Below are 57,671 nucleotides of genomic sequence, written 5' to 3' on the forward strand. Positions count from 1 at the left end.
CTTGCCGATACGCGCAATCAATACCAAGCGCTTGATTTAGTTCTTGAAGGTGGCGGTGTAGAGATTGATCAACACGGTGTACTATTGACCACCAGTGAATGTTTGCTTAATCCAAATCGTAATCCAAATCTAACCCAACAAGACATTGAACAGTGCTTGCGTGAACAACTTGGCGCCACCGACTTTTTATGGGTTGATCATGGCTATTTAGCCGGTGACGATACCGACAGTCATATCGACACTTTAGTGCGCTTTGCGCCTAATGATACCTTAGTGTATGTAAAGTGTGATGATAAAAATGACCAACACTTCAGCGCTCTTGATGCCATGGAAAAGCAGTTACAAGGTTTTAAAACAACAACAGGTAAACCTTATACCTTAATTGATTTACCATGGCCAAAAGCCGTATTTAATGATGATGGCGACAGGTTACCTGCCACCTACGCAAATTATTTAATCATTAATGAAGCTGTACTTGTGCCTATTTATGCTGATGCCAATGACGAATTAGCCTTAGCACAAATTCAAACGGCCTACCCTGAGCATCAAATAATAGGCGTAAACTGCTTACCAATTATTCATCAATTTGGTAGTTTACACTGCATTACTATGCAATTACCCCGTGGATTTTTAGCTGGAGCATCATTATGAGCAGCCCTGCAAATTTAACCGTTGCCTTAGTGCAGCAAAGTAACAGTGATAATGCAGCACAAAACATGGCAAAATCAATTGCCGGTATTCGCGATGCCGCAAGCCAAGGCGCACAACTGGTGGTGTTACAAGAATTACATCGCAGTCTGTACTTTTGTCAAACCGAAGATGTTGATGTATTTGATTTGGCAGAGACTATTCCTGGTCCAAGTAGCGACACTTTAGCTGAGCTTGCAAAAGAATTAAGCATTGTTATTGTTGCCTCTTTATTTGAAAAACGTGCCACAGGGCTTTATCACAATACTGCGGTAGTGCTTGAAAAAGACGGCACAATTGCGGGTAAATACCGTAAAATGCATATCCCTGACGATCCAGGCTTTTACGAAAAGTTTTATTTCACTCCGGGTGATTTAGGTTTCGAACCAATACAAACTTCTGTCGGCAAACTTGGTGTCTTAGTGTGTTGGGATCAATGGTTTCCAGAGGCTGCGCGTTTAATGGCAATGGCCGGTGCTGAACTATTAATTTACCCAACCGCAATTGGCTGGGATCCACGTGATGACGAAGGCGAGAAAACACGTCAAAAAGATGCGTGGGTAATATCGCAACGCGCACATGCGGTTGCCAATGGCGTACCCGTGATTAGTTGTAATCGTGTCGGTCATGAAAGTGATCCAAGTGGTCAAAGTGAAGGTATTCAATTTTGGGGTAACTCGTTTATAGCGGGTCCTCAAGGTGAACTGCTAGCAGAAGCCAACAACACTGATGAGCAACTGTTACTTGTTGAACTTGATCAAAAGCGTTCTGAAAATGTAAGACGCATTTGGCCGTACCTACGCGACCGTCGTATAGATCATTACCACGATTTAACCAAAATATATCGCGATTAAGAATAAATTAGCGCCTCAGTTGAGGCGCATTAAAGGAGTAGTAAATGGCGTTTGCGCAATGGGCAGCCTTGCCTTGGGTAAAATCTCAAAAAGATAAAATTCAATGGGGGCAACTCACTGGCAGTGGTTTAAGTATTGCCATTGCACAAGGGGTTAAACAACAAGATGGCTTAGTGCTTATTGTTACCCCTGATACACCCAGTGCACTGCGCCTTGAAACAGAGTTGGAGTGCTTGCTACCCGAGCATCCAGTAATGATATTCCCTGATTGGGAAACGTTGCCTTACGATCATTTCTCACCCCATCAAGATATAATTTCATCGCGCTTAGCCACCTTAAATACTTTAAAGAAAGAACAACAAAGTGTATTAATTGTGCCTGTGTCTACCTTGATGCTACGTACCGCCCCTGCTTCGTTTATTTATGGTTCAACCATTAATTTTAAAGTCGGTGATATTCTCGATACCCACAAACTTCGCAGTAACTTAGAGCAAGCAGGCTATTTGCATGTGCAACAAGTCATGGAGCATGGTGAATACGCCATTCGTGGCTCGATTGTTGATTTATATCCAATGGGCAGTCCGCATCCATTTAGACTCGATTTTCTTGATGACGAACTTGATACCATTCGTTTATTTGATGTTGAAAGCCAACGCTCGGATGAAAAAGTCGATAAAATTGAATTACTACCTGCTCATGAGTTCCCTACCAACGAAGCCGATATTGAACGATTTAGAATAAACTACCGTGAAAAATTTGGTGCCAGCTCATCGCAAGATTCCGTGTATATGCAAGTGACCAAAGGCAATTGGCCTGCTGGTATCGAATATTATATGCCGCTGTTTTTTGAGCAATTAGCCACTATTTTTGATTACCTGCCAGATAATGCGACTGTAATGCAACTGGGAGATTTAGAAGATGCTGCGGAGCATTTTTGGCATGATATTAATGTGCGTTATGAAAACCGTCGAGTCGATCCACTGCGCCCGTTACTTGAGCCAGTTGCACTTTATCAACCCATTAATGAACTGTTTGAAAATTTAGGCAACTTTGCTCGCATTCGGTTATCGCAAGCAAAACTCGCGACAAAAGCAGGCAATAAAAATCTAGTCACCAGCGAGTTACCCGCAATACGCATTGATCATAAACTACATGAACCCTATCAAGCATTTATAAATTATGTAGCAGCGCAAAAGAAACAAAAAGGCCGTATCTTACTGTCAGTAGAATCCGATGGTCGCCGTGAATCTCTGCTCGCTATACTTAAACCCAGCGGCTTAAAGTTTAAAGAGTTTTCATCATTCGATGAATTTGTAAATAGCAGTAGCGATGTTGGCTTAATTGTCAGCCCACTAGAACAAAGTGTAGTACTTGGTACAAAGCCCGCATTATCCATAGTTACTGAACAAGAATTACTTGGCATTAAAGTATCGCAGCGTCGCCGTCGTAAACATAAATACGAAGCTAGCCAAGATGCGCTCATCCGTAACTTAGCTGAACTTAAAGTTGGCCAACCGATTGTGCACTTGGACCACGGTGTAGGCCGCTACCAAGGTCTGCAAACGATTGATGCGGCGGGTCTGATCACTGAGTTTGTAACCATTATCTATGCTAATGAAGCAAAATTGTATGTGCCAGTGTCAGCCCTGCATATGCTCAGTCGTTATTCTGGTGGCGAAGAAGCCAGTGCACCGCTTCATAAACTGGGATCTGATGCTTGGGAAAAAGCGAAAAAACGCGCGGCTGAAAAGGTACGTGATGTAGCCGCTGAATTACTCGATATTTACGCCCAGCGCCAAGCTAAAGCTGGTAATGCCTTTGCCCTTGATGGTGCTGCTTATCGCGTATTTAGTGATGGGTTTCCATTTGAAGAAACTGACGATCAGCGTAACGCTATCGAAGCTGTGCTAGGTGATATGCAAAGTAAACAAGCAATGGATAGGTTAGTCTGTGGTGATGTTGGCTTTGGTAAAACTGAAGTTGCGATGCGCGCCGCCTTTGTTGCTGTAAACGATAATAAACAAGTAGCGGTTTTAGTACCAACTACCTTGCTTGCACAACAACACTTTGAAAACTTTAAAGATCGATTTGCCGACTTACCCATTGAAGTCGGTGTGCTGTCTCGCTTTAATTCACCTAAAGAACAAAAAGACACCTTAGAAAAAATGGCTAAAGGTACCTTGGACATCGTCATTGGTACTCACAAATTAATCCAAGCCGATATTATATTTAAAGATCTTGGCTTGCTCATTGTCGATGAAGAACACCGGTTTGGGGTACGTCAAAAAGAGAAGATAAAATCACTGCGTGCCGATGTTGACATTTTAACACTCACTGCAACACCTATCCCACGTACATTAAATATGGCCATGAGTGGTATGCGTGATCTTTCAATCATCGCAACGCCTCCTGCAAAACGCTTAGCGGTTAAAACATTTGTTCGTCAACGCGATGCAGATTTGATCAGAGAGGCGGTATTGCGGGAAATAAAGCGCGGTGGCCAAGTATACTTTTTACATAATAACGTTGAAACTATTGACCGCGTGGCAGAAGAAATTAGTGAGTGGGTACCTGAAGCAAGCGTCGCTTCTGCTCATGGCCAAATGCGCGAACGTGATTTAGAACAACTGATGAGCGAATTTTACCACCAGAAATACAACGTACTCGTATGTACTACCATCATTGAAACGGGAATTGATATCCCCACAGCCAACACAATTATTATGGATAGAGCCGATAAACTAGGCTTGGCGCAGTTACATCAGTTACGGGGGCGAGTTGGTCGCAGCCATCATCAAGCTTATGCTTACTTATTAACTGGTAATCCTAAAGGGCTGTCGAAAGATGCTGTAAAACGCCTTGAAGCCATCGAGTCACTGGAAGATTTAGGTGCCGGTTTTGCACTCGCAACCCACGATTTAGAGATCCGTGGTGCTGGTGAGTTGCTTGGTGATGATCAATCAGGACAAATGCAGACCATCGGCTTTAGCTTATATATGGAAATGCTTGAGCAAGCTGTGAAATCTCTTCGTGAAGGCAAAGAGCCTACCCTTGATAACTTGCTACAACAACAAAGTGAAGTGGACTTAAAGTTAGCCGCTTTACTCCCTGAAGATTATATTCACGATGTAAATGCGCGACTAGGTATTTACAAACGGGTTGCCTACTGCGCTAACCTAGATGATATGGACGAATTACAAGTTGAGCTGATTGATCGCTTCGGCCTGCTGCCTGATGCAACTAAAAACCTATTTAGTTTGCAACAACTGAAACTCAAAGCCAGCGAATTAGGCATTAAAAAAATTGAAGCAAATCCAAAAGGTGGCTATTTTGAGTTTAGTCAACATACTAAGGTTAACCCTAGCTTCATTATAGGTTTGATACAAAGTGCACCTAAGGTGTATAAAATGGATGGTGCAAATAAGTTGCGCTTTGCGATCAATGAGGCGAATGCCCGCGAACGCTTAAAAATGGTCACTGCAATGATTGCAGATTTCGAAAAAAAGGTTAGCCATTAATGTTGCTTAAAAAATCTCTTATCCTACTGTGTTGTGTATTTAGTAGCACAGCATTTGCAGAACGTTGGTTTGAAGTAGAAGTACTGATATTCAAACAGCGCCCTGCCCCTTATTTGCAAGAGGATTTTAGCTTAGACAAAGAGCCAATTAAGGCTAAGCGTAGCGTTGATTTACTGACACCACTTTATACTGCGCAAGCTAAACAGGAGTGTATCAACGGCGACACTCGCTTTAATTCACAGTCATTAACCGATTCTGTGATTGGTGCCAATCGCTCTAATTTATGTGATGGCAGTATTGACTACCTACACAGTTACTCAGCACTGCCACTTAGCCCAATAGCGCCTGTTAAAGACGATATGGAGCAAACCTACTTACTTGCTCCCGAACAGCTACAATTTATATCACAACAGCAAGAGCTGGCGCGAAAAGGACTCAAGCCTATACTTCATACAGGATGGCGTTTTGAAGGTGCGAGCCAATCTCGCTCTGAAAGCATTAAACTGTTTGGCGGTAAATTATTACGCGCACCTGTGATTGCACAAACGCCACAGTATACAAATAATGACTTTATTAGTTTAGTCAACACCAATCAGAGCATAGCCCCAGTAGTTGAACAAGCTGCGGATCAATGGGAGCTAGACGGTAGCTTTAATATTTACTTGCGCCATTATTTATTTATTAACGCCAGTTTTGATGTGAATGAAAGACAAGCCAACGGTGAAATCCAACACGCTCGGTTCGCACAATTCAAACGTGTTATAAGTGGCGACATTCATTATTTTGACCATCCTAAAATGGGCATGATTGTACAAATTAGAAAATTCAAACACTAAATAAAGGAAGATGACCGAATGAAAAAGCTTTTAATTATTGCTGCAGCATTAAGCCTAGCAGCTTGCTCAAAAGTAAGCTTAGAGAATTACGAAAAAATCGAAATTGGCATGGATAAAACTGCAGTAGAAGCTATTTTAGGCAGTGCTGATAATTGTGTTGAAAAAACCCTACACACAAATTGTACATGGGGCGATGACAGTAAAAACATTGAAATCACCTTAGTGTCAAACAAAGTATCTTTGTACAGTAAAACTGGTTTAGAAAAATAAACCATTGCAGTAGGTAGTAACAAACTTACTACCTACTGACTTAATGTTATTACCACCAATAAACAGGATAATGACGTTTAGGATTGCGTGATAAATTATTAACTAGCAACCCAACTAACAGCATAATTGTCGTACCAAACAACACAGGGCTAAGCACATAGTAATAACCAAGCTGTTGTATACCATTACCACCAATAACCGCAATCAATGCAGTAGCGCCACCGGGAGGATGCAAAGTACGTGTTAAGTGCATAACTGCAACTGATAATGATACAGCCAAAGCACTTGCCAACATTAAATCAGCAGTTAGCAGTTTTGCCACAGTCACACCTACCAACGCGCTGAGAGCATGACCGCCAATAAGATTGCGCGGCTGAGAAAACTCCGCTAATGGCGCACCGTAAACAAGCACTGCAGTTGCACCTAAAGAACCAATTAAAAATAAATTAGTTAACGGATCAAACTGTAAACTTTTACCAATTATAGCAACCAAATAAATGCCCAAAAATGACCCAAGTAAAGACCACATAATTTTACTCATTGGTTTACGTGGTGGACATTGACTGGTTGCGGCCATCCTGGAAATCAGAAAGCGCATATCACTTCCCCTCAAGCTGTGTAAAATGAGGGAGATAATACCTGATAGATAAGAAAATCGACGACAACTTTTATTCCATTTCGCTATAAATAAGCTCAATACTAACAATTTTACTTCTATTTAAAGTGATTTTATAACGCTGATACTTTATCTCTTCGTCATTTTGATATGAAAGCACTACATTTAGTTGATAGCGGCGCTCCACACTTTGTTTTGATATTTTATTACTATCAAGATGATACAGTTTACCTTCGCCTTTTTTTAAGTTCCGCGCAAACGCCGCTAAACTAAACTGCAAGGTCTGTTGCAAGCTATCATAACCAGGTAAAAACTCTTTTGCATTAACCCGAATTTCACTGGCAAAGTGCAGCCATTGCGCTGCTTGTTTATTTTGTTGACGTCGTTTTGAAAATATTTTTCGTACATCCTCTGGAATATGTTTAAAGCGTGTATATTCAAGCCAGATGTATTGTGTAGCTATTTTATCTTTGGTTACACTATTTCGAAATTGAAACCGCCATTTTGGCCGCCCTTTCACAATAGCTCGCCAAATAACTCGTGTTATATCTTCTTTAAAAATTTCTCGCATCCCGTAAATAGCGCCCAAAATGATCACTAATGTCGCAGTCACTTCGGTAAATGAGATCCGCGCATTCAGAACCACAACCATAACAAGCGCCATTATAATCGCTGTAACGGTTCCTTTAACCAATCGTTTTAAATAACTATTAAGGTAACGAGTATTACGATTTAACACCACACCATGCTCAATCAAACGCTGTAAAAGACGCATCTTATTGGTGATCCGGTTTGCATCCTGAAGGGTTGATTCCGAGTTATATTGCAGCTCATGTCGATAATCTTGCTCGGCTTTACAAAAATTCATCAGATCATTACGCTCTTTCGCGTAATCACTGCTACGAGGCCCTTCGTCAAGTAATTTTAAAAACGACTGCTCAATATGCCAACTCAGATAGTTATCTGCATTGGTATAAAACGAGATCAGTTTTTCATCATCTGGTGTGTAACGCCTTAGTTTTTTAAGTAAGCTTTGACTTTGTTCACATAATTCAATAGCGCGCTGATAAAACTCATCAACTTCTTCAATCTTCAATGTATCTTTGATATCGGTATCAATCGCTAGGCGGACTTGATAACAATACAAATTGAGGTTTTGCCGATAGTCTTGTTGTTCACCTTTATTTTTACTAACAAAGCGACTGCGCACTAAAGGTAAATGGATATTATTGGCGTTATACGCTAAATACGATTTGAAGTGGTTATTAAAATACGATTCTTCTGTTAACGTTTGCGGATTGATGCCCATTTCATTCGGAATAGAAAAATACATATCAATGCGCTGTTCAGAGCGCGGGCTCAATTCAGGTTCAATTATAAAGGATAAGTTTTCATCCTGTTTTAGCAATCAGCTCTCCTAATAAGTAAAAAGATGCCTCTAGTTTACTGCCACACTTTCATTTGTTCAATAAAAAAAGGCCTAGTAAAAACTAGGCCTTAGATAAAATCAAAGTTACTTACTGATTAAAGTTTAACATTCACACCAGCAAAGAAACGACGACCTAATACATCATATGTGAACGGATCAGTATTTGAATCGTAGTTACCTGAGTAATAAGGTGGTTGTTTATCAAATAAGTTATTTACACCAGCTGAAACACTCACGATATCATTTATCATATATGAGCCACTTATATCGTGGTATACAATAGATGGAGTCGTTGGTGCAATACATTTACCCGGTTCATTACGACATGTAAAGCTATCCATTCCGGCAATATAACGGGCTTCATACGTTGCATCCCAGCTATCACTGCTTGCTGTAAGGTGGAAGTTTGACTTAAGATCTGCAAAACCACCGCTACCATTTGTAACGTAGCCTTGGTAATCAATCACAGCACCAGTGTCTACTACATACTCGTCTAAATATGTTGTATCTAAGCCTGCTTTCCAAGCTACACCTAATGCATCAAATGAATACGCTAAGTTTAAATCAATACCTGATGTTTTTTCAGAACCGATATTACGTAACTGGTTATTAAATACTATACGGCCATCTGGACGTATAAATGCACCGGTATTTTCACACAGTGTAGTACCTGTGCCGCTAGGATTAATACATTGATCAACAACGAATTGACTAGTGTAAGTACTGATCGCATTTTCAATTTCAATATCGTAGTAATCTACTGTCATTGAAAAGCCGCTAATCCACTCAGGCTCATACACGATACCGAATGTTAATGTATCAGCTTCTTCTGGAGTTAGAGCTGTATTACCACCAACAGTAACTTCAGCTTGATCGTCTGCGCCAGGGTAAGTTACACCATCATAAGATATTGCTTTACCTGAATACAATTCATCAACAGTAGGAGCACGGAAAGCCGTTGAACGCACAGCACGCATCATTAGCTCGTCTGTTGCTCTCCAAGTTAAACCTAACTTCCAAGTATTATCTGAACCAAAGGTGCTGTAATCAAAAGCACGAATTGCCGCACTTAATTCAACACTTTGCGCTAAAGGTGCATCTGCTAATAATGGAATTGCAAATTCGACATAAGCTTCATCAACATCAAAGCCGCCACTTGTTGGATCGATACGAGGATCATTACCTAGACCTTGTGCAGCAATTGAGTCAGGATCTTGCCATGCTTTTTCTTGACGATGCTCTACGCCAGCAGCAAATGCAGCATAACCTGCAGGTAGTTCAAACATCTCACCAGACAGTGAACCAGCAACGATAAATAACTGGCTGCCACCTGATTCTTGTTCTTTGTAAATATAAGGATTTACATTTGCTTGAGCCCAATCAGCTTCATTTAAAGGATTAAATGTGCCAGCATCTACGGCCGCTTTTAACGCCGAAACATTGTGAAGATTGCTGGTTTTACTTACTGAATCGTTACGACCAAAATTTGCAGAAAGATCCCAAGAGTAATCATTAATTACACCTTCAGCACCAACAACTATGCGCACAGTATCTACAGTTTGGGTGTAGTTACGAGTACCACTTTCGCTCATACGACGACGGTAGCTAATTGGGTCACCTGCAGCGTAGTTGGTTGGCGTTGTAACATAATCACCATTTGCATCTTCTACAAACGCATTATTAACAACTTGACGTTTATCATACGTTTGGCCTAATAAGCTATTGCCCATAGTGCTTGGATCGTAGTTAAATGCAAAGTTAATTGGTTGTGGAGCTAACTGCTGCTCTGACCAACGTTTAGTATAAGTGAATTCACTGAAGAAACTTGTGTCGTCGGTAAGTTCATATGTACCAAGACCCGTAATATTTAAACGATTCATTGGTGTATATAAATAGCTACTTTTTGAGTAGTTGTATGCATCAGCTGCTGTTGTGTAGCGATGTAAAGTACCGCCTAGTCCACTTAAACCACTGTCGTCAGCAACACCCGTCTTCTCTAATTCACCATCTTTATTTAAGATATCAGCCGTCACATTACTTTGAATGTGTCCACCTTCGCTGAATGAAGAACCACCACAATATAGGCCATTTGCGCCTTCTAGTAGTGGGCAGCTTGAGAAGTCACGATCACTTTGGCTTGCTTGGCCACGATTAGTGTACTGAGCACCAAAAACAATATTACCTTTATCAAAAGAAGTACCAACTGTAAAATCAATTGAATTTTCAGTTGCATCATGCTTTGAAGTCATTGCAGTGTTTACATTTAAATCTAAACCTTCAAAGTCATTTTTAAGGATGATGTTTACAACACCTGCCACAGCATCAGTACCATAAACAGCAGAAGCACCATCTTTAAGTACTTCAATTTGCTTGATCATTGATACTGGAATAGTGTTTAAATCAACGGTAGACGCTGCACCAGTCCCTGAGTTGATCATACGACGACCGTTAACAAGCACTAAAGTACGTTGAGAACCTAAACCGCGAAGGTTAATCGATGCGTTACCGCCAGATCCATTATTAACACCAGGGTTTGTCATTGCGCCGCCTGTAGCGGTCATCTTTTGTAATACGCTATCGATGCTTGTTGCACCCATTGCTTTAATATCATCGGCGCCAATTAATGTAACTGGGCTAGCGGTTTCCATATCTGAACGCTTAATGCGAGAACCCGTTACTTGAATTTTTTCGATAGTTTGCGCCGCATTTTCAGCTGCTGCTACTTGCATCGTTGAAAACATAGGAATAGCTGTAACAACAGCTAAGCCAATCATAGATTTTTTCATGTGAAACCCTACTTGTTGGAGAAATACCTTGCTCAGGTAGCGCTCGTTTTATTTGAGAATATCGAGTCAGCGATGGCAACTTAGGCGGATTTAACTGAATGAAATCTGAATGAGTGGTCAATAATTATCTTTGCGATTATTGATAAACCTGCAACAGGTACGTTAGTTAATGAATGTTTCATTGTTAACTACTTAATACAATTTAAATTCATAAACTTAAGAACAAACAAAAACATTTTAAACATGTATGAAATCAAACTGATGGATTTTGTAATTATATGTAATTAACGTATAAAAATACCTAAATCAGAAAATTTCACAAGTTAATCACATCATTTTATTAAAACTGCAAAACTGACCAACAACTGCTAACCATAGTTATGCAATAATTTTGCGTATTTAAGCTCTATGCAACTTTTTTGATAGCAATATAGTGGGGTTTAGCTTTGTTCATTGCAGCTTAATGTCAAAATAAGGTGGTTTTATGCGCACTCTATAAATTTTACTGAAAATATAAAAATTCAAGGCGAGACTTAAACTAGAAACCCTGATTTACAAATAGATACTCAACTTAATATTCAGCGTATTATTTCAGTAAATATTGCTTTGAAGTGTTTTGATGGGTTAAAGGTTCAATTAAAAAAATGGGTCCAGTGCATTATTAATGCATGAAGTCAGCTAATACTTAGCTAATGAAGGTACCAAAATTTGCGTGTATAGATGGGTAGAATAGTTGATAACGAACGTTCGTAACTCTATACCCTAAGCTTCGGATAGCAAACTTCTTAACCAACACTCCGATTTGATATGGATTAAACTGATATCAATAAGTCGCATCAAAGTAATAAAATATCTGCTTAAGTTGGCCCTGTGGATTTTTAACTTCGAGTGTCAACTTCCAGGTCATATTGCGCTCGGAACAAATGCCAACCATACCTTGCGCGACTAAAATATCATTACGCGGCTCAAAAAACACTGGAATATATCCCATATACATAGTGATACCTTCAAGCTTAGCACTGTGAACTAACAATGTGCTTGGTAACGATAAATGTATTTCAAAAGGCGTCTCTGGTGTTATTTGTTGCTCACTCAACCAAATTTTCACCTGATTATCATACTCGCATAACTGATTTGGCCGACAACTTGCATCTTGAGTTTGCGCTTCTATACTTAGCGGTTGTGGGCCACACGCCATTAACATATGCAATGCGCTTAAAAACACAACTAAAAGCTTAATTGGCATAGTATTCCTTAGATAAATTAAAGGCCGATACTAATCAGCGTACTGTTAAAATACAACCACTGAACAAAATTCTTACACAAATGTACAAAAGTGTGTCAAAAAATAGCCAACTGCATGTGAAAAATTGATTGATGTCATAATTTTATGCAATTGACCTATCTTTTTTAGGCCAAAAATTTTATCATTTCCCCGCAAAAATAAGGGTTTCTCGAGTTTGTTTTCTGAAGCAGTCAAGGCATTGAGGGTTTTTTGATAACATACTTGAGAATAATAGTAGGCCCCACTTTATAAAGTGGGTAATTCATTTCTAAACGCATTTATTGCAGCGGAAGCCAGAAAATGAGCCAAACAGTAGCATCACAAACTGAGTACAACTATAAGGTTGTACGCCAATTCGCTATTATGACAGTGATTTGGGGCATCGTTGGCATGAGTATTGGGGTTCTGATTGCTGCCCAATTAGCTTGGCCAGCACTTAACTTTGATACACCATGGTTAACATACTCTCGACTACGTCCGTTACACACGAACGCAGTTATTTTCGCATTTGGTACCAGTGCACTTTTTGCAACATCTTATTATGTTGTTCAACGTACTTGTCAAACGCGCCTTCTTTCCGACAAATTAGCCGCCTTTACATTTTGGGGCTGGCAGTTAGTTATCGTACTTGCGGTTATCACTCTACCTCTAGGTATAACAAGTTCAAAAGAATATGCTGAGCTTGAGTGGCCAATCGATATTCTAATCGCTATTGTCTGGGTTACCTATGCAGTTGTATTTATGGGCACCATTGCTAAACGTAAAGTGTCTCATATCTATGTTGCTAACTGGTTCTATGCTGGCTTTATCATTACTGTTGCAGTACTTCATATTGTTAACAGCATGGCAGTACCAGTATCACTGACTAAATCATACTCAATCTACGCCGGTGCAGTAGATGCTATGGTTCAGTGGTGGTACGGTCATAACGCTGTAGGTTTCCTATTAACAGCTGGTTTCTTGGGTATGATGTATTATTTCGTGCCTAAACAAGCTGGTCGTCCAGTTTATTCATACCGTTTATCTGTTGTTCACTTTTGGGCATTAATATCACTGTATATCTGGGCTGGTCCTCACCACTTACACTACACTGCACTTCCTGATTGGACACAAAGTTTAGGTATGGTGATGTCAATCATCTTATTCGTTCCATCTTGGGGCGGTATGATCAACGGTATCATGACGTTATCTGGTGCATGGCATAAACTACGTACTGATCCAGTACTACGTTTCTTAGTTGTATCGTTGTCTTTCTATGGTATGTCGACCTTCGAAGGCCCAATGATGGCAATTAAATCAGTTAATGCTCTTTCTCATTACACTGATTGGACTGTTGGCCACGTTCACTCTGGTGCGCTTGGTTGGGTTGCAATGATTTCTATCGGTGCTATTTACCACCTTATCCCTGCGTTATTTTCACAAGGTCGTATGTATAGCGTGAAACTTGTTAATACACACTTCTGGTTACACACTGTGGGTGTTGTACTTTACATTGTAGCAATGTGGATCTCAGGTGTTATGCAAGGTCTAATGTGGCGTGCAGTAAATGCCGACGGTACATTAATGTACAGCTTTGTACAGTCGCTACAAGCATCACATCCTTTCTATGTTATGCGCTTCTTAGGCGGTGTGTTCATCGTCACAGGCATGCTGGTTATGGCTTATAACGTTTACCGTACAATTTCAGCGAAGAATGACTCGTTGAAATTAGATGCGCAAGCACAATTAGCATAACGGAGTGAGATGATGAGCAATAAAAATTCACAAAACAAACATGAAATAGTCGAAAAAAATATCGGCCTTATGGCTATCTTGACTGTTTTTGCTATCAGCTTCGGCGCATTAGTAGAGATCACTCCACTGATGTTCCAAGACGATACAACAAAGCCAGTGGATGGTTTACGTCCACTAAACGCGCTGGAAATGGAAGGTCGCGATATCTATGTGCGTGAAGGTTGTTATAACTGTCACTCACAAATGATCCGCCCTTTCCGTGATGAAGTAGAACGTTACGGTCACTACTCTGTTGCTGGTGAATCAGTATGGGATCACCCATTTCAATGGGGTTCTAAACGTACTGGTCCTGACCTAGCACGCGTAGGTAAACGTTACTCGGATGACTGGCATTATGCTCACTTAGTGAATCCACGTGCTGTGGTTCCTGAGTCAAACATGCCAGGTTTCCCTTGGTTAGCAGAGGATCGTGTTGACACTAGCCTTACTCTGAAAAAGCTTAAAATTTTCCGTGATACATTTGCTATTAATCCACAAAACCCAGCTCACCCTGGTTTAGGATATGGTAGTGATGAAGAACTAATCGCTGATGTTGCTAAAGTTGATGCAATGAATGACGGTAAAGGTGCGACAGAAATACAAGCCCTTATCGCTTATTTGCAACAACTTGGCACGCACTTGAAGTAATTAATTATGGATTACGGAACATACAGAGGCATTTTAACTCTGGTAATTTTAGTACTATTTATTGTCATTGTTGTGTGGGCATATAGCAAGCGTAGTAAAACTCGTTTTAAAGACGCCGCTAATGTCATCTTTGAAGATGAGAAAAAACACAACGATACAATCTCTAACGAGGAAAAGGGGTCTGAGAAATGACTAGCTTTTGGAGTATATGGGTTATTGTATTAACCCTTGCATGCTTATTTATCATTTTTGGCTTACTAGTGTGGAATTTAACAAACTACACTGGTGTTAAAGAAGGTGAAAGCTGCGGGCACGAATTTGATGGTATTGAAGAACTAAATAATCCGCTACCTAAGTGGTGGACTTACATGTTCTTTGCAACATTTGTATGGTCAGTTTACTACTTAGCAGCATACCCAGGTTTAGGTAATTGGGAAGGTATTGCTAAATGGAGTAGCTCTAACCAAGGTATTACCTCTTTAGCTGAATCTAAAAAAGCAATTGAAGAAGCCAAAGCGAATGGTGAATTTGTAAAGCTTGATAAAGAATATGAAGCTGCAGATGAGCGTTTTGGTCCTATTTTTGCCGCTTATGCTCAGCAAGATATCGAAACGCTTGTTACTGATGAAAAAGCACTGGAAATTGGCCAGCGTTTATTCGCACAAAACTGTTCGCAGTGTCATGGTTCTGATGCCCGTGGTGGTCAAGGCTTCCCTAACCTAACTGATAAAGATTGGTTGTACGGTGGCACGCCAGATAAAATCAAAGAAACACTGTTACATGGTCGTATTGCTGCAATGCCACCTTGGGGTGCTGCATTGGGTGAGCAAGGCGTTAAAGAAATGACTGCTCATGTACTAAGTTTATCAGGTCGTACCGTTAACCAAAAAGACGCAGCCGCAGGTGCAGCTAAGTTTGCAATGTGTGCCGCGTGTCATGGTGCTGATGGTAAAGGTTCAGTTGCACATAATTTACCGTTTGGTGCACCTAACTTAACTGATAACATCTGGCTATATGGTGGTTCTCAACGTGCTGTTGAAGAAACACTTAACAACGGTCGTGCCGGTGTTATGCCAGCTTGGAAAGACATTTTAGGTGAAGAAAAAATTCATCTATTAACTGCATACGTTTATAGTTTATCGCAAGATAAATAACTAAAACGTTAATAGAATGTTTATATTTTAATGTTTTAATTCAATAGATTAATTCAGATCAAAAAAGCCTCCATCTGGAGGCTTTTTTTTAGTTTTTTCAACTTAAATCCTATAAAATGCCCTTATCGTAAACTAATTAAGTGTATTTATGACCCCTACTCCTTGGTATAAAAATTTCTGGCCGTGGTTCTTAATCTTTTTTCCGCTAGTTGCCATCATTGGTTGTATTTCCCTTTTTATAACTGCGATCGGCAATGGTCCTGATATGGTGGTTGATGATTACTATAAAAAAGGCAAAGCAATTAACTTAGAACTGAGCAAATTCGAGAAAGCTAAAGCGTTATATTTACATGGTGACTTGCTAATCGAAGCTGATAAAGTCAGATTTAAATTCAATAAGGGGGACACCAGTAATATCCACTCATTAAAACTATCGTTTTATCACCGAACGATTCAGGCTCATGACTTTAGTACTCATTTAACCCCAAATGCGAATGGTGAATTTACAGCAATTGTCGAACCATATACTGATGGTGCTTATACTGTATTTATTGAGCCGATAGACGGTAGCTGGAAATTAAAAGAAAACATCACTTTGCCAAGTGAGCAAAGTATTGCCATAAGTCCTGAATATAAGTAGTCACCCCATCATGTCTAATAACTGCTTTCATTGCCTTGAAAGTGTACCATCGGGTTTTAACGCTACTGTTGTTATAGACGGTAGCGCGCAACCGATGTGTTGCATAGGCTGTCAAACCGTTGCCGAGACGATTGTTGCTCAAGGCATGACCGATTATTATAAATTCAGAACCGTGCGCGCTGGTAAAGTAGAACAGCTAGTTCCTGAGCAATTAGCATTTATTAGTAGTTACGATAACCCAGATATTCAAGACGAGTTTATTTCTCAAACCAACGATATCAGTGAAGTGTTATTGACCGTTGAAGGGATCACTTGCGCTGCCTGTGCATGGTTGATTGAAAGGCAACTGTTAAACATACCCGCAATCAAACGCGTTGACGTAAATACATCAACAAACCGCGCGATGATCCAATGGCATAAAGATCAGACACCATTAAGCGACATTATCAAATCGTTATTAGAAATTGGCTACAAGGCCTACCCGTTTCAAGTCGATGTTGAAGCAAGTCAAAAGCAGCTAGTTGCCAAAGCGTATATACGCAGGCTCGGCGTAGCAGGCTTAATGACCATGCAGGTGATGATGTTTGCTTTCGCCATGTACTTTGGCATGTTTTCTGGTATGGAAGAAAACTTTGAACAGTATTTTCGATGGATCAGCTTAATACTCGCTTCACCGGTTATTTTATACAGTGCTATGCCCTTTTTAACCAATGCAATTAATGGCTTAAAAGCCAAGCAGTTAAACATGGATCTTCCTGTATCCCTGGCTATTTTTGGCGCATATGGCGCAAGTAGTTACGCCACCGTGATGGCCGTGGGTGAAGTGTATTTTGAATCAATTTGTATGTTCACCTTCTTATTATTGCTAGGTAAATATTTAGAGTTCCGAGCTCGTCTTAAAGCCAGTGAGTTTACTGCTAACTTACAAAAGTTATTACCACTTACAGCCCGTACTTTGGATGAAAACGGCCACGAACATATTATTGCAGCTAAAAAATTAAAACTCGGTGACCGAGTCTTAATTAAAGCCGGGGAAACAATTCCAGCAGATGGTGTTATTTGCACTGGCAGCACCACCGTTGATGAAGCAATGATGACAGGTGAGCATTTACCAGTTAATAAGTACATCGATCATCAAGTTTTTGCCGGTACCGTAAATCATGATGGTGTAATTGAAATTCTTATCAACAAAATTGGTCAAAACACTCTTTTAAACCAAATAATTAAACTGCAGCACAGTGCGCTTGCCACCCGTCCTAAACTGGTGGAAATCACCGACAAAGTGGCGCAATGGTTTGTTGCCTGTTTGCTGGTATTTGCTTCACTTACCGCCATCGGCTGGTATCAAGTTGACCCTGAACATGCCTTTTGGATCACCATTGCGGTCCTTGTTGCAACTTGCCCATGTGCGCTAAGTTTAGCAATTCCAACCGCCTTAACCTGCGCGGTGGCTACCTTAACCCGCAAAGGGATACTCATTAAGCAGTCTCATGTGCTAGAAACACTACCACAATTAACGCGCGTTGCTTTTGATAAAACAGGCACGTTAACACAGGGGCGTTTTAGCCTAGATGCTGTGGACTTATTAGCAAATTCTTTATCTAAAAAACAGATTTTGGCTCTTGCAGCGCAACTTGAAAGTTACTCCGAACACCCTATAGCGACTGCATTTAATGAGTTTACACCCGCACAGCGCGACTTAACGAATATTAAAATTCTTCCTGGCTGTGGCATCACCGGTGAAGATAACAATCATAACTATGCAATTGGTAAAAGTGGTTGGTTCAACAGTAAAAAAAGTAATGCTCAAGCAACGTTCTACATTGATCAACAACCAGTTGCTAACTTTTACTTTGTAGATGAAGTAAAAAGTAATGCGGCAAACTTAATCACCTCTTTGCAACAGCAAGGCTTAACCTGTCACATGCTAACTGGGGACGCCTCAAATGCAGGGCAACAAATTGCTAAGAAGCTCAAACTTGATAGCTTTAAAGTAGGCTGTCTACCAGAGGATAAACAGAGCGAAGTGAAGCTGTGGTCAAGCCAAGGTGAAATTGTTGCTATGGTAGGAGATGGTGTCAACGACAGTCCAGTGTTTAATAGCGCGCATTTATCTATCGCAATGGAAACCGGCGCTGATATTTCCAAAAACACCGCCGATGTGGTATTACTCAATAGTGATTTAGCCGCTATCGAGCATTTATTGACGGTATCGAAAAAAACACGCCGAATAATAAAGCAAAATTTAGCGCTTTCATTGCTCTATAATGGTTCAATCTTACCGCTTGCGGCATTAGGCCTAGTTGCACCTTGGATGGCTGTGATTGGGATGTCTGCCAGTTCCATCATTGTGATCAGTAACTCACTAAGGTTATTAAAATTATGAGTATAATTTATATTCTAGTTCCAATTGCTATTTTATTTGTACTGATCGCGATTGGAGTGTTTTTTTGGGCCGTTCGCGGTGAACAATTTTCAGATTTAAACAAACAAGGCCATAGCATTTTGTTTGAAGATGATAAAGAGCAGCATAAAAAAAGTAATGATTGACCCCTTATTTGTCAGCGCTTTTATCATGGGCCTTATTGGCAGCGGACATTGCATAGCAATGTGTGGTGGTATTGCCAGCTCCTTACAATTAGCCACAGATAAAACCCGACCATTGCAGTACTCCATTGCGTATAACATCGGTCGTGCCGGCAGTTATATGCTCGCAGGGGCGCTCGTTGCTGGGATCAGCAGCCATTTTGCCACCCAAAGTCATTGGTTCGCGTTAATTTTAGCGTTTTTAAGTGGCCTGTTTATGATTTTGGTTGGCTTGTATATCATGCGGTTAGGCGCAAGCTTACAATGGCTGGAATCGCTAGGGAAAACCTTGGTGTGGCAGCACTTGGTAAAACTAAATCGTTTTATAATGCCAATCAACTCATTACCTAAAGCAATGGCTTATGGCGCATTATGGGGTTGGTTACCCTGTGGTTTAGTTTATTCAGCGCTAATCTGGGCGATGACCAGCAACACAGCCCTTGATGGCGCTCTAGTCATGCTATTTTTCGCGCTTGGTACGTTTCCCGCGATGTTAAGTATCGGCATGGGCGCACAAGTATTACATAAAGTATTAAATCACCCATGGGCACGAATAGCACTGGGCAGTGTACTTATTTGGTACGGGATTTATTTACTTATCATTGCAACTGACAAGCTGCTGCATTAATCTTAACAAATTAATGTGACAACATTTAATGGACTGAACTAATGGATTTATATCAAAACAAAGCCAAAAATAATTGCACAATCAGCTGCAATGACTGCAGCATAAGTCAACTGTGCTTGCCTTTTACCCTCAATGGGCAAGAAATGGATAAACTTGATGAAATCATTGAGCGTAAAAAACCATTACACAAAGGGGATTTTCTTTTTGAATCAGGAGCGCCACTGAACGCTATTTTTGCTGTTCGTTCTGGTTCATTTAAGTCCTACACCCTTTCAGAGCAAGGTGACGAGCAAATTACTGGCTTTCACCTCGCAGGAGATTTAATAGGCTTTGATGCAATAAATAAAATGGCACACCAAAGCTTTTCTCAAGCGCTCGAAACCTCAATGGTATGCGAAATTCCATTTGAAACACTTGATGATCTAGCGGGTAAATTACCAAAACTACGCCAGCAGATTATGCGCCTGATGAGCAGTGAAATTAACTACGACCAAGAAATGTTTTTGTCACTGAATAAAAAATCAGCCGAAGAGCGCTTAGCTAGTTTTATCTACAACTTGTCAAATCGCTTTGGCGAACGCGGGTTTTCTCGTAAAGAGTTTCGCTTTACCATGACCCGTGGTGAAATTGGTAATTACCTTGGTTTAACCGTTGAAACGATTAGTCGTTTACTGAGTCGTTTTCAAAAAGCTGCTTTAATAAAAGTGGAAGGCAAATTTATCACTATTCTAGATAGTGATGGGTTATCCGCAGCTGCAGCAATTCACCCAAAATAAACTTGATCTAGCGCAACAAGTTGTTAGCTGTTACTTTAACTACTCACGTTATACGTTACACTCTAGCTATAAAGTAGTTAAAGGAGCAGCTTATGAACACCATCAAACAAATACTCGCCATTATTGATCCAACCGCTGAGTCTCAGCATGGTTTATCTCGCTCTATCGAATTAGCCAAAAAGTCCGGTGCCAGTATCACCGCTTTTATGAGCATTTATGATTTTTCCTATGAAATGACGACCATGCTCTCTGGCGATGAGCGCGAGGCAATGCGCAATGCCGTCGTTAAAGACCGCCAGTTATGGCTGGATGAAATTTTGCAACATTACCCAGACGTTGATATTAACAGCCAAGTGGTTTGGCATAATCGCACTTATGAAGCGATCATCGATACGGTAATAGACCAACAGTTTGATTTGGTTGTAAAAGGAACTCACCAGCACGATACACTTAAGTCAGTAATTTTTACTCCAACCGATTGGCATTTAATTCGTAAATGCCCAGCCCCGGTATTATTGGTAAAAGAGCACGCTTGGCCTTCGCAGGGTAATATTTTAGCTGCTGTTAACGCTGTAAGTGAAAATCAACAGCACCTTGATTTAAACCATCGTATTATTCAAGATGCGCAGTTTTTATGTGAACTGGCTAACGCAAGCCTTAGTATCGTGAACGCCTATCCTGCGACACCGGTAAACATTGCAATTGAAATCCCTGAGTTTAATCCCAGTATTTATAACGAGTCGGTTAAAAAACATCATATAGAATCAACCCATGAGTTAGCAGCTAGTCATCAAATCGCCCAGCATAACTGTGTCATAGAAGAAGGTTTACCAGAGGACGTGATCCCGGATGTAGCAAAGCGCCTTAATAGTGAATTAGTGGTAATTGGTACGGTTGGCCGCACTGGATTAAGTGCAGCCTTAGTAGGTAACACCGCAGAGCATGTTATTGACAGCCTTGATTGTGACGTATTAGCCTTAAAACCCGATGGCTATGTGAGCCCGCTGGCAAAAGATTAAATAAATTTTGTTGATTGAAACTTTAGGCATATAATACGCCCCTTTATTTTACCCATAGTTCTAAAGGGGGCGTAATGTCGCATTCTGTTCAAGCCAAAGCTCAACATAGCTTATCTAAGTTACAAAAACGCTTACGTCGTCAAACCGGTCAAGCGGTGATGGACTTCAATATGATTGAAGAAGGCGACCGTATCATGGTGTGCCTCTCTGGTGGAAAATTATATTCAATAACTATATTGTAAAGCATCTTTCACCTACTTCCCCCTTTTGATATCTATTATTAATTTTATTTTCCACAAAAATATGTAAAGTCTGCTATTTTATAAGAACACCTTATTATTCAAAAAAAATTTGTAAAGTATGAATGTCAGTAAATACCGTCTTGGGGATAAACGCTTTATTGCCTTCATAGATGAGAATCACATCCCTGTAGAACCTTTAGCAAATGCTTTTTTGTATACAATTTTTTTTCATTCATCTATCGCTACAAAATTTCGAATAGCCAATGAATTAAAAATTATTTTGAATTATTTCAAATCAAAAGCAATTAACTTAGAGGAGAGGATTTCAACAGGAGAACTATTAACAGAAGCAGAGATTAGTAATTTTTACGCTTCAATGAGAATGAATAAAAGCGCTTTGGATCAAAAAGATCAAATTTATTCCATAAACACCCCCGATATTTACAGTAAAAAAATAAGGAATTCAATTTCTGTATCCAATCATTCTAGTGCTCTAGTAGCTATTGAAACGTGCACAGGAAGAGTCAGAACCTTTAGAAAGTATTTGAGCTATATCTTTGACTATTTCCATGGACATAGTATTCCGTCACAAGAGTTATTATCTTCTTTCAGTAGAATTCAAGCTCGGATACAAATAAAAGAAAAATACACCAAGGAATCAAAATCATACAAAAGCATGATGCTACAAGAAAGCGTTATAGAGAATGATACTTACAAGCAATTTAAAGAAGTGATACAACCACATAATCCAAGAAATCCATTTAAAAAATCAAAATTCAGAAATTACCTCATATTATCTATACTTGATCAAACAGGTATCCGAAGAAGTGAAGTTTGCAAAATTAAGATATCTGATTGCCAATTCTTTGACAGTTTTGACAAAATAAAGATATATTCGACCCCTGACGACTCATCAGATCCTCGACTTGATAGACCAAACAATAAACGAGGAATCTCTCACTTAGTCTCTATTAATACTAGTTTAATGCATGAAATTTACTTCTATATAAATAGTATTAGAAATTTATATCCAAAAGCAGCCAGTCATGATTTTTTATTTATTTCTGAAAAAAATTCGAAAAATTCGGCTGGTTTGCCACTATCGAGAAACTCTGTAAACTATTCCCTTAAAAAAGTGTCCCGCTTACTGAACTCAAAAATTCACCCGCACTTATTGCGGCATAAATGGAATGAAAGATACACTGAATATGCTGCTAAAAAAGGCCTCAATAAAGAATGGGTCGAAGATTCTAGAAGAGCTGCTATGGGCTGGGTTCCAGGCTCTAATACTGGCAGAATTTATAATTTGAAGTATGAACAACTAACAGCTATGCGAATCATGCAGGAGCATCAAGGAGAAATAGATGGCTTCAAATCAAAAGAATAATGAAACTATTTCAAACACAATTTGTTTACCACAATATTTTACGTCTCAAGCTGGTCTAAAAGTTAAAACCTTTGAACCCGAGTGGGTCATTGATGATGGTGGCAACAATGCAAAAATCAATATTTCTTGGCTGTTAAATTTCGAAGAAAACTTGGTATTTCGAGACTCTTTAATTGACACTTTAATTCACTATGTAGAATCAAAATCTGCACTAACAGTCTGTACAGTTACTTTCGCTATAAGGGCTGCTTTTCCTAGTGATAAAATCAAAGTTACTGAGTTTACGCTTAATTGGCATGAACTAGCAGACTCTACAAAAAAAACCTTAAAAGGTTTCATTTCTACGGCTTATAAATTGAATAATATGATTTTTAGAGAATTTCAAGAAATAACAAAGAAGTTCAATTTTAAATCTAAATTTCAAGGGTTAGATCCAACCAAAGGCCGCCTAACTGACTATGAATACGATTCAATGCTGCAGGAGCTAAGAGTTAAATGTAATGCAATACCGAAAACCCCTCCAAAAGACTTTAGCTTTTATTCCAGTAACTCAGGCAATAAACTAAAATTTGAAAGTTATAAATCAATAATTTGTTATAGAACAATGGTACAGTTAGCTAGGAGGCCTAAGCAAATTTCATTCTTAAGATGGAGTGATGTATTACCTGTTTTTATCTCTTTTCAAGATAAACATATAGAGATAGAACCTCTTCATACTGGATTAAAAGAACTTCATGTGCGTTGTTATAAAATAAAACAAGGTGATACTGCTAGCTTCAGAAACATTCCTGAAATGTTTACGATTAAATTAACAGAATCCTTCTCCCAACTATTGCTAAAGTATTGTGATATATATAGAACTGGATTTAAATTAGCATTAGAAAGAAGTGGAAATTATATCTCTGAAAATGAAATAACAACGTTAATGGCTAATTTGCCACTTTTTCCATCCCAAGACCTCTTCATTACAAATTTTGATAAAAAAATACTAAATACTTTACGTAAAGGAAACTCTAAATTATTTCACCTTTCAGAAGGTAGTATAACTGCTTATGCAAAAACACATGGAAAGTGCTTAAGTGACAGAAAAGCTGATGTGATAGCTACAAATAATAGACTAAGACATACATGGCTTTGTAATGCAGCTATTCGTGGTGAATCCATTGAAGATATTTCAAAAATTACAAATGTAACACTTCCTGCGGCAAGGCATTATCTTCAACTCGGTTTGGAAGAAAGGCAATATATTGATAATAATTACAATGCAAACGAACTGTTAAGGAATGCATTTAAACCACAGAGCCTAATATTTGATAGTGATGAAGTAATCGAAAACGAGATTGCCGAAATAGTTGGAGTAGAGAAAGAAAAACCAACATGTACATCATGTGACCATAAGATAAGAATGGTCAGACCAATCCCATGTTATGGATGTTCGAATTTCATCCCTATATTAGAAGCTGATCATAATTCAATTCTTGAGCAAGCAATAGCGAAGCGAAAATACATATCGCAATTCGGAAGTTCAAATACAACAGTTGGCTCTACAGAGAGACTTGATAAAGCAATAAAGTATATAAGGATCACCATAGCGGTATGTAATGAAGAAATGGCAAACCTTCTCAAAATAGAAAAAGGTAAAAGGACTTAATATGATTAATAAATACGAACAAAGCCTACGAGAATTCACAGCCAAATACTCTTCAGATATACCGAAAACAATATCAGGGATTGATGGGTTGGAACCATCATGGGAACAGCCTGTTTGGTATATAACAGATCCCAATACTAAAGTCCGTCACCGATACTTACTAATTAAAACAACATCAGGAAAAAAACGGCCTAATTACGATTCTTTTTTTAGAAACTTAGAAACTTACACACCTTATTTATTTGATGAACAATATTCAATTCTGTTAAAAATATACACAATTGAAATGCAACTAGAAAATATAGTAAACAACTCTAGACAACATAGAGTAACCGTTGCTTCAAAGATCTTAACTGAAGCCCAAAAATATAGTTCGTTAAATGAACTCCCCCTCCCCTACTGGAATAGTATTAACTTATCCAACATATTTTGGGATTTTTGTAAGTCACATAATTTACTATCTGGCAGTGTTAGGCCAAGCCATAAAGATAGAGCTAGAGATGCAGACCTATCTATCATTAAAAATTCAAAGAATTTGAAAATGACACCGGAGTCTATAATTATTGCTTGCGGGAATATTTTTCAGACAATTTTTCAATCTATTGACGAAGACGGTGTACTTTTAAACAATGATATAGATATGAAAAATGCGATCGTAATAACAGGCATATTGCTCGGTTTAGCAACTCCCAGTAGGTTAGCTATCGAATTCCCATTATTAATGAACCAAAAATTAAAAACTATTACACCAAAAAATGGACAAACTATTAGCTACCTAGATTGGGTAGGAAGCAAAGGTTATCAAGATAACTCCACTCATATACTCGCAGTATTAGCGCCCTATGTAGGGAAAGCAATTAATTTTTTCCATATTCACTTTAAGCCTGAGAGATATTACATTCGCTATTTAAAAGATACGAAGCAATCTTGGAAGCAAATTTTGTCTGACTTTCAAGTAGATCCAGAACGAATGAGCTACTTAGATTTTAGTGTCCCCCCTAACTTATTCACTGTTGCTTACGCTCTTGGTTTTTATCCTATAAAGTATGAGGTATCAATCTTAAAAAGTAAGGATTACTTAGTTTTTGTGCCCAACCAAAAAAGGATAAAATATCGTAAATACTTAGATCCCATAAGTAAAAAGTCATACAGCAAAAGTGATGCACATAAACGAGTGCATATATCTAAAGTATCGAAAGATGATTTAATTTTGAACTTAACTGGGTTAGGAAAAATAAAATTCAATAGTTCACAATGTAATTCAGGGGTCCATCAAATTTTACAAATCCAAAATATTGGTGACAAACTAATAAGTGATCTAAATCAACCTCAAATTAGCACTGTTGGCTTACTTCAAGATGCAATTATAAATATCCAGAAAAATGCAATTCCTACATTTCCAATTGATTTCTTAGATTCTGAAATAGGTGCTGATTTAGAAAACCTTTTATTCTGTTACTCACCAGGTAAACACTCAATAAAAAACAAGAAAGGATTATCCTCTAGCCCTTTATTTATAACTTCAATAAAGATTTTAAAGAATGACTTAATAAGCTCGATGAATGGTCCTGAATTTTACTTAGACAATAACATTTTTTATAAATATGGTTTTGGGTTTCAGAAGCTAAAACCCCATTCACTTCGCCATTTTGTTAACACTCATGCTGAGAAAGGTAATATTCCTTTGTCAATAATTTCAGCTTGGTCAGGAAGAGTAAGCGTCAAGCAAACGCTAGAATATATTCATACTTCAGATGAAGAAAAAGCTGACCGCATAAAGTCTACATTAGAGTTAGACCACTCATCAAAAAGCATACGAGTAACAACTAAAAATGATCTAAAACGTTTTAGCTCTACACCTGCAAGCCTTTCAGACACTGGTGTTTGTGTACAGGAACTGTCTGTAACGCCTTGCAATTATATTAATAACTTCCTAAGCGGTTGTTTTGGTTGTGAGAGTGCGTGCTATGTATGCGGCGACGAAAAAGCAATCGAAATGCTTGAAAACGATTATAAATTTCAATCAGTTCGATTAAAAACATATTCAAACTCGCATAACATTCATATTTCTTCAGCCAAAAAACTATGGTGGCTAAATCACTCACAAGGAGTTGCACTATTAGGACAATTGATCCAAGTCCTGCTTTCAAATAAAGCTGGAAATTTAGTCAGTATAGCAGTAGACAAAAAAAAGTTATTTATTACTGATATTAAAACAAAAGAAACCGAAGAAATATTATTATCAATACCTTCTGATGAGGTTCTTTTAAAGCAATTAGATTGTACGCCAGCTAAAAAGAATCACGTACCTGAAGAAATGAAACTATTACTTTCCTCTTTTGGCATGATTAATTCAAATAACCATTATGAGTAGAAGCTTACATGTCAGCAAAACCTAAAATAACTGAAGATGAACAATTTAAAATAGAAAAAATGCTATTCCTTTGGGAAGGTAAACTCACATGGAGCATGTTAACTCAGAAGATAAAAATTGAATTAGGTATGAAAATATCACGGCAGACATTAACTACTTATAAAGGAATTTATAACGCCTATAGCAATAAAAAAGAACTGTACAGTGGAAAAACACATCAAGTAGAAAAAAGAATCACTCAGAGTGATGTGACATTGGTGAAGCAATTAGAAAATCTTCAGGCTGAAATAGAGTTAAAAAATAAAACAATCAATGAACAAAAAAGATTTTTGCAGCGAATTTTACAAAACGCAATTGAAATTCCAGCCCTCAAAGGAAACCTTGATATATTAATTGCAGAAAGGCCAGAGGATAAGTAAGTTGCAAAATAATGTGTTTCATTAGGGATAGATGATGATCTTGCATCAACAACATAAATAATAAATAGGGAAAGAAAATGACAAGAATAAGTGACTCTCAGATAAAGATGGCTTACATCGTGAGTAAAGAAGTTTTTTTAGGTAAATTAAGAAAGATTGATGGCGCATTAATCTTATCAGATGATTATGACTTAAATAAAGCTAGTGCTGGAGATTTCATTAATTGTTTTAAATGCATGGCAGAAGGACGAATATTTCAACGTGCTATGAGCTGTAAAGCTATGGACATCTTTATTAAAAATATTGCGGATGATTTCTCCTTTGAAGTGCTTGAAAATGCACTCAATGCTTTGGAGTTGCATATAAATTACTATGAAGCCCAATATGATACTAATTCGCCCTCAATGCGCAAAATTTTAAATATGCATAGAGCAACTATGTTTAATAGTAACTCAATTGAGTCTATATTCAATCAGTTCCAAAAAGATATTGATAAATCCCTTAGCCTTTCTAGTGATGAAAGGAAAAGGTTTATCAATGCTAGCGACCCAAATCCAAAGCAAATAACAGTTAGTGTTAAAGTCTATCAACGCAATTCACATGTTGTAGCTGAGAGAGCTTCTATTGCAGATGGTATTTGTGAAAGATGCAAGACTCAGGCCCCATTTTTGAGAGCTAAAGATGGTTCCCCATATTTAGAGGTCCATCATATAAAGCATTTAAGTGAAGGAGGTTTGGACACGTTAGATAATACTATTGCTCTATGCCCAAATTGTCATCGCGAGCTTCACTTCGGTCAATAATTGCGTAACGAATCAAGTAAAACAGTAGACTTCGACTCATTTAGATTTAGATGCAATATCTTATCAAATAAATGTCAGATTTAGCTTAAATGTTCAAAGTAGTACGCAGCCGCGATAGAGCAAGCAAAAAATATTTTAACTTAGGAAGCGAGATTACAATAACTTTACACGCGCAGCGCGAGCCATAAAACCGTTCGTGATAGGCCGAAAAATTGGCTGCTCTCAATATCAGTAATGATGTAATACGAGTACCATACTTTATAGTCTTGTTGAAATTGCAAAGGCCAACGATCTTATGGTGCATAACTATATCTCTATTTGCTTTGAACACCTTGCTGAGCAGCAGAATAACTTTGAACCGCTATTACCCAAGAAAATTAAGCTAGGCTAGGTGTCGATAGCTATTCACTTACTAAATAGCCCCCTGTGTCAGGATAGTTAAACCGAAGCCCTGCTTAATTGCTATGACATTTTTCATTTTGCTATGAAGACCTTGACGCCGCCTCTGCCGCTTGCTCTGCTTGATATGGAACCGTATCCAAGAGCCTCTCATACATTGACATTGCTTGTTCTTTAATAGACGGAGTTGTTCTTTGTAAGGTAACTGTTAGCTCAATTAATTTGTCTACATCTTGTAAATAGCCATGAGGTTTTTTTTCTAGTTTCTTATCAAGAATAGCTTTTAATATAAGTAATATCGCTCGTAATGCTTTAGGCCGAGGATTGATATTAACTAATGCTTCAAGTATGTTGCGTGAATTTAGAAGCTTTACAAGCTCGGGCTGCTCAGACAAAAATAAAAGCAATTGTAAAGTTATATCATCCTGGGGCAGCTTCTTATTAAATGGGAATAGTGAATTTAATGCAGAGGCGATTTGTGTTGTATCTACACGCATACAACTCATAAGCATCTCATGTGAGTTTGCTCGAATATTACTTTGGTAATACCAACCTGAAGCAGCAGCATAGATTCCACCTTTATTCACTACTACATTACCTGACTGCAACAAACTATCCCAATAAACTGCCATTTTTTTACTTGCACGATTTGAAATTACTAACCCTGATATCAGTTCGGCGGCAGCCTGCTTACAAGTATCATTACTATTTCCCCACTGCATTAGAATCTGCATTAACAACGATTCTTTAAGCCGCTCTACTAGCCTCCATAATGTATGAACAAGTATAGGGCTTTCAAATAGTACAGGAACAGACGTAAGTAAGCTCTCGAATAAGGCGTTGATCTTATCTTCATTTGCCCAATATAGCTGCTCTCCCTGTATAGTTAATATAAATTGCCAGTTGCTTTCTGATTTCGATACTTGAAGGTAGCTTAAAAGGATACAAATCCATTGATCGTAATCTGGTCTTTTTCTGGCTAGTAATCCCATATAAATTGCATTCAAGATATTAATGCTAGCAGTAGAGCTATAACTAAACCCTCCTCCTCGTCCAAACAAAATGGCATCGTCATTTGATTGATCATAGTTATCAATGGAATCAACTTCTTTATCAATCTGGTGATGTAGATACTCAACAAGCAGGGCTATCTCTATGGAGTTAAGCCCTTTCTCTCTGCGTGCTATTTCCTCATAGGCTCGTGCAACCCCGCTAACCCATTCCTTGTCTGTAAACCCCTTTGAATTTAGATCGTTGATTAATGTCTTTATTTCATTTGTTGTAAGGGTCTTAATAGAACTTAACTGGGCGACAGCATCGCCAGCAATTCTTTCATGTACGCTCTTAACAAAATGGGTTCGTAGCATGAAGGTGGCTTTTTGTGGCTCAGCAATAGCAAATTGACTGAATGCTTGTGAGAACGCGGAAATTTCAGCACCTCTCCAGTGTCGCCATTTAGTTTCAGTAACTATAGTCGGGTCACTAAGCCTATCGAGCATATTCATAATATTTTCTACAGACGATAATTTCATTTGCTCAGCTGACATTGGTGAACTAATACACGATAAGGTACCGACTTGGCACCGTTGACCAATTTTAAGTTGTCCATAAGTATCACGCTCGAATATTTGTCGCCGCCTGCGAGGTGTTAAGATCTGACTTGGTAATCGTGCTAGTAAAGATAAGCGATATTCCTCATTTTTCGAACGAATATAATGACGGGTCTTTACGTCTGGGTAGGCGCTTAGAGGGTTAAGTGTGTAGCTTTCTATAGTATCTCTAACTAATTCTGCTTGTAGGAGCGTCCAATGAGATGAGCTTTCCTCAAGCAACATCATAGTTAAGTGTCCATTAACAGACCGCATTATATTTTGGTCGTCGCTAAAATAGCCATGACCAATGCAAAGTCTAGCCTCATTCTCAATAAGGTAACTTACAATATCGGAAGTTAATGCCGTGGGATTTGAAGCAAAAGCTATCACTAATAATGATTGAACTTCATCAAAATCTACACTTGAAAACTTTTTCGCTGTTAAAGTGAATTGGGACGGATTGTTAGTGGCTAAACAAACTAACGCTTTTAGTAAAATCCCAACCATTCCACCCCCTTTAGAGATTTCGTCAAAGTCATCACCGAAAGAGGCAGAGCTTCTAAAAGTTCTTGAAATTTCCTGTTGTACTTCACCTTCATCCAGTATTTCTATAAACCATGGAAACAGAACCTCTATGAACATTGAAGGGTGAGCAGTTATATAGCTTTCAATCGACAAAGAAGATTCCCATAAGATTTTGTCGCGCTCAGCGTACAGCCATGTTATTAGTAATTGTAATGCAGAGTCATGTTTCGAGTTTTCGAACAAATCTTGGATATATCTCGATATCGAATGTGTATCAATTATTTTTGTTGATATAATGGCTTCTACTAGCTGGATTGCTCCTGCTGATGATGCTTTTGAACGGGATAGCACATGAAAGCTAGGCGTATGATACTCCTCACCTTTCCAGTAGCTTTCGATCAAATAAATAACGTTATTTTCATCAGATTTAACTTCCTCAATCAGCCATAAAATCACATCTTCGATAAGCATTGGATTTTGCATTAGTGACGAAAGTTCATCTGCTAAATATTCGCGCCAAAGACTCCACTTTCTTGCAGTCTTTGAAATGACCCTTGATGCAAGAGTGTCACCGTCTTCTATTACTCGATAGATTCGCTCAGCGTCCTCGTAGTCGGGAGATAGGGTCGATGTCATAACATCGATCAGAAGGTGGTAAATATGGCGACGTACAGACGGATCAAACAATAGCCTATCCATAATTTGATGGTACTGAGGTTTATCATGCTCTCGGAGGTACTCAAGTCCTCTTAATATGGTACTCCTAGAAAACAGTCCATTTTGTTTTTCAAGAACAAATTCGTAGAAATTGCTATCATCAGTAAGGAAGGACTGTGACTGAAAGTCGTCTAACCAGGCTTGGTGACTGAAGCCGATATTATCTCCAAAAAGTACTAGTATACCTACTGATTCCAATTTTGTGAGTAGAGGTTGGTAATCGAAAGTATATGCACTAATGGGGCGTCGAAGAACCTCTTCGCGAACCATATCGGAAGCTAAGCGTTGTAAGAATTTATTACATTGCTCCTTCAAAGGATCATTTGCCAGCTTTTTCTCAAGCCATCGTGATAACAGGTTTTTAGATGTAATCTCCATTTTATTATCGCCGGCTTTCACCAAGCTGACATATAAGCTGAGGGCAAAGGGAACTTGGAGTGTTGGATACATCGAAGCTGGAATACTAGCTTTATGAATGTTTATCTCTTCAAGAAAGAGTTCGACGTCTTTCTTAGGTAAAGGATTGAGGTTGATCTCTTCAGCGTTTAGCTGAGTGAATCTAGTGTCAAAACTAGCTTCAAATGGTCTTGAGGATGCAATTATGTGAATCGGGTACGTTTTTCTAGCCTCGAAATATTCTTTTAAGCCTAAAATGAGGTCTATTAATACTCTAAAACGGCTGGAGCTTTGATCCATAACCTCACTTACAGCATCCATTTGGTCGATGATTAACACGAGCGGAGATTCTTGAGAAAGTTCAAGTAGTGAGGCTACTAGGCTGCCCTGTCCTTCACATTTTAGAAAGGAGGCTAGCTCTTCTAGGTCGTTAATATCTTTATCTAACTCATCAGCTTTAATCGCTAAAACAGTAAACTGGGTATCAAGTAGCCGTTCATAAAGTGAAGAAAGCAGTGAAGATTTGCCAGAACCAGCTCCCCCTATGAGTAGATAACAATTGCTTTCCTCTGTCTTTAAACGATGTTCTAGCGTTTCTAGTTCAGGCCGTTTTATAAAGCGATTCTCAATAGTCTTTTGCCAATTATGAAGTGGTAAGCTTGCGTGCTTTAAATCGGCTAACACTAGTTTATAAATATATGAACCAGAAGGAGGTTGATGAATATCTTGAGGTAATTTGAAGAATCGCTTACGAACATCTTGATTTATATCGAGCCATCGGTTTAGTTCATGTGGGCGGATTAACTGGTAGCTCATACTTTGAATTTTAGAGAAAATACTATCAATTACATCGCCAGATTCAGTGTTCTTAAATCGTTGGTAGCTCTTAATCACTAGCTTAGTTGCAGACTCTACTTCAACCTTATTTTCTTTTAACCAATTGAATGGCTTTTCAAAGAAATCATCAACTTCCGCTTTTGGATCGGTACTCAGTGCTAGACAATATGTAAAGTCTTCTGGGTATGGTAATAAGTCAGGGGTTAGTTCACTATGTAAAAGAAATTTAACGACTTCTTTTAATACATCCTTTCGAGAATACTTTTTTCCTTCTCTTTTACATTGGACTAATCCTGCTGGTACACCATTATTTGTTAACCATACATCTCGACCTTGATCTGCACCAGTAATCATTAGGCGCGACTTATCAAATTCTAACTCAGTATTGTTACAGCCAGTGTAAAATAAATCCCATAAAAGTAACTCAAAGTGTTCTGGTGCCAATAGGTGAAATGGCATTGAGCGAACTTCAGATTGAATAACATCTGTTGATGCTATTCTCTCACGTAATATGAGTACATCCTCTGTTTCAACTACGTTGAGATAGCCTAACTCACTCAAAACATTCTCCCTTAAACCATTATTTTTTATAAGTATATAAGATTAGTATCATTGATTATTCAATCCAACACCAATGAAATTTCTTTATTGTATGAAAATTCTAAAGCTAAAATTTGGCTCCAGCCTCTAGTTGGAAGTTAAAAGCTGACTTATTAGATATCTAGTAAAACAGGGGAAGCTAAAATCTGACTCGTTGAGAGTAACGAGTCAGATTTGAGTGCATTTTGGTATAGTAGAAGTTATGAGATTTGATTAATAAGTTCTATAAATTACAAAAGTGAAATTTATAAGTTCAAACTTGGCTGACCAATACTATATATTAGTAACATCTATATATAGTGATTCATCTATATTAGTAGATGATACTGTGGCTTCACTAAATTCGTAAACGTCACGCTCACCATCTCTTGCTAATGGCAAATTGACAAAATCGAATAACTCCCTGTCAGCTAATTGACTTGGGCTAATGTTTTGAATAGATTTAAATATGCTTTCAACACGGCCTGGTGACTTTTCATCCCATTCGATTAACATCCCTTTAATCGACTGCCGTTGTAAGTTTTCTTGTGAACCACATAAATTACAAGGAATTATAGGGTAGCCTTTATGTTCAGCATAGGTAATGAGATCTTTTTCTCGACAGTAGGATAATGGACGAATAACAACATTACGACCATCATCAGATCGTAGTTTAGGAGGCATAGCTTTCAATCTAGAGCCATGAAACATATTAAGAAACATAGTTTCGACAATATCGTCCATGTGATGACCAAGTGCGAGCTTTGTTGCACCAATTTTTTCTGCAAATGAATACAATGTACCACGACGAAGACGCGAGCAAAGGCCACAGGTAGTTTTACCTTCTGGAATTTTGTCTCGAACAACTGAATATGTATCTTTGTCTACTATGTAATATGGTATACCTAAGGTCTCAAAATAATCAGGCAAAATATGTTCAGGGAAACCCGGTTGCTTTTGATCTAAGTTAACTGCAATAACATCAAACTTTATTGGCGCTGACTTTTGAAGCTGCAGTAAAATGTCGAGCATTGCAAATGAGTCTTTCCCTCCACTTATGCAAGCCATCACAACATCCCCATCTTCAACCATATTATACTCAGTGATAGCATTACCAACATTTCTTCTGAGTCTTTTTTGCAGTTTATTTAGTTCAAGCGTATCTGTTCCGGTGTCTTGTAAGTTCATTGATTTTGCCCACACAGCCAGTGTGACTGGCAGTTATACATAAGTGAAAGTTTGGCGCGGATTATACGGTATTTAGTGCGTAGATGAAATATTCTATCAATACAAAATAGAGTGGATTTTGCAGAATGAAGAAATATGACACCCAAACTAATTTTTGTAGTTTTTATTAGTTAAGGTACTTAATGTATCTAGCCTAAACTTGTATGTACTCGTATTGTATATGTTTCTATCCCCCCCAATATCAAACATTGTAACTATATTTTCTCTAGTGTTTAGGAACTCTTCAAACTTGGGTCCGAGTAACCCTTTAAATGACTCATATTTATCATTCATTGATTTGTATTCTCGCTTTATCGAATCTTTTTGATATTCGGCTTCGAGCTCAAATAATGTAATATTACTTTTAAATTTAGTACAACCATTTAAAAGTATTCTTGGTGGAACATCTAAAAGAGGTACAAAACTAAAAACTTTATAATTCCTAGTACCAGCAATTAGTGGATGCATATTTTTCATATATGTATCTTTAGACTTTTTAAATTTTTGGTTACAAAAACCACATGAAGGAACTAAATTATATAATGTAGTTGCCAAAAATGGATATCTACTTTTAGGATAAAAATGGTCTAAATCAGGTCTCGCTGTTACATATTTTCCATAAGTAATTTCTACATCCCTTTTATTACAGTAAGGACAAATTTTTAAAGCACTTGATTCAATGATTACCTGCCCAAACTCAGTTCTCAGAGCCTCATAGTTAAAAATTTTTTCTAGCTTACCAAACCATAATGGATAGATATTTCTAACACCTTTTGGTGTAACTGAAGTACCTACGTGTACATTTCTAATCCTGCAACATATTTGGTAAATTTTTAATGGACTTGTTGCCTTTTTAAGTTCAACTGAGAAGTATTCAGCCAATATGGAAGATTTTTCGTTTAGAATTTTATCCAACTCATTGATAAATTTACCCTTTAATGCAAGAGCAACGTTTTTATCTGTATCAATTTTAGACTTAATAAAAGAGACATCAAAATTCAAATCATAACTTCTAAAGTTGAAATATGGATTAAATCTATCTGCAAGGAGTGGAAAATTGTCATAAATCTCATTTATCTTCTTACTCAAGCTTTTTGGAGGACAAAATACTAAACTCAAAAGAAATGATTCGCTAAATAGAGAACTGTAAAAACTTGCATTAATCTGGCACTGTTTCTTAATCTCTGCATATATGGTTTTTTGCTGTGATAAAGAATTTTTAAAAAAATTAGAGCTCTTTAATTTTTTTTGGAAACCTGTTGGAAAATAATATTTAAATTTAACCATCTAACAAAGCTTCCTTCAGAGCTTTATTACATATTTTATTAACTAGTTTTATTTGCTCTTTAGTTAAAGCAATGTTTTTTAATTTTGCATCGATCATCTCTTGAAGCTTTATCCTTGAATGCTCTCCATAGGTTGAATCTAAATGCATTCCTTCTAAATAAAAATCTGATAAAACTGTTCCAAAACCTAATGAACTACCTGCAACTGGTTTTCCATCTTCAACATTAAGAGCTAATATATCCTCAGGCAAAAAGTCACCAATTATCAGTGGTGAATGTGTAGTTATTATAAATTGAGATGTAGATTCACAATTTAAGTTTTTTATTAATTCTATTAAATCAAAAACAAATTTCCTTTGCCACTCTGGGTGAAGGTACAAATCAGCTTCATCAATGAGAAATAATTGAAAGTCATTGGATCTTTCTCTCAATAAGAAGTTAAAAATAGAAGAAAAAAGGCTAGTTTTTGCAAATTCACCACTGCTAAACCCTTCCCATCCGTGGTCAATGCTCTTTTGTAAATAAGGAGGTAACTTAGTAACTTCCTCTGAAATATATATTATGTCCAAAGGAGCTGAGTACTTAATTTGTTCGATACCGGAGTAACCTTCAAACATATTAGATGAGTTTAGGACTAGATATCCTTCAGTATTATAAATAAGCTCTTCTAACCAATTGTTCCTTATATACAGACTTTCCCTAGAATTATTGTTTACGATCTCTCCAGATTTAGTACTAGTGATATTTCTAATAACTTCAAGGAAAATATCTAAATCCTCCCTCAAATCATGTTTTAGTCCGTTTAGGCTTTCGTATATTTGACTAGGACTTTCATTTCTATTACTGCTTTTATTTTTTAGTACTTGCTCTATGGTGTTCGATAAAACCCCTTCAATATCAAATTCCGAATCCCAAACGTTTCTATTTGGCAATTCTCTGTTATTAAAAAGCTTTTCTATCAAATTAATGCAAAGATATGCCGATAAGTTTCCATCTACTTTATGCTTTAATATATTATTTCTAAATATGTTTAAAATCCCTTTAGATACTATTGCACCTATACTATTACTGGGAAGAGTAACATTTATTGGTAAGAGGTAAGAGAGCCTATCATTGTTTGAAATATCAGATAAAATAGTTCGTAAATAGTAGTTAGAAAAGTCAGATATTAAGTTTTCGAGTTCAATTGGTAACTCGCTAGACTCTTTTGCGCGAAATAAAGATTTTAATACTTCATGTTCATCTTTCACATCAGACTGGGATTCTCTTAGATAACTCAAATATAAAGATTCGTTATTTTTAAAATAGCCTTCTTTAATTAAATAACAAACAAATGACTCTTTGATCCAATTTTTTAGGGCTGGTGTCATACCTCTAAACTTAAAGGTATAAACAACATTGCTACTATATTTATTTCCTTTTCTTTTTAAATAACTAAATATGTTCTCAAGTTGTTTAGTTCTATTTTTTTTACTTGAACTAAGTTTTTCAGAAGATAAGTTGACAACATTTTTCTTACTTGCGTTCTTGTTCGCGCTAAAACTAGATAAATTATTAACTTTTATTATCTTATGTAGATGTCGGCTTTCTAAGTGATTTATTTTATGATCTTTAATTTTACCACATAATCTAAAATTAAAAGATTTAGTATTTAGAGTCTTTTGAAAAAAAGTCTTACTATTCTTGTCAAAAAATAAAAAAGCACCTGAACTTTCAATATTACTATACAAACTCTCGATAAAATCTAAAATAGATGTCTTCCCAGACCCATTTTTACCAATAATAGCTTTTATATTTATCCCTTCATAAAAACTCTCTATGTACTGATCGTTTTTAGATATCAGTAATTCACCTTCCTTCAGATGAAAATTGAACTCAGATGTAAGAGGAATTGATATATTGTGAAGTTGAAGATGTTCTTCAATATGGACAAAGACTAGTTTCATGTATTTTGATAGTTTTTCTTTAAATATACCTATTTGATGACAGTAGAGCAATGAGAACTGTTCTTTAATCTTAAGAAGAAGTTAGATACTTTTAATTCATTAGCAAAAATTTTAGCTGCCTTTAGTAAAACTTCTCTTTCTTTAGAGACATCTTGAAGTCGATGATCTAGTTTCATCGAAATAACTTCCTACCCAAAACATTTCTAATGGCATTTTGTAAAGCATCATAAACCTGAAAATACATTAAATCTCTCTTTCTTCTTTTTAGTTAACAGTATCTTTTATTTTTGTAATGCTTGAAAAATTTAAGTTACTGAAAATAAACTAAAATAAACATTTTATTTTTGATATTATTTAATATAAGGTAAAGACAGTTATACTCTACTTGACATGCTGCAGCATTTACAGCGTGTTGCACCTATTAAATTTGATTTGTTTGTTGTTAACCTTGATCAAAAGCAACCAGGCTTTCCTGAACATGTATTGCCAGCATATTTAGACACTCAGAATATTGAATACAAAATTGTTGAAGAAGACACCTACAGTATAGTGACTGATATTATTCCTGAAGGTAAAACAACCTGTTCGCTATGCTCACGCTTACGTCGCGGCATTTTATACCGTACCGCAAATGAAATGGGAGCCACTAAAATCGCCTTAGGTCATCATCGCGACGATATGATCGAAACCCTATTCTTAAATATGTTTTATGGTGGCAAACTGAAAAGCATGCCAGCTAAATTAATGAGCGATAACGGCGAGCACATGGTAATTCGTCCATTAGCCTACTGTAAAGAAACAGATATTGAACAATATGCTATCAGCCAAGCATATCCTATCATTCCATGTAATCTGTGTGGCTCACAAGAAAATCTGCAACGCAAACATACCAAAGCGATGCTTGCACAGTGGGATATTGAGCACCCTGGTCGTATTGAGAGTATTTTTACTGCAATGCAAAATGTTGTGCCTTCGCATCTAGCAGATAATGAGTTATTTGATTTCACCAACTTAAAAACCGGTGAAGTAATTGATGGCGGCGATATTGCGCTTGATAAACCAGACATACCAAAACAACCTGTACTTAACGATGATGAAACAGCTGATGTTGTGACAATTAATTTAAGTTAACAAATTAACTTAAAGAATAACAATGCCGCGTATATCGCGGCATTTTTGTTTTCCGTTGATAAAGTCAGTTACGGCATATCCATCAACGCTTGGCTTTGCTCATCGACCTTAACTTGATAGTTTTCATGCCTTAAACCAAGTAACTGTGGTAACGTTGCAGCAATACAAATTGACGATAATGTTCCCACAACAATTCCTACAAATAGTGCGATAGAAAACCCCTGTAACGGCGCACCAGCCAATAACCACACACTCGCCACTGTTGCAAGAGTAGTGCCTGAGGTGATTAAAGTACGGGTCAAAGTGCTCTTAATTGATTCATTGATCACCGTATTCACGCTAGCTTGTTGTGTTGTGGAATCTAAGCGCAGTAGCTCGCGTACCCTGTCACCGACAATAATTGAATCATTTAATGAATAACCAATGATTGCCAGTAAACTCGCTAACACGGTTAAGTTAAAATCAAGCTGTAACCATGCAAATAAACCAACTACCACCACCACGTCATGCATTAAAGCCACAACCGATCCCAACGCTAAACGCCACTCAAACCGTAGCGCTAAATAAATCATCACGGCAACCATTGCCGCAAATAATGCCAAACAGCCTTGTTCAAATAATTCATCGCCAACTTGTGAGCCTAAGTAAGAAGATGACAACACTTCAGCACCCAATGTCTCATCTTGCGTAAGCGTTGCTAACCAAGGCGATGTACTGGCTTGCTCAGCCTCTCTTAACTGAAAGTGCTGGCTAGATTGAGCGCTTAAGGTAAAGTCATCATGGTGATAATAACTAATTTTCTTCGCCAGCTCAGCCTCACTAATTGGCACTGCAGTGGTAAACTCAGTTAAATAGCCACCAGTAAAATCAAGGCCGAAATTCAATCCTTTTGTAGCAACCCCTATTACAGAGAGCAGCACTAGTAGGATAGATAAAACCAACCCCGATAAACGTAAGCGGGTTGTGGTGCTCATTTTTTCATTTGAATTACTCATGCGCGAGCTCCTCGCTTATTTGCCAATTTTAAATACAAAGTCTGACTCAACGCCTTAGAAACATACACCCCGGTAAATACGCTAGTTATTAGCCCTAACGCCAGCGTAATTGCAAAGCCTTTGATTGGCCCATAGCCAATACCATATAAAATAATTGCCGTGATCATAGTGGTAATATTAGCATCAAAAATTGTCGCAAATGCTTGTTGGTAGCCCTGCTCTATCGCTTGATATGGTGCTCGGCCTTTACGGCGCTCTTCTTTGATCCGCTCAAAAATAATAACATTAGTATCAACAGCCATACCGATTGTCAGTACCAGCCCGGCTATGCCCGGTAAAGTTAGCACCACGCCAGGCAGCAGTGACATTAATCCTACTAAAGCTGTTAAATTCAATAATAAGGCAATATTTGCCACCAGCCCTAAACGGCGATACCACAGCGCCATAAAGGCTAATGTAATACCCATTCCCAACATTAAGGCCGCGAGCCCATTATGTATGTTATCTGCTCCCAAGCTTGGCCCAATGGTTTGTTCTTGTACGATTGTCACCGGCGCAGTTAATGAACCTGCACGTAATAGCAATGCTAAATCCTGCGCCGCTTGTGGGCTTTGCATATTAGTAATACTAAATTGGCTACTCAAATGTTGAGCTATATTGGCTACATTAATCACTTCACTTTTTTTAACTACTTCACCTTTGGTATTTTTATAATATTCAGAATACACCGTTGCCATTGGTTTACCGATATTACGTTTTGAAAATGCCGACATCGCCTCGCCACCTTGACTATCAAGGCTAAGTTGCACTAGCGGCTTGCCCCATTCATCGCGCCCTGCATGGGCATTATTGATGTGCTGTCCTGAAAAAATAGCAATTGGGTCTAAATTGATCGAGCCACCATTTTGCAGGTTAAAGGTTTTTCCGCCGATTTCTTTAAGCTGATAAAAATCAAGCGACGCTGTTGCACCTATAATACGTTTTGCTTCACTTGGATCTTGTACACCGGGTAACTCAATACGAATACGTTGTTTACCTTGGCGCTGGGTAACTGCTTCAGTAATGCCTAATTCTTCAATACGGCCTCTTAAAGTGGTTAAGGTTTGACTCATTACTTCTTTATCAAACGCATTACTACCTTGTTCACTAAAACTAAATGCCACCGTTGTTAAATTACCTTGTGAATGCGCAGTTGCCATTAAACGCTCAAAACGCTTTAGTACATTCGCCTGTACTACGGCTAAGTCACTTTTAGCAGCAGGCAACGCATGTAATTCAAAACCATGGGCATTTTTTTGTACACGAACACCTCTGGCTTTTTCATCACGAATAATTGTTTTAGTTTGTTCATACGCACTATCAAGTTGCTCTTGTTGCGCTTTCACTAAATCAACATCTAATACAAATAACACACCACCATTAAGATCAAGACCTAATTTTATAGGTGCTAATCCTAAGCTTTGTAACCAATCGGGACTTGTTTGATGCGTGACTATTTTTGCATTCAACTGCGTAAATTCACTTTTTAACGCTTGTTGCGCTGCGGCACTTTTGGTTGGCTCTTGTAGTAACACATTTAATGAAAGGCTGTTTTGCGCCACTTGAATTGATTGCTCAACCAGAAACCCATGTTGATTTAAAAAATCAATAACAGATTTTTGCGAAGGAGTATTCGCTAGTAACTGCTGTGAATGTTGCTGGCTCTGCGTTGTACTCAGATGCAGCCACGATTTTGCTGGATATAAATTTGGTAAGGCACTGAGCGCTAATAATACCAGCGCCAAAAACATCGCCATATAGCTTATTTTAAAACGCTGTAGCTGCGGTTTTTTTGATGAATTTTTTAACATATTGCTTCCTTTAAACCAATGCAAGCATCGGTTTCTCGCCTCATAGGCGCAGTAATTTATTTGCTTTAGTTGAATGACTAAAACATCGAAAAAATTAGTAGGAAGAGTTAACTGAAGTAAGTAAGTACTGCACGGTATTGTAAGTTGGCGTCTTTCCAACCACTAATCCGTGATTTTTTACCTTCGTAGGCTACAAACCAAGGTAATGTTATTGGCGGTTCAAGGGGTTGTAAGTAAAGTTGGCGCGCAAGGCTAGGTACAAAAAACTCAAATATTGCCACATAACTTGGCTCAACTTGGCTTTGATACAGAAATAACGATGAATTACTCGCTGAAAAGCGTGGCTGTAAAGACTCAAACCCCGCGCCTTCTGTTTGTTGATCAGCCGCCGTAATTGGTATCTTCTTGGTAAAAGGGGTGCTATCTGATACTGAAGTATCAAATACCTTAACCTCTAAAACACTCAAATCAGATAACATCGCCGACTGAAAAAAAGCGGTAGGCTGGCTCACATTAGTCTCAGCGTTGCTCACAGCATTAGCCTGCACACTAAAAAGTGCAGTAAACAGCAGTAATACAGTAAGGACTAAGCGAAAACGGATCATTTTATTATCTAAATAGTAAGCTGGTATTATAAATGGGGAGTAATTGCCCTATTTCAATAGCTAATTTGCAATTGAACAAAAAAAACCGCAAGTAAAACTACTTACGGCCAAAAATCACAGTCGATAATTAAGCGACTTCAAGTGAGGACATGTCAATGACATAACGATGAGACAAGTCACCTTCTTTTAAGCGTTCAAAAGCCTGATTAATGTCTGCCATGTTGATCATCTCTACTTCCGGTAAAATATTATGTAGCGCACAGAAATTAAGAATTTCTTGAGTTTGTGCAATACCACCAATCAAAGAGCCAGCCACGCGGCGACGCCCCAATAATAATGGCACCGAGTTTGATTCAGCCATCTCACCCACTTGTCCTACTAATACTTGAGTACCATCAATATCTAATAGGGGCATATAAGGGGTAAAGTCATGCTTAACTGGAATAGTATTAATGATCACATCAAACTGATTAGCGTATGCTTTCATGGCTTGTTCGTCTTTAGATACCAGTAAACCTTCAGCTCCATATTCCAACGCTTGCTGTTTTTTATCATCTGATCGACTAATAGCTGTCACATGGGCCCCCATTGCCGCAGCGATTTTAATTGCCATATGGCCTAACCCACCTAAGCCAATAACGCCAACTCGGCTACCAGGCCCGACATTAAAAGTACGTAGCGGCGAATACGTGGTAATACCCGCGCATAAAATTGGCGCACACTTAGCAAGATCAAGTGATTCTGGAACGTTTAAAACAAACTCTTCGCGCACTACAATGTGTTTGGCGTAGCCACCTTTGGTTGATTCACCAGTGATACGATCTTTTCCTGAATAAGTTCCGACCATGCCTTCGCGACAAAATTGCTCTTCGCCTTTGTGGCATTGGTCACACTCAAGGCAGCTATCAACCATACAACCAACTGCTACATTATCGCCAACTTTGTATTTAGTCACTTTGCTGCCAACCTCAGTGACACGACCGACAATCTCATGTCCTGGTAAAATTGGGTAACTGGTGCCACCCCAATCATTATTTACGGTATGTAGATCTGAATGGCACACCCCGCAATATAAGATTTCAATCGCAACATCTTCATCGCGCAAATCGCGTCTTTCAAAATGAAATGGCTCTAATGGCGTATTAGCTTGATGTGCTGCGTATCCGATAGTTTTCATCTGCTTTCCCTTCTATGTTAAAAAACTGAGTTTAATTAACCACTCTAAAACATTGTCTTAAGCTGCCTAAACTGTACTATGTGCTGTTAGTAGTATAGCCCTAGATACAAACTGTTAAAGTTTATACTCTAGGCTACTAGAAAAAGTTTAATGCAGACTTAATAGAGTTAGAGAAAATATGCGCGGAATGGGTAAACAAGAAGCAATAAAACATCATGATGCGATGAATTTAAAGCAAAGCATTGTCACCTTGTGGCCTTACTTAGTTGCTTTTAAAGGCCGTGTAACACTTGCAACACTGGCATTGACCGCCGCAAAGGGTGCCACTTTATTAATGCCATGGGCGCTGAAAGAAATAATCGACAGTGTTGATCCAAGTTTACAAAATATAGTCATCGTACCCATAGCTTTACTGTTACTGTATGGCGGACTACGTTTTGCGAGTGTGTTTTTTGGTGAAGTACGTGATGCGTTGTTTGGTCGTGTAACTGAACATGCTATGCGCCATATTGGCCTAAAAGTATTTAATCACCTACACAGCCTTGAGTTGTCGTTTCATCTTGATAGGCAAACTGGCGGCATTAGCCGTGATATAGAGCGTGGCACCAGTGGTTTAAGCTTCTTAATGCGCTTTTTAATGTTCAATATTGTGCCAACTTTATTTGAAATAGCCGTAGTTGCGATTATTTTTGCAACTTTATTTTCGCCGTGGTTTGCCGTAGTTACCCTGCTTGCAGTGGCTTTATATATTACCTTCACGGTTGTTGTAACACAGTGGCGCAACCGCTTTATTCGCGAAGCAAACCAAGCCGATAATAATAGTAACAGCCGTGCTATTGACAGCTTACTTAATTATGAAACCGTTAAATATTTTAATAATGAAAAGCATGAAGCACAAACATATGATGGCTTTTTAGCTAGTTGGGAGCAAGCCCGGCTTAAAAACCGCTTATCGTTGCTTGCCCTTAATTCAGGTCAAGCCTTGATCATAGCAGCAGCGATCACCGCTTTAATGTGGCTTGCTAGTATTGAAGTGGTTAAAGGCACACTCTCTATTGGTGAGTTGGTAATGATCAACGCCTATATGATCCAATTATTTTTACCGCTCAATTTTTTAGGCTTTGTTTATCGAGAAATTCGCCGCGCCTTAACCGATCTTGAAAATATGCTCGGACTATTAACCCGTAAACCACTCATTTCAGATAAAGCAAATGCACAACAGCTCAATATACAACACGCTGATATAGAATTTAAAAACGTTAACTTTGGCTACCATCCATCAAGGCCTATCATTAAGCAGCTTAGTTTTTCTATTAAAGCAGGCAGCAAAGTCGCGGTGGTGGGCGCCAGCGGAGCAGGAAAAAGCACCCTGGCCCGTTTACTGTATCGCTTTTATGATATTGACAGCGGTGAAATACATATTGATGGTCAACAACTTACTAGCGTCACACTCAACAGCTTGCGACAAGCGATTGCCATTGTGCCACAAGATACTGTGTTATTTAATACCAGCATTCGCGACAACATTGCTTATGGCCGTCCAGATGCTACAGCACAAGAGATTGATAACGCTATTAATATGGCGCATTTACGCAGCTTTATTGATAGTTTAGATAAAGGTGATCAAACCCTCGTTGGTGAACGAGGTTTAAAAGTTTCAGGCGGTGAAAAACAACGCATTGCCATAGCCCGAGCCATTTTAAAACGCTCTCCTATTATTATTTTTGACGAAGCAACATCAGCGCTAGACTCTCATTCCGAGCAAGCAATATTAAAAGCCATGTCTGCACTGGCCTCTAATCATACCAGTTTAGTTATTGCCCATCGCTTATCAACAATAACAGATGCAGACACGATTATTGTGCTCAAAGAGGGTCAGCTGATCGAGCAAGGCAAACATGATGAGTTACTTACCCTCAATGGTGAATACGCGCGCATGTGGGAACTTCAACAAAAAACAGCATAAACATGGAGACTCATCTTCGGCGCGGGATACACACTGTATGTCGCGTTGCTTGTTGTTTCACCTAACTGAGAAGTAATTCACCTCAAAAGTTTGTCTGTTTTTAGGTTATCAATAACAATCCGAGTTAGAAAAACGTGAGATAAAAATAATTAAATTACATTCAGGGAAATCCAATGAAGAAAACACTTATTGCAGCAACACTTGCTGCCACATTTCTGACCGGCTGTTCTGAGCCTAAAACAACACAAGCGCAACAGCCTAGTACAGAAACCCAGACAGCTAAAGCTGAATTAGGTAGCTTTGGGGTAGATTTAACAGCCCGCAATGAAGCCATAAAACCAGGTGATGACTTTTTCATGTACGCCAGTGGCACATGGTATGACAACTACGTTATGCCTGCCGATAAAACTCGCTACGGTGCATTTGCAGGATTGGCAGAACGTAGCGAAGAGCGTGTTAAGGCAATTATTGAAGAGATCGCAGCCCGTAAAGATTTAAATACTGAAGAAAAGTTAGTTGCCGATTTCTATAACGCGTATATGGATACCGATACCCTTAATAAGCTTGGTGTGTCGCCAATTAAACCACTACTAACGGAAATTAGTAACGTTTCATCAACCGATGATCTAACCAAATTGTTTGGCCAATCGTGGTTAACGGGCGTTAACTCGCCTATTGGTGGTGGCATGTGGTTTAACCGCTTAGACCCAAATAAATATGAAATGTCATTAGGTGCTGGCGGCTTAGGTTTACCAGATCGTTCTTACTACCTTGAAGATTCAGAACGTTTTGTTAAAACTCGTACTGCTTATGTAGCCCATATTGCCGACATGCTTAAATTTGCAGGTGTTGACAATACAACTGAACGTGCTGAGGCAATTTTAGCCCTTGAAACCAAAATAGCACAAGGCCAGTGGCCACGAGAAAAACGTCGTAACCGCGACCTTACCCTAAATCAAATCGAACGCAGCGAGCTAAGCTCTAGCTACCCTGATTTTAATTGGGATCTGTATTTTGAACAAACAAGATACCAAGTACCACAGTTAAATGTATCGCAACCAGAGCCGATCAAAGCCATGATTGCATTGATCAATCAAGAAGATCTTGCTGTATGGAAAGATTACTTAACCTATCACGCACTAAGCTCTAATGCAGAGCTACTGTCTGAAGATGTATTCAATACTAACTTCGCATTTTACGGAAAAGAGCTAAATGGCCAGCAAGAGCCACGCCCACGCTGGAAACGCGCTATCAGCCAAATGTCGAGCACTGATTCATTAGGTTTTGCCATTGGTAAAGTGTATGTAGCACGCTACTTCCCTGAATCATCAAAACAACAAATGTCAGCATTGGTAGAAAACCTGCGAACGGCTCTGGGCGAACGCATTGACAACCTAGACTGGATGGGCGCAGAAACGAAAGTAAATGCCCGCGCTAAACTCGCTGCGTTTGTGCCTAAAATTGGCTATCCCGATGTATGGCAATCATTTGATTGTTTAAGCATAAGTAGCAATGATTTGATGGGCAACATCAAAAATACCCGCGAGTTTTTCCGAGCTGAAAGCGCTGCAAAAGAATTGCAAAAAACCGACCGTAACCGCTGGGGCATGACACCACAACGTGTTAACGCTTACTACAACAGTTCGTTTAACGAAATTGTATTCCCTGCAGCAATTCTACAACCACCATTTTTCGATCCTAATGCCGATCCGGCAGTAAACTATGGTGGCATTGGTGCCGTGATTGGTCATGAAATGGGCCATGGCTTTGACGATCAAGGCTCTAAATCAGATGCTAACGGCGTACAACGTAACTGGTGGACGGATGCCGATCGTGCTGCATTTGATGCCAAAGCCGACCAACTTGCTGCACAATACAGTCAATACGAGCCAATCCCTGGTAACTTCGTTAATGGTCGTAATAGCTTAGGTGAAAACATCGGTGACGTGGGTGGGTTAGCAATGGCTTATCACGCTTACAAACTCAGCCTAAACGGTAAAGAAGCGCCTATTATTGACGGCCTTACGGGCGATCAACGGTTCTTCCTCGCCTGGGCACAAGTATGGAAAGAAAAACGCACTGAGCAAAGCATGTTAAACCAGCTTCGTGGTGGCACACATGCACCCGGTCGCTTTAGAGCACAAGCACCACGTAACCACGATGCATGGTACAAAGCATTCAATGTACAACCGGGTGATGCCTTGTATTTACCAGAAGATCAACGCGTACGTATTTGGTAATAACCCGATACATTTCGATTGAAAATATAACTCGCAACTGCGGGTTATATTTTTTGTGCTGCTTGCTCACTCAAAGCAACTTTAATTCCCACTGAATTCTGTATTTCCAAGCGAGTTGGGTATAGAATACTGCACTACAAAATTTATACTTTTAAAAACATATTTAAGGCGGAACGCAGATGGGAAGAGCTTACCAAAACAAAAAAGATTCAATGGCTAAGACTGCGGGTGCTAAAACTAAAGTTTACTCAAAGTACGGTAAAGAAATTTATATTTGCGCAAAAAATGGTGGTATTGATCCCGATGGCAACCTATCGCTACGTCGTTTAATTGAACGCGCTAAAAAAGATCAAGTACCAGCACACGTAATTGACCGCGCAATTGATAAAGCCAAAGGCGGCGGCGGTGAAGACTACTCAGCAACTCGTTACGAAGGCTATGGCCCAGGTAACTGCATGATCATTGTTGATTGCTTAACTGACAACAACAAACGTACCTTTGCTGATGTACGTGTATGTTTTACTAAAGCAAACGCTAAAATTGGTGCACAAAACTCGGTATCTCACTTATTTGATCATTTGGCTATTTTTGTATTTGATGGCGATGATGACGAAGCCGTGCTTGAAGCACTAATGATGGCTGACGTTGATGTTACTGACGTAGAAGTTGAAGCCGGCAAAGTCACTGTTTTTGCTCCGCATACTGAGTACAACAACACCCGTACCGCACTTGAAGAAATGGGCGTTACTGAGTTTGATGAAGATTTGATCTCTTTTGTGCCGCAAGTTGAAGCACCAATTGCAGGCGAAGACGTAGAAGTAATGGAACGCTTTTTAGCGATGCTTGAAGATTGTGACGACGTACAAAACGTGTATCACAACGCACAATTTTAATTTTATTGACTAAAATTATGACTAAGGCCAACTTGATTGGCCTTTTTATTTTCTTATTGTTAAACCCCTAAATAAATGGATTTGTATTTTGAATACCGTTGAACAGCTTCGTAGTGGTAAATTAGCTGGCACTAAACGTTTACAGCTAGTTGAAGAGCTAACCACATTCCCAGACGAAATTTTTACCCTTGCAGATACCCTCGAAGTACTCGATTTATCAAATAATAATTTATCTGATTTGCCCGACGAATTTGCTAGTTTAACTAAATTAAAGCGGGTGTTTTTATCATTCAATCAGTTCCAGCATATTCCTGCTGTATTGGCAAAATGCCCTTCCCTTATTATGATTGCATTTAAAGGCAATAAAATCAGTGAATTTGCCGAGCATAGTTTGCCGCTTTCGACACAATGGTTAATTTTAACTGACAACCATATTGAACAATTGCCAGACTCTTTTGGTGAACTTACGCAACTGCGTAAACTTGCCCTTGCTGGTAATCGACTAACGACTTTGCCACACAGCATGCAGCAGTGCCAAGCGCTTGAACTCGTGCGTTTATCTGCGAATAACTTAACTGATGTTAATGACTGGCTGTTTGAATTACCAAAACTCAGTTGGCTGGCTTTTGCAGGCAATGACTTTAATAAAGCACAAAGTTTACAACAAGTTCAATTAGCAGCCGTACAACTAAACGAGTTTTCACTTGTTGAAAAAATTGGTGAAGGTGCGTCTGGGATTATTCACTTAGCACAGTGGCAGCACAATAATGTGGCGTTAAAACTGTTTAAAGGCGCGATCACCAGTGATGGCTATCCACTTGATGAAGTAAACTGTTGCTTGCAAGCGGGCGAACATAAAAACCTAATAAACGTTCTCGCCTATATCGATAACCCAGAGCAACTTGGTCTGGTTATGGAGCTTATCAGCAAGGACTATCAAAACCTCGGCTTACCGCCGTCACTTGATACTTGCACCCGCGATACCTTTTTTGAGCATACACAGTTTACTGCTCACGCCATTAAACACATAGCTAAGCAAATGGTCAGCACCCTTGCCCACTTACATATCAATAACGTAAGTCATGGCGATGTATATGCGCACAACACCATGATAAACGATGAATACACAGTATTGTTTGGTGACTTTGGCGCAGCAACTAACTTAGACTCTCTGACCGACTATCAGCGCCAACAAATGCAGCGTATTGAAGTCAGAGCGATTGGCTGCTTAATTGATGATTTACTGAGCGTGTGTTCTGAAGTTACGAGCGATGCAACACAGTTAACAACACTTGCTCAACAATGTATGAATGCAGATATGAGCCAACGACCAACTCTTAAAGCACTAATAGAAAAACTATAACTTTTATGCGCGACTCTACCTCTGAGTCGTGCTTTACCGCCTTGCTTTGCTACATAGCTATAAAATAAAACTGAATATAAATAAGCCTTGGTCTACTTATATGGCTTTCGTGTCTGGTATGCTTTTATACTATCAGTAACTTTACTGAGCTTTGGTCAAACTAATTCACCCAAAGCTCAGTTGGTTAATAAAATAGCGTTAATCAAGCGTTATTGTAATGACTTCGTTGGCAAATTCGCTATACACCACAAGGTGTTTTTCAGAAATAGTCTCAAAATGAAAGTCTTTCATTGAATAACTTTCCCATGACACATCATCTTTGAGCAAATACTCTTTATCCGCTGATAGGGCCCACAGCTGCCCCGTTGATTGATTAGATGACGCATCACCTACATAAACCAATATATAGCCTTGTTCACTCACAATAGGAGTTATTTTTTTAGTATTACTTCGTGCATAACTCGCAATTGTGCGCCATGTTTCATTATAAACTCTGATCGGTTGAGTGGTATTTAGCCGTGATTGCAACTGCAATTCAGACTGCTCTGTATCAGCCTTACGTAAATATTTAAGCACGGCATATTTTATCGATGCTGTCTCTACAAAATCACCCGCTAGTAAAGTATCTAAGTCGCCGCCAATCCAATCAGGAGTTGTTTGTCTTAACGCGGTTAAATCGAATGCAGTACTTGTCTCTACTTGTTCTCGTGTGAATTTAAACTGTTCAATACCACTGTCTTGGTTTGTAAATAAGAACTGGTTATTACCATTTTGCCAAATAGTAGCATTGCGTACATTATTCAATGAAAACACAGCGTCATCGCGCGCACTTGGTATGACGTCCATTACATTTATAAGCAACTGCTCATCAGTACCAAAACCTAGACCAAAAGTGATGTCATCATATTCAAAAAATGGTGTATGACTAAATGTACTGATCTGCTTACTCAATACAGTTCTCCCTCGGATCTGAGCATTTATGATCTGTATATACGATTTTGATGAAACCTCATTATTATCTTCAAGCGCTAGATAAAGGTCTTGATTATTCGCAATAAATTCACTTTTCAAAACCCCATTGTTGATTAATTTAGATACAGCTTTCCATTTACCACTTTGCCAACTATAAACACCATCAGGAAAAGACGTTAATGCAAATAGTTTACCGCCTGAAATAGCTAAACTTGAAGCGTTAATATCATGGACTTTATAATTACCTAATTGGCCATTATTAAAAGAGGCTGAGTGTAATTTGTATTGCGTAGAGGCGCCTTCAGTAATAAACCAAACTTGCTCATCAAACCATAAATATTCAGATTCAATTAACCGCTCTTTGTCGGGGTTATCAAACAATAATTGCTTTTCTTGTTCACTAAACACCAAATACAATTTACGTTTTTCATACACCACAGTATATGGACGACAAGTTACTTTAAACTTAAGATTAGAGGAGTCATCAACTTCACAAATCTGTGGCCCACCAAGCGCTGTAATTTCAGGCTCAATCATTGTAAGTGGTGGAACCGAGACTGGAGAGTCTTTTAACTGAATACTTTGCTCGCCATAACGAATAGTTACAGGATATGAATAAAGAGTTGTTTGTGCAAAACTCGCCTGAGAAGATACACATTTAACAGCAAGGCTATAATTCAACGTTGTTGTATTACTCAGCTGTGTGTCGCACGTGATACTTTCTGGTATAGCTAGTATGGTGGGCTTTACAAATGTTTTTGACGTTGCGCTCAGTTCAATAGCCTTGTCTGCAGTAAGCTTCGCTTTGTTATCCATCCATGACACTTCAAGTCCTGCGGCAACACCATTGGCTGTTATTTTGAGCGTAAACGTTTGCTCTGAAACAGCTGGTGGCTTTGTATCTTGACTGTCTCCAGAAGAGCCACCGCATCCACTTGCGGCTAAAATAGATAAGCTCACTAAAAATGATTTAAATTGCAAAATAGAATCCTTGTGTTTAATTAGTTTCAAAAAAGTCGCTACTAATACATATCCCATCAGTTATCAATTATTACTACTAGTACCTTTTTTAGCAATCTATTTTTGGTTATTATCTGTCCACACCAATACTCGATAAAATATGATCACTATCAAAAACACTAAATTGAAAGGATCACCATACTGCGACTATTTTTGCTTTTTAAACGGAAAAAGCTGCTGTTTTAACATCCCAGTTGGTACATAGTCCCCGACTACGCCATAAGCTTCTGGCCATTCTTGTTGGCCTTTTACGGCCGTGCCAAAAACATAATCTAAGAATGAAAAGTGCGCAGCATAATTACGGTCAATGGCCGCTTTATCTGAAGAGTGATGCCAATGATGAAACTGTGGCGTAACCAATAAATATTTCAACCAACCAAATTTCACCCGTACATTGGCATGGTTAAATACCGCCTGAAAACCCACGATTATCACATATAAGCTGATCACTTGTTGCGAAAAACCCAGCACGAAAATAGGCGTAAGTACTAAACTGCGCGTCACTAAAATTTCTAAAATGTGCTGGCGAGAGCCTGCAAGCCAGTCCATTTCTTTTGCACTGTGATGAATACCATGAAAACGCCATAAATAAGGCACTTCATGATAAGCGCGGTGTACAAAGTACTGCATCAAATCAGCGACTAAAATAATTAACAGCACTTGCAATATAAAAGGTAATTGACTGATGTAGCCCTGCACAGTGCTTGACACTGCCCAACCAAAACCATAGTGCACAAAGTGATTAGTCACTAATAACACAAACCCAATAATCAAATGGTTAACAAAAAAGTGGTTTAGATCACCGCGCCATTCACTGCGTAATATCTTTTGTTCTTTGCGGTGCGGTAACAGCTTTTCAATGAGAATAAATATTAAGGTTGAGCCCAATAAATCTAATATAAACCAGTCTAGGCCTATATAGGGGGTGTTATCAGCAAAATCATTCACCTCAACATTAGGGCCGCCAAACGCAATGGCCAGCACAATAAAAAACCACGCAGTTGCACCTAAACGTTTATTTTTGTTACGTACAAAGTTAAGTAACCCCAAACTACCGGCCACGATAAGCGCACCAAACATCAGTTGACGTAAAAATTCGACACTGTAGCTCTTTCTCAATTCCGGTGTGGTTAAATATTCTGGAAAATGAAAGGCGAGCACGCCTAAACAAGACAGCATAGCTAAAAAGCAGCCGATATAACCGCTAATATTACCTTCACCTATTTGTAGGTGGTTAGTACGAAACAGGTGAGTTTTTAGAGTATTTTTCATTAGTAATTCCTTTTATATCAATCGTGTTAAGTTACTGACCATTTATAGCGACAGATAAATACAGTGATAACAAGGCGTAAATTTTGACATGTAGTTGTTCTACTTGAAAAAATTATAACGCAGTTAGCGCTTTATTTAGCTCGCTAGCATGGTTAAGTATTTAAGTCGATTGGTACTAAAACAGCTCGCAGAATACCATATCTACAGCCCAGCGCTAGACACAAAAAAGCCGCGATAGTCGCGGCTTGGTTGGATAAAGCTAAATTTTTACGTGGTACTTATTACAAGTACTGACCTAACGCTTTAACTTGGTCTAACATGCGGTTTGAGAAACCCCATTCGTTATCGTACCAAGCCATCACTTTAACTAGTTTGCCATCAGCTTTCGTTTGCGTAGAATCAAAGATTGACGACGCTGGGTTATGGTTAAAGTCAATAGAAACAAGCGGTAGCTCGTTGTATTGTAAAATATCTTTCATCGACCCAACAGATGCTGCTTTCATAATTTCATTGATTTCTGTAGCAGTTGTTTCACGCTTAGTAATAAACGTAAAATCAACCAGTGATACGTTGATTGTAGGTACACGTACTGACATACCATCAAGTTTACCAGCAAGCTCAGGTAACACTAAACCAACTGCTTTAGCAGCACCGGTTTTAGTTGGGATCATTGACTGCGTTGCACTTCGTGCACGATACAGATCAGGATGATAAACATCTGACAAGTTTTGGTCATTAGTGTAGGCATGGATTGTCGTCATGCTACCTTGCTCAATACCGACTGTATCGTTAATTGCTTTGGCAATTGGTGCTAAACAGTTAGTTGTACATGAAGCATTAGAAATAATGTTGCTATCTGCAGTGATCACATCACTGTTTACACCGTGAACAACGGTTGCATCTAAATCAGTACCAGGGGCTGAAACGATTACTTTTTTCGCGCCCGCTGTAATATGCTTTGCAGCATCTTCACGCTTAGTGAAAAAACCCGTACATTCTAAAACGATATCAACGTTTAATGCTTTCCATGGAAGGTTAGCAGGGTCGCGTTCTTGGGTAAGAGTAATAACGTCGTCGCCAATCAACATGGTGTTATCAGCAAGTGTGACTTTATGAGAAAATTGCCCATGCACTGAATCATATTGTGTTAAATGTGCATTAACATTAGCCGGTGCTAAGTCGTTAATTGCGACAATTTTAATTTCATTATTTTGTGCAGACTCATAAAGCGCGCGTAAAACATTGCGACCGATACGGCCATAGCCATTAATTGCTACATTAATCATTTCAAAACTCCACTTAAATTATTTAACTTCACTTGCTTGGCGAGCAAGCGCTTCAATGGCTTGCCAGTCTTTATTTTCAATTAGTTGTTTATCTAGCATCCAGGTACCACCAACACAAATAACATTGCTAAGTGCTAAATAACTAGGAGCTGTTGCTAGGCTAATGCCACCGGTTGGACAAAATGTTACTTGTGGTAATGGCCCACCAATCGATTTAAGCATTGCTGTTCCACCTGCAGCTTCTGCTGGGAAGAACTTTAAAAACTTAAATCCGTGACTGGCTAATTTCATCACTTCACTTGGCGTTGCGGCGCCCGGTAGAAATGGAATATCAGTGCCTTTTGCCAGTGCTAAAAGTTCATCATTTACGCCTGGGCTCACCATAAAATCAGCACCTGCGGCAACTGATGCATCAAAGCTTGCTTTATCTACCACAGTCCCGGTGCCAACATAGGCTTCTGGTACTTCGGCTTTCATTAGCTTTACAGCTTCTGCAGCAATCGGTGTACGCAGTGTAATTTCAAGTGCTTTTAGACCGCCGTTATACAGCGCTCTTGCTAGTGGCGCTGCATCTTCTAAATTATCAATTACCACCACTGGCACTACCGGTGCCGATGATAATATTTTTTCTATGCTCATAGTGTGTTCCTCATACCCAGTTTGGCGAATTATTATTCTATTCCAAAGGCGCTAGCGCCCATGTCTGCGCTACTTACGATATTTCTAAATCCGGTGAACAACTCTCGGCCCGTACCAAACGTTAAGCTAGGTACGCTAAGTTGTAATTCACGTTGTGCTAATTCTTCATCACTTACATGTACTTTTAAGATACCTGCTGGTGCATCAAGAGTAATTAAATCACCTTCCTGAATCTTAGCAATAATGCCGCCTTCAACAGCCTCTGGTGCTAAGTGGATTGCCGCTGGCACTTTACCTGATGCGCCTGACATACGACCATCAGTTACGATCGCTACTTTGTAACCTTCATCTTGCAAGGTTGCCATTACTGGCGTGAGCTTATGCAGCTCAGGCATACCTTTGGCTTTTGGACCTTGCTCTTTTAGCACAGCAATAAAGTCTTGGTTTAACTCACCGCGTGTATAGGCTTCTTGTAATGCACTTTGTGAAGCAAATACTTTTGCTGGTGCTGTAACAACTTGATGCTCAACCGCAACCGCAGACACTTTGATCACGGCTTTACCTAAGTTACCAGTTAGTAACTGTAAGCCACCTTGTTTACTGAATGGGTTGTCAATTGGACGAAGTACATCTTCGTCTAATGAATTCTCTGGACACGGTACCCATTTAACTTTGCTTGGGCCTGTTGCGCTCGTCATGATCAGGTTACTGTCAGTATCTAAACGTGGTTCTTGGGTATACGCCTCGAGACCTTCGCCAACAATGGTTTTAACGTCATTGTGCAAGAACCCTGCACCAACGAGTTCTCTCATAAGGAAACCCATGCCGCCGGCTGCTTGGAAATGATTTACATCAGCAGAACCATTTGGATAAATACGTGTTAGCAGTGGCACCACTTCTGATAAATCCGACATATCTTTCCATGTCAGCTCAACGCCTGCCGCTTTGGCAATTGCCACTAAGTGAATTGCATGATTCGTAGAGCCACCGGTTGCTAACAAACCAACTAAACCATTAATAATGGTTTTTTCAGTTACAACATCCGCTAAGCAATTGGCATCTTTACTTTGAATCAATTGTTTAAGCATGGTTTCTACCGCATTACCGGTTAAACCATCACGCAACTCTGTATATGGATTGATGAACGAGCTACCAGGAAGGTGCAAGCCCATAATTTCCATCAACATTTGGTTACTGTTTGCAGTACCGTAAAACGTACAAGTACCCGCGCTGTGATAAGACGCACTCTCCGCTTCTAAAAGCTCATCACGGCTTACTAAGCCTTGAGCAAACTTTTGACGAATACGGGCTTTTTCTTTATTTGGAATGCCTGACTGCATCGGGCCTGCTGGCAAAAAGTACACCGGTAGATGACCAAATGATAAAGCACCAATTAATAGACCAGGGACAATTTTGTCACACACACCTAAGCAAAATACGCCATCAAACACATCGTGTGATAATGAAATAGCTGTCGACATCGCAATTACATCACGAGAAAAAAGCGATAACTCCATGCCATCACGGCCCTGAGTTACGCCATCACACATGGCTGGCACGCCGCCTGCAACTTGAGCTGTGGCATCGTACTTTGTAGCAATATCTTTAATTAAATCTGGATAATCTTTATATGGCACGTGCGCAGATAGCATATCGTTATATGAATTGATAATCGCTAAGTTTGGCTGCTCATCAGCTTTTAAACGTGCTTTATCGTCACTGCTACACGCAGCCATAACATGGGCGATATTGCCACAACCTAAACCAGAACGAACTCTTGTTTGTTTTTTTGCATGATTGATGCGTTCTAAATAGGCTTGGCGAGTAGCTTTACTGCGTTCAATGACGCGTTCGGTGACTTCTTGAATACGAGGATGTAACATAAAATTCGACTCATCTCTAAGGTTAGAGGATAAAGGCTCAGTGGCAAGTGCATACTCCACGAATGAACTTGCACTGAGCATCTTTGATTTACCCGTTCAAAGGTATACGTTGGCAGGTTGTCTCTCACAATCAACCTGACACCGGTGTCACTGTATTAACGCATGACTGTGACACCGGTGTCAACCCTATCCTATAAATTTAGTTTAAATATTTTAAATGACCAAATAATGAACGAAAATAATTTTTCATTAGGGGATCTAGCTTAGTTGCTAAATTGTGTTGCTGGAGAGCTAGAAAATGTGAGGAGTTTTTACTTTAATATATTGATTATAATGTGTTTTCATAAGCGGAACCATATCAATCGTAAGTACCTATGAGCGGATAATAAAACCCATATAGCAACAACATGCAGACTGCTTTGTTAAGCAAAAAATGCCCGAGTAAGCGTCACTCAAACTCGGGCAACTGTGAAAAGCCTTTATCTAACTTGTGC

42 protein-coding genes and 2 pseudogenes (2 of these 44 cut by a window edge) are annotated in these 57,671 nt (G+C 38.8%); 26 read left to right on the forward strand and 18 right to left on the reverse strand.

The window, feature by feature from the left end; genetic code table 11:
- The 5 genes in view from PSR9079_RS15885 to PSR9079_RS15905 are tightly spaced (at most 44 nt apart) and all read left to right on the forward strand, a layout consistent with a single transcriptional unit that may run on beyond the window.
- A protein-coding gene (locus tag PSR9079_RS15885) for an agmatine deiminase family protein (RefSeq protein WP_149982378.1) crosses the window boundary here: on the forward strand, positions 1 to 651 show its 3' portion. Its footprint begins 405 nt before the window's first position; only the last 651 of its 1,056 coding nucleotides appear in the window; its start codon lies off the left edge, out of view; its stop codon occupies positions 649 to 651.
- Positions 648 to 1,541 carry a carbon-nitrogen hydrolase gene (locus PSR9079_RS15890; RefSeq protein ID WP_145233544.1) on the forward strand — a complete coding sequence of 298 codons (894 nt, stop codon included), beginning with the start codon at positions 648 to 650 and terminating at the stop codon, positions 1,539 to 1,541. Before PSR9079_RS15885 ends, PSR9079_RS15890 begins: the two co-directional genes overlap by 4 nt.
- 44 nt (positions 1,542 to 1,585) lie before the next feature.
- Complete coding sequence (mfd, locus tag PSR9079_RS15895) at positions 1,586 to 5,059, forward strand: transcription-repair coupling factor (protein WP_149982379.1); 3,474 nt, start codon at positions 1,586 to 1,588, stop codon at positions 5,057 to 5,059.
- Complete coding sequence (locus tag PSR9079_RS15900) at positions 5,059 to 5,895, forward strand: peptidoglycan binding protein CsiV (RefSeq protein ID WP_149982380.1); 837 nt, start codon at positions 5,059 to 5,061, stop codon at positions 5,893 to 5,895. Before mfd ends, PSR9079_RS15900 begins: the two co-directional genes overlap by 1 nt.
- An 18-nt stretch (positions 5,896 to 5,913) precedes the next feature.
- On the forward strand, positions 5,914 to 6,165 hold the full coding sequence (locus PSR9079_RS15905) for a DUF3862 domain-containing protein (protein ID WP_149982381.1): 252 nt from the start codon (positions 5,914 to 5,916) through the stop codon (positions 6,163 to 6,165).
- A gap of 49 nt (positions 6,166 to 6,214) precedes the next feature.
- Here the strand turns inward: PSR9079_RS15905 and PSR9079_RS15910 are convergent, their stop codons facing one another.
- The 4 genes from PSR9079_RS15910 to PSR9079_RS15925 all read right to left on the reverse strand — a co-directional run bounded on the left by PSR9079_RS15910 (position 6,215) and on the right by PSR9079_RS15925 (position 12,242).
- Positions 6,215 to 6,763 (reverse strand): HPP family protein, encoded by a 549-nt coding sequence (locus PSR9079_RS15910; protein ID WP_149982382.1) that lies wholly within the window; start codon positions 6,761 to 6,763, stop codon positions 6,215 to 6,217.
- A 70-nt stretch (positions 6,764 to 6,833) separates the two neighbouring features.
- A complete protein-coding gene (locus PSR9079_RS15915; RefSeq protein ID WP_149982383.1) occupies positions 6,834 to 8,189 on the reverse strand; it encodes a hypothetical protein in 1,356 nt (451 codons plus the stop codon).
- Positions 8,190 to 8,305: 116 nt separating this feature from the next.
- Positions 8,306 to 10,996 carry a TonB-dependent receptor gene (locus PSR9079_RS15920; RefSeq protein WP_149982384.1) on the reverse strand — a complete coding sequence of 897 codons (2,691 nt, stop codon included), beginning with the start codon at positions 10,994 to 10,996 and terminating at the stop codon, positions 8,306 to 8,308.
- 823 nt (positions 10,997 to 11,819) lie between these two features.
- Positions 11,820 to 12,242, reverse strand: coding sequence for a hypothetical protein (locus tag PSR9079_RS15925; RefSeq protein WP_149982385.1), 423 nt, complete (start codon positions 12,240 to 12,242; stop codon positions 11,820 to 11,822).
- Positions 12,243 to 12,581: 339 nt separating this feature from the next.
- Here PSR9079_RS15925 and ccoN point away from each other — a divergent pair, with 339 nt between their 5' ends.
- The 16 genes and pseudogenes from ccoN (at position 12,582) to PSR9079_RS16000 (ending at position 28,381) form a co-directional block, all read left to right on the forward strand.
- On the forward strand, positions 12,582 to 14,015 hold the full coding sequence (gene ccoN, locus PSR9079_RS15930; protein WP_149982386.1) for a cytochrome-c oxidase, cbb3-type subunit I: 1,434 nt from the start codon (positions 12,582 to 12,584) through the stop codon (positions 14,013 to 14,015).
- A 12-nt stretch (positions 14,016 to 14,027) separates the two neighbouring features.
- On the forward strand, positions 14,028 to 14,702 hold the full coding sequence (gene ccoO, locus PSR9079_RS15935; RefSeq protein WP_149982438.1) for a cytochrome-c oxidase, cbb3-type subunit II: 675 nt from the start codon (positions 14,028 to 14,030) through the stop codon (positions 14,700 to 14,702).
- A gap of 6 nt (positions 14,703 to 14,708) precedes the next feature.
- Entirely contained in the window at positions 14,709 to 14,894 is a 186-nt protein-coding gene (locus PSR9079_RS15940) for a cbb3-type cytochrome oxidase subunit 3 (protein WP_064667100.1), read from the forward strand.
- Positions 14,891 to 15,856 (forward strand): cytochrome-c oxidase, cbb3-type subunit III, encoded by a 966-nt coding sequence (gene ccoP, locus PSR9079_RS15945; RefSeq protein WP_149982387.1) that lies wholly within the window; start codon positions 14,891 to 14,893, stop codon positions 15,854 to 15,856. Before PSR9079_RS15940 ends, ccoP begins: the two co-directional genes overlap by 4 nt.
- 148 nt (positions 15,857 to 16,004) lie before the next feature.
- Positions 16,005 to 16,496 carry a FixH family protein gene (locus PSR9079_RS15950; protein WP_149982388.1) on the forward strand — a complete coding sequence of 164 codons (492 nt, stop codon included), beginning with the start codon at positions 16,005 to 16,007 and terminating at the stop codon, positions 16,494 to 16,496.
- A gap of 10 nt (positions 16,497 to 16,506) precedes the next feature.
- Entirely contained in the window at positions 16,507 to 18,882 is a 2,376-nt protein-coding gene (locus PSR9079_RS15955; RefSeq protein ID WP_149982389.1) for a heavy metal translocating P-type ATPase, read from the forward strand.
- Positions 18,879 to 19,046: a cbb3-type cytochrome oxidase assembly protein CcoS gene (gene ccoS / locus PSR9079_RS15960; protein WP_145233504.1), complete on the forward strand. Its 168-nt coding sequence runs from the start codon at positions 18,879 to 18,881 to the stop codon at positions 19,044 to 19,046. Before PSR9079_RS15955 ends, ccoS begins: the two co-directional genes overlap by 4 nt.
- Positions 19,039 to 19,710, forward strand: coding sequence for a sulfite exporter TauE/SafE family protein (locus tag PSR9079_RS15965; protein ID WP_149982390.1), 672 nt, complete (start codon positions 19,039 to 19,041; stop codon positions 19,708 to 19,710). Before ccoS ends, PSR9079_RS15965 begins: the two co-directional genes overlap by 8 nt.
- 41 nt (positions 19,711 to 19,751) lie before the next feature.
- Complete coding sequence (locus PSR9079_RS15970; RefSeq protein WP_145233499.1) at positions 19,752 to 20,486, forward strand: FNR family transcription factor; 735 nt, start codon at positions 19,752 to 19,754, stop codon at positions 20,484 to 20,486.
- A gap of 92 nt (positions 20,487 to 20,578) precedes the next feature.
- On the forward strand, positions 20,579 to 21,505 hold the full coding sequence (uspE, locus tag PSR9079_RS15975; RefSeq protein ID WP_149982391.1) for a universal stress protein UspE: 927 nt from the start codon (positions 20,579 to 20,581) through the stop codon (positions 21,503 to 21,505).
- A 74-nt stretch (positions 21,506 to 21,579) separates the two neighbouring features.
- Positions 21,580 to 21,723 (forward strand): annotated as a pseudogene (locus PSR9079_RS23690) (tRNA 2-thiocytidine(32) synthetase TtcA); the annotation flags it as partial.
- A 142-nt stretch (positions 21,724 to 21,865) separates the two neighbouring features.
- Entirely contained in the window at positions 21,866 to 23,134 is a 1,269-nt protein-coding gene (locus PSR9079_RS15980; protein WP_149982392.1) for a site-specific integrase, read from the forward strand.
- A complete protein-coding gene (locus PSR9079_RS15985) occupies positions 23,112 to 24,785 on the forward strand; it encodes a hypothetical protein (protein WP_149982393.1) in 1,674 nt (557 codons plus the stop codon). Before PSR9079_RS15980 ends, PSR9079_RS15985 begins: the two co-directional genes overlap by 23 nt.
- Position 24,786: 1 nt before the next feature.
- A complete protein-coding gene (locus PSR9079_RS15990; RefSeq protein ID WP_149982394.1) occupies positions 24,787 to 27,159 on the forward strand; it encodes a hypothetical protein in 2,373 nt (790 codons plus the stop codon).
- Between the two features lie 8 nt (positions 27,160 to 27,167).
- Complete coding sequence (locus PSR9079_RS15995; RefSeq protein WP_149982395.1) at positions 27,168 to 27,578, forward strand: hypothetical protein; 411 nt, start codon at positions 27,168 to 27,170, stop codon at positions 27,576 to 27,578.
- Positions 27,579 to 27,655: 77 nt separating this feature from the next.
- Positions 27,656 to 28,381, forward strand: coding sequence for an HNH endonuclease (locus tag PSR9079_RS16000; protein ID WP_149982396.1), 726 nt, complete (start codon positions 27,656 to 27,658; stop codon positions 28,379 to 28,381).
- A gap of 482 nt (positions 28,382 to 28,863) precedes the next feature.
- Here the strand turns inward: PSR9079_RS16000 and PSR9079_RS16005 are convergent, their stop codons facing one another.
- The 4 genes from PSR9079_RS16005 to PSR9079_RS16020 all read right to left on the reverse strand — a co-directional run bounded on the left by PSR9079_RS16005 (position 28,864) and on the right by PSR9079_RS16020 (position 37,885).
- Positions 28,864 to 33,408 carry an NACHT domain-containing protein gene (locus PSR9079_RS16005; protein WP_149982397.1) on the reverse strand — a complete coding sequence of 1,515 codons (4,545 nt, stop codon included), beginning with the start codon at positions 33,406 to 33,408 and terminating at the stop codon, positions 28,864 to 28,866.
- A gap of 312 nt (positions 33,409 to 33,720) precedes the next feature.
- A complete protein-coding gene (gene ttcA, locus PSR9079_RS16010) occupies positions 33,721 to 34,614 on the reverse strand; it encodes a tRNA 2-thiocytidine(32) synthetase TtcA (protein WP_149982398.1) in 894 nt (297 codons plus the stop codon).
- Positions 34,615 to 34,761: 147 nt separating this feature from the next.
- The gene (locus PSR9079_RS16015) at positions 34,762 to 35,940 is read right to left on the reverse strand and encodes an HNH endonuclease (protein WP_149982399.1); all 1,179 of its coding nucleotides are present in this window, start codon (positions 35,938 to 35,940) and stop codon (positions 34,762 to 34,764) included.
- On the reverse strand, positions 35,933 to 37,885 hold the full coding sequence (locus PSR9079_RS16020) for an AAA family ATPase (RefSeq protein WP_149982400.1): 1,953 nt from the start codon (positions 37,883 to 37,885) through the stop codon (positions 35,933 to 35,935). The genes PSR9079_RS16015 and PSR9079_RS16020 overlap by 8 nt, the downstream gene beginning before the upstream one ends.
- 363 nt (positions 37,886 to 38,248) lie before the next feature.
- Between PSR9079_RS16020 and ttcA (PSR9079_RS16025) the strand changes: the two are divergent.
- A pseudogene (gene ttcA / locus PSR9079_RS16025) lies at positions 38,249 to 39,016 on the forward strand (tRNA 2-thiocytidine(32) synthetase TtcA); the annotation flags it as partial.
- Positions 39,017 to 39,084: 68 nt separating this feature from the next.
- Here the strand turns inward: ttcA (PSR9079_RS16025) and secF are convergent.
- From secF to PSR9079_RS16045, 4 genes are all read right to left on the reverse strand, one after another.
- On the reverse strand, positions 39,085 to 40,011 hold the full coding sequence (secF, locus tag PSR9079_RS16030) for a protein translocase subunit SecF (RefSeq protein WP_149982401.1): 927 nt from the start codon (positions 40,009 to 40,011) through the stop codon (positions 39,085 to 39,087).
- Positions 40,008 to 41,861 (reverse strand): protein translocase subunit SecD, encoded by a 1,854-nt coding sequence (gene secD, locus PSR9079_RS16035; RefSeq protein ID WP_149982402.1) that lies wholly within the window; start codon positions 41,859 to 41,861, stop codon positions 40,008 to 40,010. The genes secF and secD overlap by 4 nt, the downstream gene beginning before the upstream one ends.
- A gap of 107 nt (positions 41,862 to 41,968) precedes the next feature.
- A complete protein-coding gene (locus tag PSR9079_RS16040; protein WP_149982403.1) occupies positions 41,969 to 42,466 on the reverse strand; it encodes a hypothetical protein in 498 nt (165 codons plus the stop codon).
- 127 nt (positions 42,467 to 42,593) lie between these two features.
- Positions 42,594 to 43,643, reverse strand: coding sequence for an NAD(P)-dependent alcohol dehydrogenase (locus PSR9079_RS16045; RefSeq protein WP_145233486.1), 1,050 nt, complete (start codon positions 43,641 to 43,643; stop codon positions 42,594 to 42,596).
- Between the two features lie 223 nt (positions 43,644 to 43,866).
- Between PSR9079_RS16045 and PSR9079_RS16050 the strand changes: the two genes are divergently transcribed.
- The 4 genes from PSR9079_RS16050 (at position 43,867) to PSR9079_RS16065 (ending at position 50,105) form a co-directional block, all read left to right on the forward strand.
- A complete protein-coding gene (locus PSR9079_RS16050; RefSeq protein WP_149982439.1) occupies positions 43,867 to 45,609 on the forward strand; it encodes an ABCB family ABC transporter ATP-binding protein/permease in 1,743 nt (580 codons plus the stop codon).
- Between the two features lie 173 nt (positions 45,610 to 45,782).
- The gene (locus tag PSR9079_RS16055) at positions 45,783 to 47,849 is read left to right on the forward strand and encodes a M13 family metallopeptidase (protein ID WP_149982404.1); all 2,067 of its coding nucleotides are present in this window, start codon (positions 45,783 to 45,785) and stop codon (positions 47,847 to 47,849) included.
- A 179-nt stretch (positions 47,850 to 48,028) separates the two neighbouring features.
- On the forward strand, positions 48,029 to 48,742 hold the full coding sequence (locus PSR9079_RS16060; protein WP_145233481.1) for a YebC/PmpR family DNA-binding transcriptional regulator: 714 nt from the start codon (positions 48,029 to 48,031) through the stop codon (positions 48,740 to 48,742).
- 88 nt (positions 48,743 to 48,830) lie between these two features.
- Positions 48,831 to 50,105 carry a leucine-rich repeat-containing protein kinase family protein gene (locus tag PSR9079_RS16065; RefSeq protein ID WP_149982405.1) on the forward strand — a complete coding sequence of 425 codons (1,275 nt, stop codon included), beginning with the start codon at positions 48,831 to 48,833 and terminating at the stop codon, positions 50,103 to 50,105.
- A 198-nt stretch (positions 50,106 to 50,303) separates the two neighbouring features.
- Here the strand turns inward: PSR9079_RS16065 and PSR9079_RS16070 are convergent, their stop codons facing one another.
- The 6 genes from PSR9079_RS16070 to PSR9079_RS16095 all read right to left on the reverse strand — a co-directional run.
- Positions 50,304 to 52,058 (reverse strand): hypothetical protein, encoded by a 1,755-nt coding sequence (locus PSR9079_RS16070; RefSeq protein ID WP_149982406.1) that lies wholly within the window; start codon positions 52,056 to 52,058, stop codon positions 50,304 to 50,306.
- Between the two features lie 186 nt (positions 52,059 to 52,244).
- On the reverse strand, positions 52,245 to 53,369 hold the full coding sequence (locus PSR9079_RS16075; RefSeq protein ID WP_149982407.1) for a sterol desaturase family protein: 1,125 nt from the start codon (positions 53,367 to 53,369) through the stop codon (positions 52,245 to 52,247).
- Positions 53,370 to 53,650: 281 nt separating this feature from the next.
- Positions 53,651 to 54,655: a type I glyceraldehyde-3-phosphate dehydrogenase gene (gap, locus tag PSR9079_RS16080; RefSeq protein WP_145233472.1), complete on the reverse strand. Its 1,005-nt coding sequence runs from the start codon at positions 54,653 to 54,655 to the stop codon at positions 53,651 to 53,653.
- Positions 54,656 to 54,673: 18 nt separating this feature from the next.
- The gene (eda, locus tag PSR9079_RS16085) at positions 54,674 to 55,294 is read right to left on the reverse strand and encodes a bifunctional 4-hydroxy-2-oxoglutarate aldolase/2-dehydro-3-deoxy-phosphogluconate aldolase (protein WP_145233470.1); all 621 of its coding nucleotides are present in this window, start codon (positions 55,292 to 55,294) and stop codon (positions 54,674 to 54,676) included.
- 32 nt (positions 55,295 to 55,326) lie between these two features.
- Complete coding sequence (edd, locus tag PSR9079_RS16090) at positions 55,327 to 57,177, reverse strand: phosphogluconate dehydratase (RefSeq protein WP_145233468.1); 1,851 nt, start codon at positions 57,175 to 57,177, stop codon at positions 55,327 to 55,329.
- 479 nt (positions 57,178 to 57,656) lie between these two features.
- Positions 57,657 to 57,671, reverse strand: partial view of a LacI family DNA-binding transcriptional regulator gene (locus PSR9079_RS16095; protein ID WP_145233466.1) — the end only. 999 nt of this gene lie beyond the right edge of the window; the window shows 15 of its 1,014 coding nt (coding positions 1,000-1,014); its start codon lies off the right edge, out of view — the gene reads right to left on this strand; it ends in the stop codon at positions 57,657 to 57,659.

This window comes from Pseudoalteromonas rhizosphaerae (genome assembly GCF_902498845.1).
In the GTDB taxonomy this organism is placed as follows: Bacteria; Pseudomonadota; Gammaproteobacteria; order Enterobacterales; family Alteromonadaceae; genus Pseudoalteromonas; species Pseudoalteromonas rhizosphaerae.

Bases quoted from the DNA above. Each gene is read 5' to 3' on its own strand.
- PSR9079_RS15890 (WP_145233544.1), top strand. From the start codon at position 648: ATGAGCAGCCCTGCAAATTTAACCGTTGCCTTAGTGCAGCAAAGTAAC.
- mfd (WP_149982379.1), top strand. From the start codon at position 1,586: ATGGCGTTTGCGCAATGGGCAGCCTTGCCTTGGGTAAAATCTCAAAAA.
- PSR9079_RS15900 (WP_149982380.1), top strand. From the start codon at position 5,059: ATGTTGCTTAAAAAATCTCTTATCCTACTGTGTTGTGTATTTAGTAGC.
- PSR9079_RS15905 (WP_149982381.1), top strand. From the start codon at position 5,914: ATGAAAAAGCTTTTAATTATTGCTGCAGCATTAAGCCTAGCAGCTTGC.
- PSR9079_RS15910 (WP_149982382.1), bottom strand. From the start codon at position 6,763: ATGCGCTTTCTGATTTCCAGGATGGCCGCAACCAGTCAATGTCCACCA.
- PSR9079_RS15920 (WP_149982384.1), bottom strand. From the start codon at position 10,996: ATGAAAAAATCTATGATTGGCTTAGCTGTTGTTACAGCTATTCCTATG.
- PSR9079_RS15925 (WP_149982385.1), bottom strand. From the start codon at position 12,242: ATGCCAATTAAGCTTTTAGTTGTGTTTTTAAGCGCATTGCATATGTTA.
- ccoN (WP_149982386.1), top strand. From the start codon at position 12,582: ATGAGCCAAACAGTAGCATCACAAACTGAGTACAACTATAAGGTTGTA.
- ccoO (WP_149982438.1), top strand. From the start codon at position 14,028: ATGAGCAATAAAAATTCACAAAACAAACATGAAATAGTCGAAAAAAAT.
- PSR9079_RS15940 (WP_064667100.1), top strand. From the start codon at position 14,709: ATGGATTACGGAACATACAGAGGCATTTTAACTCTGGTAATTTTAGTA.
- ccoP (WP_149982387.1), top strand. From the start codon at position 14,891: ATGACTAGCTTTTGGAGTATATGGGTTATTGTATTAACCCTTGCATGC.
- PSR9079_RS15950 (WP_149982388.1), top strand. From the start codon at position 16,005: ATGACCCCTACTCCTTGGTATAAAAATTTCTGGCCGTGGTTCTTAATC.
- PSR9079_RS15955 (WP_149982389.1), top strand. From the start codon at position 16,507: ATGTCTAATAACTGCTTTCATTGCCTTGAAAGTGTACCATCGGGTTTT.
- ccoS (WP_145233504.1), top strand. From the start codon at position 18,879: ATGAGTATAATTTATATTCTAGTTCCAATTGCTATTTTATTTGTACTG.
- PSR9079_RS15965 (WP_149982390.1), top strand. From the start codon at position 19,039: ATGATTGACCCCTTATTTGTCAGCGCTTTTATCATGGGCCTTATTGGC.
- PSR9079_RS15970 (WP_145233499.1), top strand. From the start codon at position 19,752: ATGGATTTATATCAAAACAAAGCCAAAAATAATTGCACAATCAGCTGC.
- uspE (WP_149982391.1), top strand. From the start codon at position 20,579: ATGAACACCATCAAACAAATACTCGCCATTATTGATCCAACCGCTGAG.
- PSR9079_RS15980 (WP_149982392.1), top strand. From the start codon at position 21,866: ATGAATGTCAGTAAATACCGTCTTGGGGATAAACGCTTTATTGCCTTC.
- PSR9079_RS15985 (WP_149982393.1), top strand. From the start codon at position 23,112: ATGGCTTCAAATCAAAAGAATAATGAAACTATTTCAAACACAATTTGT.
- PSR9079_RS15990 (WP_149982394.1), top strand. From the start codon at position 24,787: ATGATTAATAAATACGAACAAAGCCTACGAGAATTCACAGCCAAATAC.
- PSR9079_RS15995 (WP_149982395.1), top strand. From the start codon at position 27,168: ATGTCAGCAAAACCTAAAATAACTGAAGATGAACAATTTAAAATAGAA.
- PSR9079_RS16000 (WP_149982396.1), top strand. From the start codon at position 27,656: ATGACAAGAATAAGTGACTCTCAGATAAAGATGGCTTACATCGTGAGT.
- ttcA (WP_149982398.1), bottom strand. From the start codon at position 34,614: ATGAACTTACAAGACACCGGAACAGATACGCTTGAACTAAATAAACTG.
- PSR9079_RS16015 (WP_149982399.1), bottom strand. From the start codon at position 35,940: ATGGTTAAATTTAAATATTATTTTCCAACAGGTTTCCAAAAAAAATTA.
- PSR9079_RS16020 (WP_149982400.1), bottom strand. From the start codon at position 37,885: ATGAAACTAGTCTTTGTCCATATTGAAGAACATCTTCAACTTCACAAT.
- secF (WP_149982401.1), bottom strand. From the start codon at position 40,011: ATGAGTAATTCAAATGAAAAAATGAGCACCACAACCCGCTTACGTTTA.
- secD (WP_149982402.1), bottom strand. From the start codon at position 41,861: ATGTTAAAAAATTCATCAAAAAAACCGCAGCTACAGCGTTTTAAAATA.
- PSR9079_RS16040 (WP_149982403.1), bottom strand. From the start codon at position 42,466: ATGATCCGTTTTCGCTTAGTCCTTACTGTATTACTGCTGTTTACTGCA.
- PSR9079_RS16045 (WP_145233486.1), bottom strand. From the start codon at position 43,643: ATGAAAACTATCGGATACGCAGCACATCAAGCTAATACGCCATTAGAG.
- PSR9079_RS16050 (WP_149982439.1), top strand. From the start codon at position 43,867: ATGAATTTAAAGCAAAGCATTGTCACCTTGTGGCCTTACTTAGTTGCT.
- PSR9079_RS16055 (WP_149982404.1), top strand. From the start codon at position 45,783: ATGAAGAAAACACTTATTGCAGCAACACTTGCTGCCACATTTCTGACC.
- PSR9079_RS16060 (WP_145233481.1), top strand. From the start codon at position 48,029: ATGGGAAGAGCTTACCAAAACAAAAAAGATTCAATGGCTAAGACTGCG.
- PSR9079_RS16075 (WP_149982407.1), bottom strand. From the start codon at position 53,369: ATGAAAAATACTCTAAAAACTCACCTGTTTCGTACTAACCACCTACAA.
- gap (WP_145233472.1), bottom strand. From the start codon at position 54,655: ATGATTAATGTAGCAATTAATGGCTATGGCCGTATCGGTCGCAATGTT.
- eda (WP_145233470.1), bottom strand. From the start codon at position 55,294: ATGAGCATAGAAAAAATATTATCATCGGCACCGGTAGTGCCAGTGGTG.
- edd (WP_145233468.1), bottom strand. From the start codon at position 57,177: ATGTTACATCCTCGTATTCAAGAAGTCACCGAACGCGTCATTGAACGC.